General features: G+C 36.8%; 52 protein-coding genes, 1 other RNA gene and 3 pseudogenes (1 of these 56 running past the window's edge). 42 read left to right on the forward strand and 14 right to left on the reverse strand.

Annotated elements, in window-relative coordinates:
- From ACQKEV_RS07610 to ACQKEV_RS07620, 3 genes and pseudogenes are all read left to right on the forward strand, one after another.
- Window positions 1-531 (forward strand): annotated as a pseudogene (locus ACQKEV_RS07610) (hypothetical protein); the annotation flags it as partial.
- A 318-nt stretch (window positions 532-849) separates the two neighbouring features.
- The gene (locus ACQKEV_RS07615) at window positions 850-1,428 is read left to right on the forward strand and encodes a hypothetical protein (protein ID WP_427457808.1); all 579 of its coding nucleotides are present in this window, start codon (window positions 850-852) and stop codon (window positions 1,426-1,428) included.
- Between the two features lie 199 nt (window positions 1,429-1,627).
- The gene (locus ACQKEV_RS07620; RefSeq protein WP_427446229.1) at window positions 1,628-1,984 is read left to right on the forward strand and encodes a MarR family transcriptional regulator; all 357 of its coding nucleotides are present in this window, start codon (window positions 1,628-1,630) and stop codon (window positions 1,982-1,984) included.
- Between the two features lie 289 nt (window positions 1,985-2,273).
- Here ACQKEV_RS07620 and ACQKEV_RS07625 read toward each other — a convergent pair whose 3' ends face one another.
- Window positions 2,274-2,633, reverse strand: a complete 360-nt coding sequence (locus ACQKEV_RS07625; RefSeq protein WP_427457810.1) for a hypothetical protein — start codon at window positions 2,631-2,633, stop codon at window positions 2,274-2,276.
- Window positions 2,634-2,932: 299 nt separating this feature from the next.
- Between ACQKEV_RS07625 and ACQKEV_RS07630 the strand changes: the two genes are divergently transcribed.
- The 10 genes and pseudogenes from ACQKEV_RS07630 (at window position 2,933) to ACQKEV_RS07675 (ending at window position 11,143) form a co-directional block, all read left to right on the forward strand.
- The gene (locus ACQKEV_RS07630; RefSeq protein ID WP_427446226.1) at window positions 2,933-3,604 is read left to right on the forward strand and encodes a hypothetical protein; all 672 of its coding nucleotides are present in this window, start codon (window positions 2,933-2,935) and stop codon (window positions 3,602-3,604) included.
- 267 nt (window positions 3,605-3,871) lie between these two features.
- Window positions 3,872-4,291, forward strand: coding sequence for a hypothetical protein (locus ACQKEV_RS07635; RefSeq protein ID WP_427457813.1), 420 nt, complete (start codon window positions 3,872-3,874; stop codon window positions 4,289-4,291).
- Window positions 4,292-4,464: 173 nt separating this feature from the next.
- A complete protein-coding gene (locus ACQKEV_RS07640) occupies window positions 4,465-5,169 on the forward strand; it encodes a nucleotidyltransferase domain-containing protein (RefSeq protein ID WP_427446224.1) in 705 nt (234 codons plus the stop codon).
- A 157-nt stretch (window positions 5,170-5,326) separates the two neighbouring features.
- A complete protein-coding gene (locus ACQKEV_RS07645; protein WP_427446223.1) occupies window positions 5,327-5,695 on the forward strand; it encodes a hypothetical protein in 369 nt (122 codons plus the stop codon).
- 190 nt (window positions 5,696-5,885) lie between these two features.
- Window positions 5,886-6,242 (forward strand): hypothetical protein, encoded by a 357-nt coding sequence (locus ACQKEV_RS07650; protein WP_427446222.1) that lies wholly within the window; start codon window positions 5,886-5,888, stop codon window positions 6,240-6,242.
- A gap of 265 nt (window positions 6,243-6,507) precedes the next feature.
- Window positions 6,508-7,299 (forward strand): annotated as a pseudogene (locus tag ACQKEV_RS07655) (SMI1/KNR4 family protein); the annotation flags it as partial.
- A gap of 999 nt (window positions 7,300-8,298) precedes the next feature.
- The gene (locus ACQKEV_RS07660; RefSeq protein WP_427446221.1) at window positions 8,299-8,715 is read left to right on the forward strand and encodes a DUF4304 domain-containing protein; all 417 of its coding nucleotides are present in this window, start codon (window positions 8,299-8,301) and stop codon (window positions 8,713-8,715) included.
- A 690-nt stretch (window positions 8,716-9,405) separates the two neighbouring features.
- The gene (locus ACQKEV_RS07665; protein ID WP_427446219.1) at window positions 9,406-10,017 is read left to right on the forward strand and encodes a hypothetical protein; all 612 of its coding nucleotides are present in this window, start codon (window positions 9,406-9,408) and stop codon (window positions 10,015-10,017) included.
- Window positions 10,018-10,256: 239 nt separating this feature from the next.
- Window positions 10,257-10,796, forward strand: coding sequence for a hypothetical protein (locus tag ACQKEV_RS07670; RefSeq protein WP_427446217.1), 540 nt, complete (start codon window positions 10,257-10,259; stop codon window positions 10,794-10,796).
- A gap of 164 nt (window positions 10,797-10,960) precedes the next feature.
- Window positions 10,961-11,143, forward strand: a complete 183-nt coding sequence (locus ACQKEV_RS07675; RefSeq protein WP_427446215.1) for a hypothetical protein — start codon at window positions 10,961-10,963, stop codon at window positions 11,141-11,143.
- 308 nt (window positions 11,144-11,451) lie between these two features.
- Here ACQKEV_RS07675 and ACQKEV_RS07680 read toward each other — a convergent pair whose 3' ends face one another.
- A complete protein-coding gene (locus tag ACQKEV_RS07680) occupies window positions 11,452-11,784 on the reverse strand; it encodes a hypothetical protein (protein WP_427446214.1) in 333 nt (110 codons plus the stop codon).
- 115 nt (window positions 11,785-11,899) lie between these two features.
- Between ACQKEV_RS07680 and dinG the strand changes: the two genes are divergently transcribed.
- The 8 genes from dinG (at window position 11,900) to ACQKEV_RS07720 (ending at window position 19,789) form a co-directional block, all read left to right on the forward strand.
- A complete protein-coding gene (gene dinG, locus ACQKEV_RS07685; protein WP_427446213.1) occupies window positions 11,900-14,683 on the forward strand; it encodes an ATP-dependent DNA helicase DinG in 2,784 nt (927 codons plus the stop codon).
- A gap of 23 nt (window positions 14,684-14,706) precedes the next feature.
- Window positions 14,707-14,877, forward strand: a complete 171-nt coding sequence (locus tag ACQKEV_RS07690; RefSeq protein ID WP_269924916.1) for a YpmA family protein — start codon at window positions 14,707-14,709, stop codon at window positions 14,875-14,877.
- Window positions 14,878-14,886: 9 nt separating this feature from the next.
- Window positions 14,887-15,366, forward strand: coding sequence for a DUF5590 domain-containing protein (locus tag ACQKEV_RS07695; RefSeq protein WP_427446211.1), 480 nt, complete (start codon window positions 14,887-14,889; stop codon window positions 15,364-15,366).
- Window positions 15,367-15,382: 16 nt separating this feature from the next.
- Window positions 15,383-16,585, forward strand: coding sequence for a pyridoxal phosphate-dependent aminotransferase (locus ACQKEV_RS07700; RefSeq protein ID WP_427446209.1), 1,203 nt, complete (start codon window positions 15,383-15,385; stop codon window positions 16,583-16,585).
- 15 nt (window positions 16,586-16,600) lie between these two features.
- Complete coding sequence (gene asnS, locus ACQKEV_RS07705; RefSeq protein ID WP_427446207.1) at window positions 16,601-17,896, forward strand: asparagine--tRNA ligase; 1,296 nt, start codon at window positions 16,601-16,603, stop codon at window positions 17,894-17,896.
- A gap of 154 nt (window positions 17,897-18,050) precedes the next feature.
- The gene (locus ACQKEV_RS07710) at window positions 18,051-18,767 is read left to right on the forward strand and encodes a DnaD domain-containing protein (protein WP_427446205.1); all 717 of its coding nucleotides are present in this window, start codon (window positions 18,051-18,053) and stop codon (window positions 18,765-18,767) included.
- Between the two features lie 12 nt (window positions 18,768-18,779).
- Window positions 18,780-19,439, forward strand: a complete 660-nt coding sequence (gene nth / locus ACQKEV_RS07715; protein WP_427446203.1) for an endonuclease III — start codon at window positions 18,780-18,782, stop codon at window positions 19,437-19,439.
- Window positions 19,436-19,789: a YpoC family protein gene (locus ACQKEV_RS07720; protein ID WP_427446201.1), complete on the forward strand. Its 354-nt coding sequence runs from the start codon at window positions 19,436-19,438 to the stop codon at window positions 19,787-19,789. The genes nth and ACQKEV_RS07720 overlap by 4 nt, the downstream gene beginning before the upstream one ends.
- 43 nt (window positions 19,790-19,832) lie before the next feature.
- On the opposite strand, the gene ACQKEV_RS07725 is transcribed toward ACQKEV_RS07720, so the two are convergent.
- Window positions 19,833-22,559: a PBP1A family penicillin-binding protein gene (locus tag ACQKEV_RS07725; protein WP_427446200.1), complete on the reverse strand. Its 2,727-nt coding sequence runs from the start codon at window positions 22,557-22,559 to the stop codon at window positions 19,833-19,835.
- A 16-nt stretch (window positions 22,560-22,575) separates the two neighbouring features.
- On the reverse strand, window positions 22,576-23,196 hold the full coding sequence (gene recU, locus ACQKEV_RS07730; protein WP_427446199.1) for a Holliday junction resolvase RecU: 621 nt from the start codon (window positions 23,194-23,196) through the stop codon (window positions 22,576-22,578).
- 182 nt (window positions 23,197-23,378) lie between these two features.
- Here recU and ACQKEV_RS07735 point away from each other — a divergent pair, with 182 nt between their 5' ends.
- The 9 genes from ACQKEV_RS07735 to ACQKEV_RS07775 all read left to right on the forward strand — a co-directional run bounded on the left by ACQKEV_RS07735 (window position 23,379) and on the right by ACQKEV_RS07775 (window position 32,379).
- Complete coding sequence (locus ACQKEV_RS07735; protein ID WP_427446198.1) at window positions 23,379-23,564, forward strand: hypothetical protein; 186 nt, start codon at window positions 23,379-23,381, stop codon at window positions 23,562-23,564.
- Between the two features lie 46 nt (window positions 23,565-23,610).
- Window positions 23,611-23,997, forward strand: coding sequence for a DUF1798 family protein (locus tag ACQKEV_RS07740; RefSeq protein WP_427446197.1), 387 nt, complete (start codon window positions 23,611-23,613; stop codon window positions 23,995-23,997).
- 31 nt (window positions 23,998-24,028) lie between these two features.
- On the forward strand, window positions 24,029-26,263 hold the full coding sequence (locus ACQKEV_RS07745) for a DEAD/DEAH box helicase (RefSeq protein ID WP_427457816.1): 2,235 nt from the start codon (window positions 24,029-24,031) through the stop codon (window positions 26,261-26,263).
- Window positions 26,253-27,527: a ribonuclease H-like domain-containing protein gene (locus ACQKEV_RS07750; protein WP_427446193.1), complete on the forward strand. Its 1,275-nt coding sequence runs from the start codon at window positions 26,253-26,255 to the stop codon at window positions 27,525-27,527. Before ACQKEV_RS07745 ends, ACQKEV_RS07750 begins: the two co-directional genes overlap by 11 nt.
- Window positions 27,528-27,602: 75 nt before the next feature.
- The gene (gene gpsB, locus ACQKEV_RS07755; RefSeq protein ID WP_427446192.1) at window positions 27,603-27,896 is read left to right on the forward strand and encodes a cell division regulator GpsB; all 294 of its coding nucleotides are present in this window, start codon (window positions 27,603-27,605) and stop codon (window positions 27,894-27,896) included.
- Between the two features lie 64 nt (window positions 27,897-27,960).
- Window positions 27,961-28,338, forward strand: an RNA gene (gene rnpB / locus ACQKEV_RS07760) — RNase P RNA component class B.
- A gap of 109 nt (window positions 28,339-28,447) precedes the next feature.
- Window positions 28,448-29,584, forward strand: coding sequence for a THUMP domain-containing class I SAM-dependent RNA methyltransferase (locus ACQKEV_RS07765; RefSeq protein WP_427446190.1), 1,137 nt, complete (start codon window positions 28,448-28,450; stop codon window positions 29,582-29,584).
- A 57-nt stretch (window positions 29,585-29,641) separates the two neighbouring features.
- On the forward strand, window positions 29,642-31,555 hold the full coding sequence (locus ACQKEV_RS07770; protein ID WP_427446188.1) for an ATP-dependent DNA helicase: 1,914 nt from the start codon (window positions 29,642-29,644) through the stop codon (window positions 31,553-31,555).
- Between the two features lie 113 nt (window positions 31,556-31,668).
- On the forward strand, window positions 31,669-32,379 hold the full coding sequence (locus ACQKEV_RS07775; protein WP_427446187.1) for a hypothetical protein: 711 nt from the start codon (window positions 31,669-31,671) through the stop codon (window positions 32,377-32,379).
- A 46-nt stretch (window positions 32,380-32,425) separates the two neighbouring features.
- Here ACQKEV_RS07775 and ACQKEV_RS07780 read toward each other — a convergent pair whose 3' ends face one another.
- The 5 genes from ACQKEV_RS07780 to ACQKEV_RS07800 form a co-directional block, all read right to left on the reverse strand.
- On the reverse strand, window positions 32,426-32,569 hold the full coding sequence (locus tag ACQKEV_RS07780) for a hypothetical protein (RefSeq protein WP_427446185.1): 144 nt from the start codon (window positions 32,567-32,569) through the stop codon (window positions 32,426-32,428).
- A gap of 163 nt (window positions 32,570-32,732) precedes the next feature.
- Window positions 32,733-33,389 (reverse strand): hypothetical protein, encoded by a 657-nt coding sequence (locus ACQKEV_RS07785; protein ID WP_427446183.1) that lies wholly within the window; start codon window positions 33,387-33,389, stop codon window positions 32,733-32,735.
- Window positions 33,386-33,628 carry a hypothetical protein gene (locus tag ACQKEV_RS07790; protein ID WP_427446181.1) on the reverse strand — a complete coding sequence of 81 codons (243 nt, stop codon included), beginning with the start codon at window positions 33,626-33,628 and terminating at the stop codon, window positions 33,386-33,388. The genes ACQKEV_RS07785 and ACQKEV_RS07790 overlap by 4 nt, the downstream gene beginning before the upstream one ends.
- Entirely contained in the window at window positions 33,621-34,049 is a 429-nt protein-coding gene (locus tag ACQKEV_RS07795; RefSeq protein WP_427446179.1) for a hypothetical protein, read from the reverse strand. The genes ACQKEV_RS07790 and ACQKEV_RS07795 overlap by 8 nt, the downstream gene beginning before the upstream one ends.
- Window positions 34,036-34,317 carry a hypothetical protein gene (locus ACQKEV_RS07800; RefSeq protein WP_427446177.1) on the reverse strand — a complete coding sequence of 94 codons (282 nt, stop codon included), beginning with the start codon at window positions 34,315-34,317 and terminating at the stop codon, window positions 34,036-34,038. The genes ACQKEV_RS07795 and ACQKEV_RS07800 overlap by 14 nt, the downstream gene beginning before the upstream one ends.
- A 1,284-nt stretch (window positions 34,318-35,601) precedes the next feature.
- On the opposite strand from ACQKEV_RS07800, the gene ACQKEV_RS07805 reads away from it, so the two are divergent.
- The 3 genes from ACQKEV_RS07805 (at window position 35,602) to ACQKEV_RS07815 (ending at window position 37,699) form a co-directional block, all read left to right on the forward strand.
- A complete protein-coding gene (locus ACQKEV_RS07805) occupies window positions 35,602-36,183 on the forward strand; it encodes a recombinase family protein (protein WP_427446175.1) in 582 nt (193 codons plus the stop codon).
- A 1-nt stretch (window position 36,184) separates the two neighbouring features.
- The gene (locus ACQKEV_RS07810; RefSeq protein ID WP_427446173.1) at window positions 36,185-36,355 is read left to right on the forward strand and encodes a hypothetical protein; all 171 of its coding nucleotides are present in this window, start codon (window positions 36,185-36,187) and stop codon (window positions 36,353-36,355) included.
- Window positions 36,356-37,030: 675 nt separating this feature from the next.
- Window positions 37,031-37,699: a DUF4352 domain-containing protein gene (locus ACQKEV_RS07815; protein WP_427446171.1), complete on the forward strand. Its 669-nt coding sequence runs from the start codon at window positions 37,031-37,033 to the stop codon at window positions 37,697-37,699.
- Window positions 37,700-37,895: 196 nt separating this feature from the next.
- Here ACQKEV_RS07815 and ACQKEV_RS07820 read toward each other — a convergent pair whose 3' ends face one another.
- On the reverse strand, window positions 37,896-39,125 hold the full coding sequence (locus ACQKEV_RS07820) for a recombinase family protein (RefSeq protein WP_427446169.1): 1,230 nt from the start codon (window positions 39,123-39,125) through the stop codon (window positions 37,896-37,898).
- Window positions 39,126-39,171: 46 nt separating this feature from the next.
- Between ACQKEV_RS07820 and ACQKEV_RS07825 the strand changes: the two are divergent.
- The 5 genes and pseudogenes from ACQKEV_RS07825 to ACQKEV_RS07845 all read left to right on the forward strand — a co-directional run.
- Window positions 39,172-39,837 (forward strand): annotated as a pseudogene (locus tag ACQKEV_RS07825) (carboxypeptidase M32); the annotation flags it as partial.
- 26 nt (window positions 39,838-39,863) lie between these two features.
- A complete protein-coding gene (locus tag ACQKEV_RS07830; protein WP_427446167.1) occupies window positions 39,864-40,607 on the forward strand; it encodes a metallophosphoesterase family protein in 744 nt (247 codons plus the stop codon).
- 795 nt (window positions 40,608-41,402) lie between these two features.
- Complete coding sequence (locus ACQKEV_RS07835) at window positions 41,403-45,734, forward strand: S8 family serine peptidase (RefSeq protein WP_427446165.1); 4,332 nt, start codon at window positions 41,403-41,405, stop codon at window positions 45,732-45,734.
- Between the two features lie 239 nt (window positions 45,735-45,973).
- Window positions 45,974-47,164, forward strand: coding sequence for a DHH family phosphoesterase (locus ACQKEV_RS07840; protein WP_427446164.1), 1,191 nt, complete (start codon window positions 45,974-45,976; stop codon window positions 47,162-47,164).
- A 73-nt stretch (window positions 47,165-47,237) separates the two neighbouring features.
- Window positions 47,238-48,032 (forward strand): VLRF1 family aeRF1-type release factor, encoded by a 795-nt coding sequence (locus ACQKEV_RS07845; protein ID WP_427446163.1) that lies wholly within the window; start codon window positions 47,238-47,240, stop codon window positions 48,030-48,032.
- Between the two features lie 119 nt (window positions 48,033-48,151).
- Here the strand turns inward: ACQKEV_RS07845 and ACQKEV_RS07850 are convergent, their stop codons facing one another.
- The 3 genes from ACQKEV_RS07850 to ACQKEV_RS07860 all read right to left on the reverse strand — a co-directional run bounded on the left by ACQKEV_RS07850 (window position 48,152) and on the right by ACQKEV_RS07860 (window position 50,629).
- Window positions 48,152-48,949: an EcsC family protein gene (locus ACQKEV_RS07850; RefSeq protein ID WP_427446162.1), complete on the reverse strand. Its 798-nt coding sequence runs from the start codon at window positions 48,947-48,949 to the stop codon at window positions 48,152-48,154.
- Between the two features lie 136 nt (window positions 48,950-49,085).
- Entirely contained in the window at window positions 49,086-49,763 is a 678-nt protein-coding gene (locus ACQKEV_RS07855; protein ID WP_427446161.1) for an amino acid ABC transporter permease, read from the reverse strand.
- A 20-nt stretch (window positions 49,764-49,783) separates the two neighbouring features.
- Window positions 49,784-50,629, reverse strand: a complete 846-nt coding sequence (locus ACQKEV_RS07860; protein WP_427446160.1) for a transporter substrate-binding domain-containing protein — start codon at window positions 50,627-50,629, stop codon at window positions 49,784-49,786.
- Between the two features lie 233 nt (window positions 50,630-50,862).
- On the opposite strand from ACQKEV_RS07860, the gene ACQKEV_RS07865 reads away from it, so the two are divergent.
- The 3 genes from ACQKEV_RS07865 (at window position 50,863) to ACQKEV_RS07875 (ending at window position 56,641) form a co-directional block, all read left to right on the forward strand.
- Window positions 50,863-51,252: a cytochrome-c oxidase gene (locus ACQKEV_RS07865; protein ID WP_427446159.1), complete on the forward strand. Its 390-nt coding sequence runs from the start codon at window positions 50,863-50,865 to the stop codon at window positions 51,250-51,252.
- 951 nt (window positions 51,253-52,203) lie between these two features.
- Window positions 52,204-55,818 carry a dynamin family protein gene (locus tag ACQKEV_RS07870; RefSeq protein ID WP_427446158.1) on the forward strand — a complete coding sequence of 1,205 codons (3,615 nt, stop codon included), beginning with the start codon at window positions 52,204-52,206 and terminating at the stop codon, window positions 55,816-55,818.
- Between the two features lie 4 nt (window positions 55,819-55,822).
- Window positions 55,823-56,641, forward strand: a complete 819-nt coding sequence (locus ACQKEV_RS07875) for a sulfurtransferase (RefSeq protein ID WP_427446156.1) — start codon at window positions 55,823-55,825, stop codon at window positions 56,639-56,641.
- Between the two features lie 56 nt (window positions 56,642-56,697).
- Here ACQKEV_RS07875 and ACQKEV_RS07880 read toward each other — a convergent pair whose 3' ends face one another.
- Entirely contained in the window at window positions 56,698-56,922 is a 225-nt protein-coding gene (locus ACQKEV_RS07880; protein ID WP_016427358.1) for a DUF2187 family protein, read from the reverse strand.
- Between the two features lie 209 nt (window positions 56,923-57,131).
- Here ACQKEV_RS07880 and ACQKEV_RS07885 point away from each other — a divergent pair, with 209 nt between their 5' ends.
- Window positions 57,132-57,671 carry the 5' portion of a DEAD/DEAH box helicase gene (locus tag ACQKEV_RS07885; RefSeq protein ID WP_427446154.1) on the forward strand. The gene runs 906 nt beyond the window's last position, so only the first 540 of its 1,446 coding nucleotides appear in the window; it begins with the start codon at window positions 57,132-57,134; its stop codon lies off the right edge, out of view.

A 57,671-nucleotide genomic window follows, 5' to 3' on the forward strand; every position in this document is an offset into this window, starting at 1 on the left:
TCTGATATCGCTACCCAAATATCTGATGAACTAGAAAACAAAGAAGTTATAACACAAGAGATGGAAGCAGAAATAGAAAGGTTAGTAGAAAGTGCAGACCAGATATCTGTGGTTAAAATTTTTAATGTTACCGATGTAAAAAAAGATGTAACTAGAGGCGGGGGTTACGATAACGTTTTTAACTATGTAAGACAAGCTCAACCAGACTATCAATACACAAGAGAACATCTATGGGCTCCTGAATGGTTACTTCCTGACTTCTATCCTTATGGAAACGGAGATGCCCAATGGTACATCGATATGGAGCATAGAAGTTTTAGTGATTTTGCTGCTTTAATCTTGTTAGTAGGCGTAGCTATCTATTGGACATTATTTTCGATTTGGGCAATCATCAATGCTTATCACAATAAAAGATTGAATATCGGTTGGGTTTTAGCTTTTATTATATTTAATGTTTTAGGTTATCTGGTTTATAAGTTAAGTCAACAGATTACGAACGGTTTCTCAATTAACAAAACCCAAAAACTCTAGACTTGAGTATTTAGCGATAAGAATAGATTTTCGCCTTACCCTGCTGACTGTCTTTTGTGGCAACCCACCTATTTATGAAACCATTGGCGTTCGTGCCTTCGGTTTTTTAGTTCACCTTTTTAAACTTTTTCATCCATTTTTTAATGTTCTCTTTAATTTCAAATCCATGGTGATTACTTCCTAGTCAGAGTCTTATGTCATCTGGGGTGAATGTGATATACAAACCGGTTCAGCAATTGAATCGATGGGTTCTTCAGCCAGGTGAGCTGAAGAACTAAATGATAATTTTACGGGGAGTTTCTGAAAGGGGGATTGTTTATGGATTTAACAAATTTCAAAAAAGAGCTTATTTCATTAAATAAGGATATTTATTTTGATTCAAATCAGTATCTTCGTGAGAAATCATCAAATCCTTCTAAGTTAAAGCAGGTGATCCTTAAAGCCGAATCGTTATTGAAACAAGTAAAAGAAGATAGTTTAACTAGTAAAAACAACAAGTATTTTCTTTACGGTACTTTAGGGAATCTTTATAGGATTTACGGGGAACCCAAAAATGCAATTAAATATTTAGAATTAAACCTTCAGGATTCAATTGAGGAAAAGAACTACACCAGAGAAATTATCTCTTTAATTCGTCTCGGAGAAGCTTTGAAATATGACAATAACCTTGAACAAGCATTAGAAAAATTCAATCAGGCACTGGTCAAAAGTTATGAAACTGAAGTGAATTCTCACTTAGATTTTGCATTACAACACAAGGGTAAATGTCTCTTAGAATTAAAAAGAGGAAAAGAAGCAATAAAATGCTTCCAAGAAGCGTTAGAACTTAGAATAGCAAGCCCTTTAATTAATTCCTCTGTAAAAGCTATAGAGTTCGCAAAAGGTGTCCAGGATTGAATGATTGAGGGACTTCCTCATCCGGGGATTATGTCACCTACTGTGTATGCGTTATGCCAGTTTCGTAATTGAATCGAGGTTTTACGGACGGAATATCCAGTTTCTTGCTCAACTAACGCGGCAGTTAAGTTGAAGAAGGAAATTCCAATCTCTTTATTGAATTATAAAAAAGTAAACTTAAAAATTGAGGAGTGTTAGTGTGGGTGCTTGGGGAACAGGGATATTTGATGATGATACGACTTGTGATGTTAGAGATAGTTTTGTTGACTACTTGGATGAAGGAAATACACCTGAAGAAGCTACTCAGCTTATCTTGGAGGAATATTTGGATGAGTTTAATCCAGAAGAGGATTTGGAGGTAATGTCTTTAGTTTATATTGGTCTTTCAGCTATTCAAATGAAAAACAAATGCCTACAAGAACAAGTGCGTAAAACGGCTATAGACTTAATTGAACGTGGTGCAGACCTTGAGCTTTGGGAAGAATCAGATACTAAAGACTATGAAAAACGGAAGGAAGTTTTAGGAGAATTTAAGGAAAAACTAATTAACTTTTAACACCAGTTAATTAAAAGACAGGTGCTCTACTTAAATATCTGACTGCCAGAAGTGGCAGTCTTTTCTTATTGAATTGGCAGAATAATGAAGAAGAATAAAAATCAAGTAGCTTAGTGGAAGAAGAGGGCAAGCCATTCACTTTATTTATATTTGAAGATGTTGAAAGGAACTATATATGGTCCCAGCAATAAAGGAAGTACCCTACTAGTTATTAATAATTCTTCTAATAATAGTATATATAATATTATTAGAAGAATTAGGGTTATTGACCGAAAGGAAAAAAGTTCCCTTATTTAAATGCAAAATTAAACAAGCCGAAATATAAAGGTCCAACTAAGATTATAAATGTAATTCCGATAATTGCCAGTTTAATGGATTGAGGTGTATCATCATCATCATCTTTAACCTCTTCATTGAACTTTTTAAAACTAAAAAAAACATCCCATAACAAACCACTTACAAATACAACCTTCCATACAAGAGGATTAAGAATCTGAGTATTAGTAACATAACCAAATAAACCTATCCAAGTAATTATGGAGAATATAAAATCTAATATACCAAGAGGTGTTTTGTAACGAGTTACGAGTATTCCAATCGCAGCTATTGCTAGAATACCTAAGTAGCAATACCAAAAAATATCAATCATAATTATCCTACACTCTCCCCTAGTATTTATTGATTTCATTATAAATGAAATGAAATGAAATTAAATATGAATAATATTAATAAGTAATTCGAATATAAAGTGTAATAGAAGAAAAGTATGTATTCAACTAACGGCTGCTTTACTTCAATAAGGAGTAAAGCATTTTTTTAATTTCACAAAAGAGGATAATGTAAAAGCCATTTGGTTTTAACAATACGAACTCAGTAGTGGGCATACAATAAATTAACGGTAATTTATCTTCGTCGATCAGGAAAAAAATATTGAAGGAGCTTTGATTTTTGAAAAGAAATATTGCCTTAGTAGGTACACTAGGTTGTATGTTGTTAGGGGGAATATGGATTCATCAGCATCAAGAAATGGTAATCGCTTCATCTGTTAAATCTGAGAAAGAACAATCGGATGATGTCCTAATCCAGAATACCAGGATGTTATCAAAGCAAATAACAACCCAACTAAAGAAGGAACATATCTTTGATGTAGCAGGAATCAGTATTAATCATCAAAGAAAAGACATAAGTGTACGGGTAAATGGAACCCAGCAGTATCTTGATTCTGTGAAAAATGAAATTAAGAGGATAGTTGAGATGTTGGTAGAAAAAACAACTTTTAAGGATTATAAGATTGGAGCTTTTATTCAAATAACAAACGATAGCAAAGCTGATATGGAACAAATGAAGCTACTGAGTAATTTAACAACTACAATTCAAGAAGATCTAAAAGGTAAAGGCTCCGTAGGAATTGAGAATGTACTTATAGAAAAAAATTATGTAATGTTAATTGTGACTGTAAACACATCGATACACAAAGATGATTCGAAAGTTAGCGAACGGGCAAATAAAATTGAAGATGAGATTAAGACCACGTTAAAGGATGTAAAATCACCCATATTGACTGATACTGAAATAGTTGAGGTTATTGTCAATAACTCTAGTCGTGACAAAATTAATTAGAATCTAGATTATTCTTTTTCTTAATAATTCTTCTTCAACGAGTGCTTTACATCAATTAGGGGTAAGCCTTGTGCTTATTGAACTAACGCAGCAGTTTAGTTGAATAATGAAGAGTAGATTTTAGGGGGAATTTTCTATTACGCCAATTCTAAGGAGGTATTTGCTCTGAACTTCAAAAGATTAGCTTTGCTTTTATTTGTATTAATTATAATGTCGAGGTTAACGGGGTGCTCAAAAGATTCTGTAAAGGAAATAAACGATGAAATAATGCCTGAAGATTTTAACTTTAGTCTTATTTATGGGTCTTACGGGAAACAAAAAATTGACACCTTTAAAGATACTGTTGTAAAGGACCTTGTAGAGGATGGTACGATTGAAGCTAACATATCTTTTACTGAACAAGAGATGAAACAAATTTATAATGAAATGATGAGTATTGATATTATGGGTGAATTAGTAGTAGAAAATGAAAATCAAAAAGAAGAATGTGAATCAAGCTCACCATCTTTTACTAAGTGGGATATTCAAATGGATGGTAAGACTAAGTCCACTTATACTAAGAATTATTGTGATGATTTTCCAGAGGATGCATTGAAATTGATAAGACTTGCAGAATATATTAATAACATTCTTATAAATAAAGAAGAATATAAAGATTTACCAGAATCTAAAGGTTCTTATGAATGATTTTTCCATATTCAACGGGTGCTTTAGTTGAAGATCACAGGGCTGCATTCAGCAGCTCTTTTCTTATTGAACTAACGAGGCAGTTTAGTTGAAGATGAATCTATTTCAGGTATGTTCGTCAAGCAAATAGAATTAATTAGTACAAAGCTTTTCAAGGATTGGGAGGGATATTTTTGAGGTTATCTGGAATTGAAGCTACTAAAAAATTGGCTGAAGAAAAATTCCCGGAAAGTGATATTGTTTACATGGCAGGGAGTGCGTCTAGAGGGGCAGAAACAATTACATCTGATTTAGATATTGTTATTATTGATAATTCAATAATAAGTAGTTATCGTGAAAGTTTTATTTTATACGATTGGAAAATCGAAACATTTTTTCACAATTACAATAGTTATTTAGATCAGTTTAATAATGATAAGGATACTGGAAGACCTATTTTAGCTAATATGTTAGCTGAAGGGAAAGCCATAAAGGATAATGGTAAATCTAATGAAATAAAAAATAACGCAATAGAATTTATAAAAGCAGGTCCTAGTCCATTATCAGAGAGTTTTATTAAAGCTTCAAGATATTATATATATGACCTCCTCGATGACTTTGCTGATACAGAAAATCATCAGGAAGCAATAGTTACGTTAAATACAATTTCATTACAATTTGCAGATTTTATTCTTCGAGTAAATGGACAATGGACTGGAAGGGGAAAAGGACTTACGAGGGCTTTAAGACAATTCGATGAAGTAACATATAAAAGATATTTTGAAACTCTTGACTATTATTATAAAGGGGGAGTAAAACAACCTTTTATTGATTTTGTGAATGAGTTTTATGAACCTTTTGGTGGCCCTCTTTTTGATGGTTTTAGCCAAGGGAAATAACTTTTCTTCTCTTCACTACCGGGTGTTTAGTTAATGATCATAGAGCTGCTAATTGCAGCTTTTTTTCTTATTCAACTAACGCAGCAGGTAAGTTCAATAAGAGTGAAACCAAGTTTATGGAAGAACGTAATAATACATAAGATGAGGGGGTAAAGTTTTGAAGAAATTAAATTTAGTACTAATGTTAGTTATGCTTTTTGCATTGACAGTTTTATTAGCCTATGATTTTTTTCCGAAGTTCAACAACTTAATAATCATTCCAAAACCATTGCTGATTACTTTGATAATTTTTATTGTGTTAGCTAGTATCTTTTCTAATAGAATCCAAAAAGAGGACACAATAGAGATACTACGCTATCAAATCATTACCTTACTGTATCTTTTTATGTTAGTCGTTTTATTTACTATTTTAGGTGGATCTTCACAGGTAGGGATTACTTTAAGAAACCCAGTATTATGGATTGTCATCGCAATAAGTGTTTTTGAGATATTCCAACAACAGAAAAAACTGAAGTTAGCAAACTAATTGTTCTACTGGTGGATTAGTTAAAGATCATCGGTCTGCTAAGGTAGCTTTTTCCTTATTAAACTAACGCCGCTTTAGTTAAAGAAGAAATCAATATGATGACAATAGCGACCTAACATTTAATCGAACAAAGAAATGTAAAAGATTTTCAAAAGTCTTAACAGAGTTATGGTAAATAAGGAGTGTAATAATGAAAATAATAAATATAGAATATCCTACTGCGTTATCAAAAATTTTAAATATTAAGGATGACAATGTTGATGTTTTTGTTGAATTAGATGATGGATATACTTATAACTTAGTTGTTTCGACTCCAAAAAATCTTGAAACAGAGATGAGTAGGGAGAAATCAGATTATATTTCTCCTGGACAACCGATGGTTTTCGTTAAGGAGCTAACAGAGGAAAATATTCGAAAGGCACTTGAAAGCTACTTAGAATATAATGCGTATTGGTTAAAACTATATTACTTAGCTGGAGAATTTGATTTAGATACATTTGCTCAAATGTTAAATAGAATTAAGACAGAAAATGAAGAAATTTTTTAACACTAATTTTTATTTCAATCTATGGAATGTTTAGTCCTACTTCAATTAACGCAGCAGTTTAGTTCAACAAGATATGCTTTATTTTACTGAATAAATAGAGGGTTTTTTATAATAAAAATCGAAAACATTCATAGTTATTTTGAATGTAGTATGACAAAGTAAAAGTATCATGGAGGAAGAGATGAAGAGAGTAATAAACATGATTAATCCAAGTTCGAAAGTGGCTGGAGTGTCGTTAGTTGAATTTTAAAAAACAGAAAGAGCACTTGGTGCTATTTTTCCAGATGAATACAAGGAACTTTTTTTAGAAACGAATGGAGCAAAATTTGGTGATTGGACTTTGTTCCCTATTCAAACTAATGAACAAACGGCATTAACAATTGATATAGTAAAACGAAATCAGAACAGACCCAAAAATCTGCCGAGTGATATGATTTGTATTGGTGAAAAAATGAGCGGTGACAAACTTTGCTATCGAATTAGGAAAAGATTTATGCAGGAACTAATTTATACTTGGAATTACAAAACTGGGTTAGGCAAATATGCGTCTTTAACATTAAGAGAATTTATTGATAGGCATGTGCCGAAAGTGAATACTAATAAGCCTAATAAACTTGGCACTTTTATGGTTGAAAGTGGAAAGCTAATAGTTACGGACCCATACTATAATGTTGATGAAGAAGCTGAGTTGCAAATCGTACTTTCAAATGTGAAAAATGGTAATTGGACAGCTTCCATTTCTTATACTCCTGATGAAGTTGTTAAAAACATATTTGTATTTTATGGGGAAAAGAAACCAAGTGGAAAATGGCATGTTTGCGATAAACAGATTGGAGTTGACTCTGCACAAGCAGGAATTTTTGATTTTAAAACATTTGGTAGAGACGAAGCCATCCAATTTGATGATGTAGTTGAATCAGATGCACAGGGAGGAGTTTTCTCAGATGGTGCGGTTTCAATGTCTGGTTATGGTGACGGAATGTACGAAGTGAAAGTAAAATATAACATTTCAAAAAAGGTTGTTGGAGTGATGATTGACTTTGTAGATGAGGAATAATGTTATTCACCAACAAGCAGTAAAATACACCTTTGCTTATTGAACTAACGCGTGCTTTAGTTCAATAAGAATTAAACAACTTTATTATCGCTATACATCAGAAAAATGCGGATTTATAACGTTGTACACTTAAAGTTACCAAACGACGCTTTGGGTGCATTTTTTATTTAACTAATAACGCATATTGGTTAAATAATCAAACTGATTTATTACTTGTTTCAATAGTCTAGAGAGTAGTCTATAATTTTGTATAGTAATTAATTAGAAAGAGGTTCATATGTTTCAAAATTTTTTTGAGAGAACATTTATAGTGACTTTACATATACTAAAATGGTTAATGATAATATTAATATGTTGTAGTGGGTTTATTATAGGTCTTGTAATATTAGCAATTTTGGGTCTTGATATACCTGATATGGAGCCATTCATAAATATAATTGCAATACCTATAATGTTATTTGGAAATAAAACATCGCTAATGATATTAAATATTATTATTGTGGTTGTTCTTATTTTAATTTTATTTCAATTAAGAAAAATAAAGGAATAACAAAAAGCTAAGCTTAAAATTGTTTTGTTCAACAAATGGATGCTTTAGTGCAGAACAATTTATAAAGCATACAAAATAAATCCAAATAACGTTCCCAAATGCAAGTTTGGAAATACACCAAAAAGCGAAGAATGTTGTGAAATCAACGTTCGTGGCTTTTCTTATGAACATTGTTTATGCGTTGTTTTATGCACTTTTGTTAAAAGTCAATCATAGAAGAGGTTTTTAAGCATTTGAAGTAATGTTGCACGATCGTCTTTGATGAATAAAATCGTGTATAAAAATTGAAGTCTTATCGTTGTAAATTCACATAAATCTGACGAGCCCCCTTATTGTACTAACGGGTGCTTGAGTTGAAGATCAGTGAACTGCTCAGACAGCTCTTATTTCTTATTGAACTAACGAGGCAGTTTAGTTGAATAAAAAATATCTAAAGGAAGTAGAATATAATGTCATTGAATAAAAGAAAAATGATGGATAATGCCTTAAAAAGAGTTGTGATACCTGTATTAAGAAAACAAGAATTTAAAGGTTCATTACCTCACTTCAGGAGAAAGAATGAAAATAATATTGATTTAATTACTTTCCAATTCAGCAGATGGGGGGGTTCATTTGTAGTTGAAATGTCGACTTGCCCAATAAAAGGTGTAACAATGTCTTGGGGAGAAAACATTCCCCCTAACAAAGTTACTGCCCATCATCTAAATAATAGCTTTAGGTTAGGTGCAAAATCGGAAGATGAAGATGGGATATGGTTTGATTTTGAGCAAGCAGAAACAGAAGAAGAATTTGAGAAAGTTGCTTCGAATGTTTTGGTTTTATTAAATCCTTCAGACCGTCTATGGATTTCAAAGTTATTCAACTAACAGGTGCTTTAGTCAAGATCAGGGGCTGTGGGTACAGCTCTTTTTTCATCTTCAACTAACGCAGCAGTTTAGTTGAATAAGGATAAGGAAGTATTTTCATATAGCTTATTCGAACGATTAAAATGGGATGAGGTATGTTTTATTTCTAAGTTTTATTAAGAGTGGGAGATTGTATGAAAACCTATATGAAAATTTTTATGTATTTCTTTATAATGATAGCCATATTCGTCATCTCGAATATTTATTCTAGTGAAAATTTTCAAAAGCCATTCAATACTTTAGATATTATGGATATTTCAAGAATGGTTTTGATAAACATAATTAAATTAGTAAGTTTATTACTTATTATTGATACTTATATGAGATTTAACGAGATATCCAATGTTAAAAAAACATTATTATTAGTAATAGCTATTCCAAGTTCAATCGTTATTTGTGCATTTCTCACAAGTATCTATTAAAAATTTATCTTTGTTCAACTACGGGTGCTTTACTTCAAGATGGAGTAAAGCCTTTTCCTCTTATTGAACTAAAGCAGCAGGTTAGTTTAAGAGTGATGTTTAACTGGTGTTCAACAATCGGGCTCATATTGCCGCAAAACACCTTAAAGAAAGTTGGATATCTATGTTACATTTTAGAAGAGATTGTGAAGATTTCTACTTAAAGTAACTGAAAGAAAGAGGTTTTAAATTGAATATTTCTATTGGATATTTACCAAATAGATATCGTGAGTTTACACAAGATGAGGGCGGACATTTTCCATTTGCAGTAGATAATACATTTCCTTATGTATTGTCAGTAGGGGTTTATTTACCAGAGTATGATGATAATTTTGTGCCTATCTGGATGGATAATATTAAAGCATTTCCTCTCTATTTTTATGCGGATATTAATTCCTTCAAGAATGAGTATGAAGAGATTTTAAATACATCGCAAATTGAATATCGCTACTTAACAGAGGATAAGAAATCGTCCGTATCTGTCGCAAAGATTCAAGATATAGAGCAACTTTTAACAACTTTTCCTTTTTACATTACACTTGAATGCGCAGGGAGTACTATTGTTTGGAGTACAGAAGAGGATGTCTTTAGTGTTGAACAAAGGGAATGGGGAGGAAAATCGAAAGGTTATGTTCAAAAAACAATCGTCATAGAACCAAAAGTAGATATGAGTATTTTTGTGATTGGTCACGATGGGAACAGTATTGATGTTCTTTCAAATCAAGCGTACTTTTCGACTTACGAAAATATAACAAAAACTCTTCCTGAATTTGTAATACCAAGTTTATGTGAATTCGGTTAATTTACTAAGGAATCATTTCGAAAGATACAGTCACTCTTATACAAACGGGGCAATTAGTTGAATAACGATGTTCAACAATAGGGCACGATTGTTTTAAGAAGCGTCTCTGTTCTTATTCAACGAGTGCTTTAGTTTAAAATCCTCTGGTTGCTAAGGCAGCTTTTTTTCTTTTTTAACTAACGAGGCAGTTTAGTTTAAAAGGAACAGTAGCAAAACATTAAAACATTGGGGTGTATTGTATGAAAAAGGTTATGCCATTTGTTATATTACTTATGTTTTTCTTAGGGGCTTGTAACAAAGATGAAGTGAAATCTGAAATATATAGTGGTCGTGATTTGTCCATTATAATTATTGGCGATATTCCAGATGTGAGAGAAGAAAATATTACATTTACTCAAAAATCAATAGAAGAAATCTCTGGAGATTTAAAGAAGACTTCAAATGAATTTGACGCAGTATTTATTACACCCTCACAATTTTCTGAAGCCGATGATGACATATATGTGGCAACTTATCAAGGTTTAACAATTCCAACCTTTTTTATTGAATCAAAAAAAAGACATATTCCTTTTGTAAATGAAAATCTAACCTATGAAAATGCACCTGTAATTGAAGGTGAACTCTCTTATGCAACAGGCTACCTATATGATGGTACAAAAGAAGAAACTAATGCTGATGTTTGGCGATACGGTTTGTATAACGATGTTAAGAACGAAGTGAATATAAAAGATGTTTACACGCGGATTTTTGAAACAATAAGTGATCAAGTTCAAAAATAGACAACACAAAAGTAAAATATAAGAGTTTCTTATTAAGCTAACGGTTGCTTGAGTTGAAGATCTGTGAGCTGCAAAGTCAGCTTGTATTTCTTGTTGAACTAACGCAGCAGTTTAGTTCAATAAGAAAAATGGTGAAATAGTGGGTTGAAAGGTGAGGCTTATGTATGAATAATTTCCTAATTGAAAATGATTTACTTTCGTTGTTTGAATGTGAACCTACATTGTTCGATACTACATCGAAAGACTTTTATTATAATGAAACAACATATAAATTTTCTAATGGTGAGGAAGACTTCACTGTTACACTCTCTCCATCTTATAGTGAAGTGAAAATACAAGTAATCTAACGGACTTCAAATAAATTAATATCACTCTTAGATTTAAAGAGAGTTGATAAATTTGAAATTACAACAGATAAAAAAGACCTTTCAAGTGTACTATTAAGAAATCAGAATGATGACTTTACACATACAATTGAAATTGATTTTAAGCCAAAGTTCAAATTGATTTTTAAAGAACATTACACGGAGTAAAAGAATGGTCTTAATCAACGGATGCTTTAGTAAAAAAACAGAAAAAACGAGCTTGGAAATGCTTTCCAGGCTCGTTTTTCTATACAATATCTACCATTCACTTTAACACAGACCCTCTTTCCTTATTTTAATCGTAATGTTTCAATCATTTCTTTTCCGTCAACCATTTTTGTAGAAAATGCAATATTGTCAATTTCTTTGACTTGGTCGAAATCACCGGTAGCATCGGGTGCTATTACATACCTCTTTTCTTGTCCTTCATATTCAATAACGACAGATTCTTTAGCATCACCTTCAAAGCCTTTGAAAACACCTTCCACTTGGGTGGTCAATTCAATCGCGCCAGGATCTCCGTCCTTGTTTTCATTATCTACACTTACATCTTGTTCCGTGTTACACGCTACAAGTGATAATGCTAGAATGGAAATCGCAGTGAAATGTTTCCATTTCTTCAATTGGTAATAACCTCCTTTTTCAAATAGACGTCTTTGCACAGTGTCAGTTACACTTCCAAAGATGTTTTGTGATACAATTTTTTTGTTAGAAGTCTAAATTGTGAGCTGATATTTTATGTTAAGCCCTACTTACGCTATTGTCGATATTGAAACAACGGGTCATTCGCCTGCAAAAGGGGATCGGATGATTCAATTTGCCGTTGTATTCGTACGCGAATGGCAAATTCAATCAACTTTTTCAACCTTCATTCAACCCGGGAAAAAAATCCCTTTTTTCATACAAGACTTAACCAATATTTCAGATGAGGATGTCAAAGACGCACCGGTTTTTGAAGATGTGGCCGGAGATATTTATGACATGCTCGAAGACTGTATTTTTGTGGCCCACAATACGAATTTCGACTTGTCATTTGTGCAAGCTGAATTCAAGCGTATTGGCTTTCCATTATGGAAAGGCAAAAAAATGGATACAGTTGAACTGTCACGATTATTGTTTCCGACATCATTCAGTTATAAGTTGCAAGATATTACCCAAGAGCGGGGCATCCAACTAGCGAATGCCCATCGTGCTGACGATGACGCCTATGCAACTGCTGAATTATTTATAGAATGTATTAAAGAAATTGAAAAACTGCCCATTCAAACTTTGGAACTGATTCATAAACGCTCATTTCAGTTGAAATTTGATATTTCTTCTTTGTTTTTTGAATCATTACAAAAAAAGAGAAAGATGCTCAAATCTGAAAATCTTGACTACTATAAAGGAATTCCCCTTCGACAAAAATATTTAATGGAAAGTTCGGAAGAGCCCTCCTTTTTCTACCCAGAGACGAAAAATCAGAAACGACTCTATTTTTCTGAAGGGTTACAAGACTTTAAAGAACGTGACGGCCAGTTTCAAATGATGGATGCCATATGGCAAACTTTTCAGGATAAAAATGAACTGGCCATTGAAGCCTCAACGGGACTTGGAAAGACACTAAGTTATTTAATACCAAGTTACTTTCATGCAAAAAAACAAAATAAAAAGGTATTAATCAGCACGTATACGACACATTTAATGGAACAACTTCAGGATGTGGAAATACCGAAATTAGAAGCCATTGTTAAAAACAAAGTTCATGTTGCGATTCTTAAGGGTGCCAGACATTACCTTGACTTGCGTCGTTTTGAGGAGTTATTGCGCGCAAAAGATGAATCATATGATGAGACATTTGCCATTTGCCAGCTTTTAGTATGGTTAACTAGGACATCTACTGGTGATGTTGGTGAACTAAACGTTTCAAGCGGCGGACAATTTTTCATAGACAAAGTTCGGAAAAATGCATTTTCTGTTAAGACACCGGAAGTGAATAATCATGATTTTCATGCATATGCGTTACTTCAAAGTCAGCAAGCAGATATTCTCATAACGAACCATGCAATGCTGTTTACTGATCGGCATCGTTTAGAGCCATTACTCTCGGAGGAAATCAATGCATTTGTAATTGATGAAGCACATCAATTTATACAAGCAGCGAATACAAGGGATGAACGGATCTTTTCTTACACCCAGTGGAAATATGTTTTCGGGCAACTTGGAACACGTGATCAGGAGCAGTTAACTTATGCCTTTGCAAAGGTATTGGAGAAACATGGTGTGGATGTGATTTATTCATTAGAAGAGCTTGACCGGATCTATATCAAATGCAGTGAAAAATTTGACGAAGCAGTTCAATCACTTATACAAAATGTCAGTCGTAAAACTGCGAGTAAATCTCACTCCAAACAAACTGTATTATTCGAAGAATTAGAGTTGGATTATGAATTGCTTGACGAAGTTTACCAATTTCTCCAACGATGGGTGACAATCGCACAACACTTGCTTGAACGTATGGGGAAAAGCCAAATCGAATCAACGCATGCAGATAAATTAGTAGCTGCAGAGTGGCAATATTGGTTGAACGAAATGAAAATAAAAACAGGGGAATGGGTCGGTATTTTCCTTTCTTCTCCGTCTGAACATTCTGTGTGGCTGGAAATGGATCGTAGAAGCATTCCAGGAAGCCTTCATGTATACAAAAAGCCAATAGACAGCACGAAAGCAGTTAATGAAATATTTAACGATTGGAGAGACCGGGTCGGTATCGTATGGACTTCCGGGACGCTATCGGTTCCAGGTAATAATCGATTTATCGTTAACCAATTAGGGCTACCAGACACAGTTTCTATCAAAACATACTCTGCTCCAAAAGATTTTTACCAGGGGGCGAATTTATTTATCGTCGATGACATGCCGGATATTCAGCATGTTTCCCAATCCGATTTTATTGAAGCCGTAGCCGATGCAGTGATTCAAACTGTTCTAATTACTGAAGGTAGATGCTTTGTGCTATTCACATCGCAGGATATGCTGCGTAAAACTGTCGATTTAATTCAGGATACTGGATTACTCGAGGATTATATGTTGTTCGCCCAAGGAATGACATCAGGAAGCCGGATGAAATTATTAAAATCATTCCAACGGTTCCGAAAGTCCGTATTATTTGGTACCAATAGTTTCTGGGAGGGGGTAGACGTTCCAGGTGATGCATTAACGGCAGTCATTTTGGTCAGGTTGCCATTTTCTTCTCCGGATGAACCGGTATTCAAAACACAGGCAGACCGTCTGACCAAACAAGGAATTAATTCTTTTTCTTCCTTGGCATTGCCAGAAGCCATACTCAGATTCCGACAAGGTTTTGGTCGATTAATCCGGTCCTCAACCGATCGAGGTGTTTTTATTGTGCTTGATCGCAGAATCGAGTCAAAGTCGTACGGAAAAGAGTTTATTCGTGCTTTGCCTGATATACCTATCAAGAAAGTATCCCTAGAAGATATGGTCTTGGACCTTGAACATTGGTATAATGAGAAAGTATGAGCGAAGAAAGTAGGGGTTTCAAAATGGAAAGCAGAATTGAAGTAATATCAACAGTTACGGTTGACTATCAATCAGACTTGTATAAAATTGTGGACGCCTTGAATCGCACTTTGAAAGAAAGAAATCTAATGTTTGGTCTGGCACTCGAAAAAGACAATCATGAGAAAGCCGTTTTCACTATTTATAAAACGTAAGGTGCAGACATGAAAAAATGGGTTATTTTTATCAGTGTATTTATTCTTTCTTTAAGTCTTTGTATCAGCTTGTTTGTCTTGTGGAAGGCTGGACAACCATTCAAGAGTGCAAAACAAGATGCTGAACAAGTGGCAATCAGTGAGAAAAAGTTATCAGAAGTGACGGATTCACAGGTGTACAGTAGTTCAAATACATATATTACTGTACTTGGAAAAGATGAAAACGGGGAAGAAAAAGCTGTATTTATCCCTTCATCCCAAAAATTAAAAATTCAAGAAGTGCTAATGAAAGATGGCATTTCTAAAAAAGAAGCAATTAAAGCTGTAGAAGATGAATTTGAAGTAAAAGAAGTACTTCATTCCAAACTGGGTTGGGAACAAAAGCAAGCTGTTTGGGAAATTACATTTTTAAATGAAAATGACAAACTCAATTACGTTTATTTATTTTTCGACAATGGTAAATGGTGGAAACGTATTTTGAACTTGTAAAAGGGGACAATTGATGATGAAACCTCAATTAGCTAATCGTGTTCAGACATTAACACCGTCAACAACACTTGCTATTACAGCAAAAGCGAAAGAGTTAAAAGAACAAGGTATTGATGTCATTGGACTAGGTGCAGGCGAGCCTGATTATAATACGCCCCAAAATATTTTAGATGCGGCTCTTAAGTCAATGAATGAAGGGCACACAAAATATACGCCAGCAGGCGGTTTGCCCGCATTAAAAAAAGCAATTATTGACAAGTTGGAAAGAGATCAACAAATAAAATATCAAGCTTCGGAAATTTTAATAGGTATCGGTGCAAAACATGTACTTTATACATTGTTCCAAGTGCTGTTGAATGAAAATGATGAAGTCATTATTCCAATTCCATATTGGGTAAGCTACCCTGAACAAGTGAAACTTGCTGGAGGCGTACCTGTTTATATTGAAGGTACAGCTGAACAACAATATAAAATCACTGCCAAACAAATTAAAGAAGCAATTTCTGACAAAACTCGTGCCATTATCTTAAATTCTCCAAGCAATCCAACTGGCATGCTTTATACAAAAAAAGAATTACAAGAAATTGCAGACGTTTGTGAAGAGGCAAACATCTGGATTGTCTCTGATGAAATTTATGAAAAATTGATTTATGGAAATGCTCAACATATCTCCATTGCCCAACTTTCGGATGATGCAAAAGAGCGTACGATTATTATCAATGGTGTGTCTAAATCACATTCTATGACAGGTTGGCGTATAGGTTATGCAGCAGGTAATAAAGAATTAATTACAGCAATGACAGATTTAGCGAGTCATTCTACATCAAACCCTGTTACTACATCTCAATATGCTGCAATCGAAGCGTATAATGGACCTCAGGACACGGTAGAAGAAATGCGAACTGCATTTGAATCACGTCTGGAAATTATTTTCCCAAAACTTGCAGCTATTCCAGGCTTCAAAGTATTAAAACCACAAGGAGCATTTTATTTATTACCAGATGTTTCTGAAGCAGCAAAAAATACAGGATATGATTCTGTCGATGCATTTGTGGAAGCACTACTGACTGAGGCAAATGTAGCTGTCATTCCAGGTTCTGGTTTTGGAGCTCCATCAACAATTCGATTATCCTACGCAACTTCACTCGATTTACTTGAAGAAGCAGTGGCACGTATAGATACATTTGTACGATCAAAATGGCAAGAAGGTTTGCTGTAATTTCTGGAGGAACTTATGAAAAAAATTATGATTCAAGATATGCCAAAGCACTTAGGCGAAACAGTAAAATTGGGTGCTTGGTTAGCTAACAAACGTTCAAGTGGAAAAATTGCATTTTTACAACTTCGCGATGGTTCTGGTTTCGTACAAGGCGTTGTTGTTAAGGCAGATGTGGCTGAAGAACTATTTATCAAAGCAAAATCTATAACTCAGGAAACTTCAATGTATGTCGTAGGAGAAGTTACGAAAGATGAGCGTTCTTCTTTTGGTTTTGAACTTCAAGTGAAAGATATTGAAATTATTCACGAGGCAGTGGACTTCCCGATCACACCAAAAGAACATGGAACTGAATTTTTGATGGATAACCGTCATTTATGGTTACGTTCACGTAAACAACATGCCATCATGAAAATCCGCAATGAAGTCATTCGTGCAACTTATGAATTTTTCAATGAGAATGGATTTGCAAAAGTAGATCCACCAATTTTGACGGGTTCTGCACCTGAAGGAACATCTGAATTGTTCCAGACAAAATATTTTGATGAAGATGCTTATCTTTCTCAATCAGGTCAACTTTACATGGAAGCGGCTGCGATGGCACTTGGAAAAGTATTTTCATTCGGTCCAACATTCCGTGCTGAAAAATCAAAAACACGTCGCCATTTAATAGAATTCTGGATGATCGAGCCCGAAATGGCTTTCACTGAATTTGAAGAAAACCTTGAAGTTCAAGAACAATATGTATCTTACGTTGTTCAATCCGTATTAAAAAACTGTAAGTTGGAATTAGAGCGTCTTGATCGTGATGTAACAAAACTTGAGCATATTCAAGCTCCATTCCCACGTATTTCGTATGACGATGCTATTACCTTCTTACATGAAAAAGGGTTTGAAGATATTAAATGGGGCGATGATTTCGGAGCTCCACATGAAACAGCTATTGCTGAGCATTATGACAAGCCTGTATTCATTACGCATTATCCGATCGGTATTAAACCATTCTATATGCAACCACACCCAGAACGTGATGATGTCGTTTTATGTGCGGATTTAATTGCACCTGAAGGGTACGGGGAAATCATTGGTGGCTCAGAACGTATTCATGATTACGATTTATTGAAACAACGCCTTGCAGAACATGAATTGGATGAAAAAGCATATGCATGGTATCTGGAACTGCGTAAACAAGGTTCAGTACCTCATTCAGGATTTGGTCTAGGGTTAGAGCGTACAGTAGCTTGGATTAGTGGAGCAGAACACGTTCGTGAAGCAATTCCATTCCCGCGTTTGTTAAACCGTTTATATCCATAAACAAGAAAAGTGCAGAAGCCCACGCGAGCTCGACTCTTACGGTGGAGGGTACGAGCTGGGCTTCGGAACTAGACATAATGAAAGTAAAGAATATATCTAAAATTCGTAAACGAGTTTTTTACTCAATAATTTAAGTACAAAGGAGAGTTCGGGTATGCATCAGCAACAGCCAGATCGGCTCCGTATGTGGACAGAGCAGGGAAATGTAACCATTTCCCAGCTCTTTTTTCAACATTACAAAAAATGTGATATCCAGGATGATGAAGCATTATTGATTCTTCATATGATGGCGTTTATCGACAAAGGAAACCATTTTCCAACACCTGATGATTTGGTAAAACGATCCCATTTCACTTCGGAACAAGTCAGTCGACATATGCAAAGGCTGTTCCAAAAAGGATATTTATCAATCCAACAAAGATATGATGACAAAGGCGTTCTAATTGAAGCATTTTCATTTCATACCTTGTGGAACCGCATAATTGACATAGTTCTTGAAGAAAATGTATCTGAGAAAGAAATGACGCAAAAAGAAAAAGAAGGCGATATTTTCCGTTTATTCGAACAAGAATTCGGACGTTTTCTTTCCCCGATGGAAAGCGAAACCATTGCAATGTGGATGGATCAGGATCAGCAATCACCTGAGTTAATTCGGGCAGCACTTAAAGAAGCGGTGCTGGCACAAAAAATGAGCTTGCGTTATATCGACCGAATTTTGTTTGAATGGAAAAAGAAGAACGTCAAAACCATGCAGGATGTAGAAAAACAAGCAAGTCAATTCCGCACAGTGCCGGAGAGAACATCTACACCAATACAATCTCAAAAAACAAATAAAGTTCCATTCTATAATTGGTTAGAAGAGCGAGAGTAGGGAAGTGAGAATATGCTAACAAAAAGTCAATGGGAGTACTGTTTATCGGAAATGGATAGAATGTTCCCGGATGCTCATTGTGAGCTCGTTCACTCCAATCCATTCGAGTTGACAATCGCTACGTTGCTTTCTGCTCAATGTACGGATGTTCTCGTTAATAAAGTGACTCCGGCTTTGTTCGCAAAGTATCAGACACCTGAAGATTATCTAGCGGTACCTATAGAAGAACTGCAAGATGATATACGATCAATCGGATTATTCCGTAATAAAGCTAAAAACATTCAAGCTTTGTGTCGGATGCTAATTGAACAATTTAATGGGGAAATACCAGCAAATCGTGATTTGTTGACGATGCTTCCTGGAGTTGGAAGGAAAACAGCAAATGTTGTTGTATCTGTAGCATTTGATATCCCGGCTTTGGCAGTGGATACACATGTTGAGCGGGTGACAAAGCGTCTCGGACTTTGCCGATGGAAAGATTCGGTTCTGCAAGTTGAAGAGACAATTATGAAAAAGACGCCCATTAACAATTGGTCACGAACACATCATCAACTTATTTTCTTCGGTCGTTATCATTGCAAAGCCCAAAATCCCCAATGCCCAGTTTGCCCTCTTCTATCTTTATGCCGTGAAGGGAAAAAACGATTCAACAAAGGGTTGGTAGAGATTTGATTCGCTTTGATCCCACACATGCAAAAAAAGAAGACCTTAGTGAATTGTTTAATCAATGGTCAACACTAAAAGAAACAATACAAGATGCTTTTAAAGTCAAAAATAGTGAAACTCATCAGCAGATGAAAAATGGCATCAAGCTTTATCAAGAGTTACTACTGCAAGTATCTGAATCCAACAATTTTGACCCTGAAGAATTAAAGTATTACGAAATCCTTCCTTTGAACGGACAGGAGAGATATACGTTTATTGTGATGAACTCAAATCGCTATAGCGCATTTTGTCAATTAAACGAATTATTTGATGAAACAAATAAGAAAATTGCCCGTTTACGAATAAAAGCCACATAAAAAGAAGCAGATCCTCAATGGACCTGCTTCTTTTTTACATTCTTTATAGGGTTAAAGAGGAAATTGATTCTGATTTACGAGTTGATACAGTTCTCGTTTTATTCTCATTTCCTGTCGTGTTTGTTGCACCTTCAGATGAATCATCTCCTCCATCTTCACCGCCATCTTCTGGTGGTGTGGGTTCTTCTTCTGGAGGCGTGGTCTCATCGTCTTCTGGAGGAGTGGTACCATCATCTCCTGGAGGTGTAGTACCTTCATCATCTGATCCACCTTGACCATTTCCTTGACCATTACCATTACCGTTTCCGTTGCCGTTTCCTTGACCGTTTCCTTGGCCATTACCTTCACCAGGAGTTTCATCTTCTTCTTGTTCAGGTACTTCAACAGCGTCAATTTCAAGAGTAGTACTAGTTGGTTCACTTCGTACTCCTTCAGCTATTGCTACTACGGTAAACGTATAGGTACTGCCTGGAGTAATACCAGTGACTATTAAACCTTCCTGGCTAGTGGTTTGTAGAACGGAAGGACTGCCACCGTCTACTGTAAATGAAACTTCAAATGCAACATCCAAATTATCTTTATCTCGTTTAGGTGCTTTGTGTTTCCAAGATAATGTAGCAGATTGATCACCTTCACTATATTCTGCTTTGAAGTTTGATGGAGCATCGACTTCAATTTGTTCGTATTCCTCAGATACTTCTGTAGGTTCTGATCCACGAACAAATAATTCTGTTTGTTTTAAATTGTCCGGTGTAAATTCACTTGCAAGTCGAAGAGGGGAAGTGCCTACTTCAACCGTTGCTTCCACGACTGAATTTGGTCGTTTAAAGCGTGGTGTGTCTTTACCTTCTGACACATTTGACATAACGTCTTTAAATAACCTTTGAGCGAAAGTACGCTCATTTGAATCGTCGGTATTAATTGCATTTTTACGTTCTTTATAACCGGTCCAAACGGCGATTGAGTAATTTGTTGTATAACCCGCAAACCAAATATCTGGAGCTGAGCCTTCCGACAAATTGTAATCTTTAAATTCTTTAGCGGTATAGTTGGTCGTACCTGTTTTACCTGCAACATCCAAGCCTGGGATAATTGCGGCTTTACCAGATGCGCCTCTACGGTCACTGACGACATCACGAAGCATATCGGTCACCATAAATGCAGTTGAATCTTTCATGGCTGGTTTTGATTTTGGTTTAAATGTTTTCTTTGTTTCACCATCACGATAGACAATTTCACGAATCGAGAAAGGCTCTGAGAATACACCGGCATTTCCGAATGCGGCATAAGAGGCTGCCAATTTAATCGTGTTTATTCCAGTAGTTGCTCCAATCGCAGCGGATTCATAATCGAGATAGTCACCAGTAATGCCTAAACTATTTGCAAAATCTCTGCGATCATCACTTTTAACTTCTTTAAAAGCTTTAACAGCTGGAATATTTCGAGAGCGATATAATGCTTCGCGCATAGACATAGCTCCCATATACTCGTTATCAAAGTTATAAATTTGTTGATCCGAATTTGAATAATTCATTTTTTCATCAACAAGAGTGTGACCGGTTGACCAATTTAAATATTCGATCGCTGGACCATAATCCAATATCGGCTTAACTGTTGAACCAATTCCTCGTTTAGAGACATCTTGTGCGTAGTTGAACTCAAGGCTTGGACCGTAATCTCGGCCGCCACCTACAGCAACAATGGCACCAGTTTTCGTATCCAAAACGGTCATACCCGCCTGAATTTCTTTGGTAGGGAAGTTATCCCCAGAAAAAGCTGCTTCAACTGAACCTTGAGCTTGTGGGTCCAGAGTCGTATAGACTTTTAATCCATCAGCTAAAGAATCACCTTTGCTTTTTGCTGCCAACTCATTTAAAACAATGTCTAAAAATGCAAGATACTTAGTGGAATTAGAAGGTTTGCGATTTTCTTCAGCCAGTAAACCTTCAGTAAGTGGAATCGCTTGTGCTTCTTCCATTTCAGCTTTCGTAATTTTCCCATGCTGTTCCATTAGGCGCAAAACAATATTGCGACGTTTTTCTGCTGCTTCAGGATTTTTGAAAGGATTAAAGTTGTTCGGACTTTGAGGCATTCCTGCCAACATAGCCATTTCGTGTAGTTTCAAGTCCTTTAATTCTCTTCCGAAAAAGCTTTCAGATGCTGTCCCGAAACCATAAATATTTCCTGACATTAAGACTTTGTTGAAGTACATTTCAAAAATTTCTTCTTTTTCGTATTTCTGCTCAAGCTGATAAGCAAGGTATGCTTCCTGAGCTTTACGTTTCAATGTTTTTTCATTTTGTAAAAATGAGTTTTTGATTACTTGCTGTGTTAATGTACTAGCCCCTTGTGAACCAAAGCCACTCGTGATGTTAGCAAGTACAGCACCACCAAGACGATAAAAATCGATTCCATTATGTTTATAGAAACGGACGTCTTCAGTAGCCAATATGGCTGCTTCCATTTCTTTCGGTATATCTTCGTAATTTACATAATCACGGCTTTCAGAACCGATAGTTGCAAACACATCACCGTTTATATCATAAAATTCAGATGAAATTGGGTCCTTTAATGATTCTTCATCCAATACTGGTGCAGAGCTGGCGTAAAAAGCAAAGAGTCCTCCACCAAATAATAGTCCTGCCAATCCGATAATGAAACAAGCAACGATAATACGTTTAAACAAACCTGAAGTGCTTGTTTTTTTCGATTTCTTCTGTTTTTCTAATTCTTTTCTTCGTTGTCCACGAGAGTTAGCTTTTTCGCTCACAAACGTCTCCTCACTTTCACTGCTTTACAGATTCCTCTGAAAGCATCTTTGTTACTCCTCGCAAATAGTCAATAGGGGGATAGGCTCCTGGGACTATTTCAAAGGCATGTTGTTCGAAAAACTCAAACGGTATTGATTTGCGACCACCTTTACACATATCGTCCCACGCATTCTGAAGGAGACGATATGGTAACACGAAGTATCGATTGAGGGATGAAAAGCGGACGATTAAAAACGTCAGTCCTTTTTGATCCGTGACCATCCTCATGTGGTCGATCTGATGTGCATGGATGTTCTTTAAAGGGAAGGAAGTTTTATTTTTCGTTTCTTTCGCTTCAAAATCCACGTGAATGCCTTGCCATACACCATTAAAGTCAGTAGTTGAAGCAGTACGGTAATAGGCTTCTTTGATGACAGCTGCACTTCGGGAAGGATATTCTACTTTTACGACTTGAATTGGTACAGGTTTCTTATGAATAACTGCAGTACCTCTTTGCATATAAAAGTCATTTGTTTCATTAATCTCATCCTCTAAGGTTTTTCCCCGGTTACTGAAGGTATAATCCTTCTTTGCACGTTTTTCCGAATTTTTTTTTTGTGGCGTATAAATCTTACCATTCGGGTAGTTAATTGCCATGCTCGTCACCTCGCATATCAGTTTATCATAACCACACCATACTAGACGTGAATTGTGTCTTAAGGTTTCATGATTTGTGTGTCGAATTATTGTAAGTATTAGCTTATTCCTTCTAGTTTTGTCGTTGACAAAGGAAATCATTAAGAAATGGAGAACTTCACTAACAACTGGAGGGATGCAGCATGAAACGAATAGAAGAATTGATCGAACAGTTGTCATTACTCGAACATATTTTGGAAGCTCGATTTATACAGGAAAGATCGACACAGACGCAAAGTGTCATTGATAAAGGTCAACAGGTGGGGAAAGCACTGAAAGAAACGGAACAAATGATAGAATGGAATATCTGTTCGCAAAAAAGTGGTTAAAACCACTTTTTTTTGTTACTATAACTGTAACAAAGGGGCTGAGACCATGAAGTTAAACGAACAAACTAAATTGATTTTGAAAGAAAGTCAAAATTGTTTAATTCGTCATCAAGAAATGCGTGACACGGACACATCTCCGGATTTTTTTTCACAAGTGAAGCCCCATGCAGATCATTGGCACTCTTTCCTGATTGAATGGAGAGAGAATGCCAACTTTTGGATTATCCAACATCGTCCGAAGTATATGCGAATCCAACAAATAGATGCGGCAATTGAAGCTTTCAATCAATATGTCGTTCAATCATTTTATAAAGAGACTGGAAAAAAGAGATTTGCACAATCCATACAATCAACTTGTTACACGTTGCAAACTTTTATACATGCCATAGAGCAAGAAGGTGAAAAGCTTGATCAGGAAACAATCAATAAATGATATTTTAAGTGAGTGGAAGCAGGACCCGGTCATGCGTGAACGAATTGTTCATTGGCACACAATCGACGAAAAAGAGGCATTGCTATCTGATTTCCCGGAAGATTTACATTCATCCATTCAACAAGCATTGAAAGAACGAGGTATTACACAGCTATATAGCCATCAGAGGCTTGCGTATGATACAGCAAGGAATGGACAATCTTTTACGGCGATTACGCCAACTGCGTCCGGAAAATCTCTTTGCTATCATTTACCGGTCTTGCAATCAATTGTTGAAGACAGTTCATCGAGGGCGCTCTATTTATTTCCAACAAAGGCTCTCGCTCAAGATCAAAAATCCGATTTAAATTTATTGATTGAACAAATGAATGAAGATATTTTGAGTTACACATATGATGGCGATACTTCACCGGCTATTCGTACAAAAGTTAGAAAAGCCGGGCATATCGTCTTGACAAATCCCGATATGCTCCACTCTGGAATATTACCTCACCATACGAAATGGGTTTCATTATTTGAAAACTTAAAGTATATCGTTGTAGATGAGCTTCATACATACAAAGGCGTTTTTGGCAGTCACGTAGCACACGTATTGCGAAGATTAAAACGTATCTGTCAATATTATGGAAGTAATCCGGTTTTTATATGTACTTCAGCAACAATTGCCAACCCGCAAGAACTGGCAGAATCATTGACTAACGAAACTCATAAACTGATTGATGAAAATGGTGCGCCGTCGGGTAAGAAAAATTTTATTTTTTATAATCCGCCGATCGTTCATCCGACTTTTGGTGTCAGACGCAGCGCTATTCTTGAAGTACGGGATCTTGCCAAACGTTTATATAAAGAAGGGATTCAAACCATCGTTTTTGCGAAAAGCAGAGTTCGTGTTGAGATGCTTGTTACGTACTTAAAAGAGCTATCCAAGAAAAAAATAAATGATGAATCCATTCGTGGCTATCGAGGGGGATACTTGCCTTCTGAACGTAGACAAATTGAAAAAGGTTTGCGGGATGGCACAATTCAGACGGTTGTCAGTACAAATGCGCTGGAACTTGGTGTAGATATCGGTCAGTTGCAAGCCTGCATCATGACCGGTTACCCGGGAAACATAGCAAGTGCTTGGCAACAGGCTGGACGGGCTGGCAGGAGGCAGGATGAGGCCTTAATAATCTATGTCGCTCAATCTACTGCTCTTGATCAATATATTGTGAATCATCCTGCATTCTTACTGGGTCAATCTCCAGAAGAAGCTCGTATACATCCCGACAATCTAGTGATATTGATGGATCACCTAAAATGTGCTTCATTTGAATTGCCTTTCAAGACCACTGAACAATACGGGGAATTTGAAATACAGGATTTGCTGGCTTATTTAGAGGAAGAAGGGATACTGGTACGGACTTCTGATAAATGGCATTGGATGAGTGATCGTTTTCCTGCACATCAAATCAGTTTACGTTCAGCCTCGCAGGAAAATGTCATCATTATTGATCAAACCATCCCGGCCGCAACGAAAGTAATTGGCGAAATGGATCGCTACAGTTCCATGACTTTATTGCATGAAGAAGCGATTTATTTACATCAAGGCATTCAATTTCAAGTGGAGAAACTGGACTGGGAAGAAAAGAAAGCTTTTGTGAGAGAAGTGGATGTAGATTACTTTACGGATGCCAATCTTGCAGTTGAATTAAAAGTAATGAGTGAAGATAAAGAGAGAAGATTCAAAAACGGTTCCGTCTTTTATGGAGACGTGTCCATTTTAGCGATGGCGACCATATTCAAAAAAATACGCTTTGATACTCATGATAATATTGGGTCAGGACCGATCCAACTTCCTCCCGAAGAATTGCATACTTCTTCGAGTTGGTTAAGTTTTAATCGACCGACTGGCTGGACGGATGCCATGCTTACGGATGCGATGACAGGTGCAGCGACTTCAATTGCATCATTTATTCCTTTGTTCGTCCATTGTGATCGTCGCGATATTCATGTGGTACCACAAGTGAAATCCATTCATGCAGAACTCCCAACATTTTTTGTTTATGACAGCTATCCAGGAGGTATTGGGATCAGTGAACGCGTTTTTGACGTTTGGCCAGAACTACTTGGACACGTTGAACAGCATGTTGAAGCGTGTCCATGTGATCAAGGATGTCCTGCGTGCATCGGACCACAGGAAGCAATTGTGGGGATGAAAGATGAAGTGTTGAAACTTCTTACTTATTTACAATTAGAATCAACAGGTGATCCGTATGTCATTTGAAAAAAATCTCCTACAAATGAAGAAGTTAATCAAGAAAAAGCCAGCGAAATCTGAATCGCTGGCTCCTTTCGTCATACCAGAAAAACCGAAATATACAAAGGCATGGGAACAATCAGGTCTGAAAGTAATAGAAAATGACTTCGGCATCGTTTTTGAAAAAAAGATTGTGTATGAACAAACATACTGCCACGGGAATTTCAAATTAAAAGAAGTTTTCGATGCTTTCGCTCTATGGAATTCATTTCAAGGCGTACATCCCGTATCGACAGATGGCAAACAAGTTGTCTTCTTTGATACAGAAACAACGGGTCTAAAAGGAACAGGAACCTACATATTCTTAATTGGACAGTTGAAATGGAATAAAGATCATTTTGAAATGACACAACATATTATGGCTGATCCGAGTCATGAAGCCGCAATGTTATATGAATCGGGTTTATGGAAACCCGAACAGACCGTTATTACGTATAATGGAAAAAGTTTTGACTGGCCCCAATTGCAAACACGATGGACATTGAACCGCGAGCATCTTCCGAAACTATCGGATCCTATTCATATTGATTTACTTCATGGGTCAAGAAGAGTCTGGCGGAATGATCTTGATCAATTCAAATTGACAAAAATCGAAGAGGAAAAACTGGGTTTCAAGCGTGTTGGGGATATTCCTGGCCATTTGGCGCCAATTATTTATATGGATGCAGTAAAAAGCGGGAATCCAGCGACGTTATTAAAAGTCCTTCATCACAATGAATGGGACATCTTATCATTACTAACCTTGTTTATACACACGACCAAACTGATTCTACAAGAGCAGTATCTGGATTCCAGCAACTCTTCCACAAATATAGGAAAATGGTTTTCTGATTTGAAAGCTTTTGAAAAAGGACAAAGTGTTTTTGAACAGATTACCACTCAATATGGTACGGCTGAAGCTGCCATGGCTTTTTACTACTTAGGCTACGAATATAAACGAATCAAACAATTTGATCTTGCTTATGAATCATTTGAAAAATCACTTGGTCATGTACTGGATGTATCGGAAATAAAAGTTTATGAAGAACTCGCAAAAATAGCTGAACATGTGAAAAAAGACTTTGGACTTGCCAGACTTCATGTTGAAAAAGCATTGGACCTCATTCAGAAAACGACGGATTTAAAACCGTTACAAAAAGAAAGAAGAACAAATGAATTTAAAAATCGTTTAGATCGAATAATAAGGAAACAAACTATTTCCCGGGCAAGCGCACATTTCGACAGAAAATGATTGAGGAAATGAACGAAAAAACGTTCTTTATGCTATAATAAATCCATACATGTAACAATGGAAGGACGATGTATTATGGATACGAAATTAACGCCAGAATTCATTCTGGAAAAAGAATTTAAGACTGGTTTACGTGGCTATCACCAAGATGAAGTAGATCAGTTCTTGGATGATGTCATTCAAGATTACAATACTTTTATGCAAACAATTGAAACATTGAAAGCTGAAAATAGACGTTTAAAAGAAGAACTTGAGGACGCACCTAGACGTCAAGTTGCAGCACCTTCAACAGGATCTACCAACTTTGATATCCTAAAACGACTTTCTAACCTAGAAAAACATGTTTTTGGCAGTAAGTTGTACGAATAATTCAACATTCCAGGATGGATTGTTTATTGAGTCATAATCAAGTATAATGAAGAAACCATTTAGATAATCCAGGTAATCGCTGCAACGCTTGACGTTGTAGAGGAAAGTCCATGCTCGCACGGTTCTGAGATGACCGTAGTGTTCGTGCTTAGCCAAAAAATAAGCTAAGGCAGTGTTACAGCTGACGGCGGGAACAACACCTAAGTCTTCGGATATGGTTTAGGTTCTCTGAAAGTGCCACAGTGACGGAGCTGATTCGGAAACGTTTCAGGTGGAACGAGGTAAACCCCACGAGCGAGAAACCCAAATTATGGTAGGGGCACTCTCATGCAGGAATCAAACGAATTGAGGGACAGACTATGTCTGTAGATAGATGATTACTACTCACTTGTACGAGGCATCAGCCGTTTGAGTACGTGATAACAAAACATGGCTTATTGGGTTTTCTAATGGGTATACTTGACTACACAAGCTCTCCACTAATTCGGAGAGCTTTTATTAATAAATAAGCAAATAACTGAAACAATGACCGATAAAGAAAGGATGAGAAGATGACGACTCATCGATTAGTAGCAACATCAGCAATGGGATTAGAGTCCATTGTGGCAGATGAAGTAAAAAAATTGGGCTATCAAACCCAAACTGAAAATGGAAAAATATATTTTGAAGGTGACGAGCTAGCAATTGCCCGTGCCAATATGTGGTTACGAGTGGCAGACCGTGTCAAAATAATTGCGGGTGACTTCAGAGCCACCACATTTGATCAGTTATTCGAACAAACAAAAGCGATTCCTTGGGAAAAATATTTACCGGTGGATGCGGCTTTTCCTGTTCAAGGGAAATCAGTTAAATCTAAATTATTCAGTGTGCCTGACTGTCAGGCCATTGTCAAAAAAGCGATTGTTGAACGTTTGAAATTGGCTCATAAACGAATCGGCTTTTTGGACGAATCCGGTGCAACTTTCAAAATTGAAGTGAGTATACTCAAAGATGTGGTCAAATTAAGCATTGATACGAGTGGTGTCGGATTACATAAACGTGGTTATCGTTTAGATCAAGGGGAAGCTCCATTAAAAGAAACATTGGCTGCTGCATTAGTCTATATTTCGAAATGGAATCCAAATCGCCCATTTGTCGACCCGTTCTGTGGTTCAGGAACGATTCCGATCGAAGCGGCAATGATTGGACAAAACTTAGCTCCGGGGTATAATCGAAGTTTTTTAAGTGAAGACTGGCCTTGGATGTCAAAAAAAATCTGGGAAGACGTTCGCTTGGAAGCTGAAGAATTGGCAAATTATGACCAGCCACTCGATATAACTGGTTCAGATATAGATGCCAGAATGATTGACGTTGCAAAAAACAATGCGATCGAAGCAGGCTTTGCTGATTTGATAAACTTTAAGCAACGACAATTAAGAGATTTTACCACTTCGTCTCTGGACGGCGTGATGATTGGAAACCCTCCTTATGGTGAACGTATCGGGGAAAAAGAAACCATCGAAGACATGATTCAAGATATGGGGCGTATAATGGATAGTAACCCCTCATGGTCTGTTTATATGTTGTCATCAATGGCAGACTTTGAAACGTTATACGGACGCAAAGCGACAAAAAAACGCAAATTATTTAACGGTTTTATTGAAACGAATTATTACCAATATTGGGGAATAAAAAAACCTCGTGAATAGCACCCAAAACGGATAGGTCAACCTATCCGTTTTCTTATCGTTTGAAAGGGGATCACTATGAAACAAACATTACCATTTGCACTAACGAAAGACCGCTCATTTTTTGAATCTCTCGGTGATTGGATGGGCGACGTACTTTATGACGAACTGCCTGAAAAAGGATTCGAATGTCGTGATGAGCAGATTTATATGGCCTATCAGATTGAAAAATCGTTAAAAAATAAAAATGTGTTGTTCGCTGAAGCTGGAGTAGGAACAGGGAAGACGATTGCTTATCTACTTCCGGCAATTTCCTATGCGCGTTACACAGGAAAGCCTGCTTTGATTTCGTGTGCTGATGAGACATTAATTGATCAGCTCGTTAAAAAAGAAGGAGATATTCAAAAGTTACAAGATTCACTAGGATGGAATATTGATGTCCGACTGGCAAAATCACGTGATCAATATTTATGTTTAAAAAGACTTGAGCACGAACAAAAAACGAATGATGAAGACTTCCTGGAACAAATTGAAGATGGAATTCCTGATTTTGTATACGGTCATCAGTCGCTCCAATCAGTTTTCCCTTACGGAGAGCGCAGTGCTTTTCCGGATGTCAGTGACGAGGATTGGCAAAAAGTAAATTATCATCCCATCCAACAATGCGCTGTATGTGATATCCGAAATCGCTGTGGTCAGACGATACACCGTCAAAATTACCGTGAAGCCGGCGATTTGATTATTTGTTCGCACGACTTCCTTATGGAACATATTTGGACAAAAGAATCACGCGTTCGTGAAGGTCAAATGCCTTTATTACCCGATGTTTCAATGATCGTATTGGATGAAGGACATTTACTAGAATTCGCAGCGCAACGTGCATTGACATATGAAGTACAGAGTCAGACGCTAGTGTCACTGATTGACCGCGTCGCACAGGACGGTGTTCGAGAAAAAACACTACAACTGCTTGAAAAATTGCAGGACTTACATGATGACTTCTTCAAAGAATTGCTGACTCACGCCTATGGTGAAGCAGGAGAGCGTCTCCATATTGATAAAACCGATCGAGTTTTGGAGATAGGTCAACAGCTTGTAAAATTAGTAGAACAAATCCTTGAGGAATTTGTATTTGAATCAGAGCTTTATACGATTGATGAATATGATCTTCGCATGGTTGAAGAATACTTGGAACAATATGTATTTTCACTCCAATTATTTGTTCAAAATGGAGATGCTGTCGACTGGTTGGAAGAAAAAGATGGTCTTGAGACACTGGTGATTATGCCACGGCTCGTGACAGATATTTTAAATGAAAAATTGTTTACTAATAAATTGCCAGTAGTCTTTTCCTCTGCTACTTTATCGGTAAATAAAGACTTCACCTATATTTCGGATGCTTTGGGCATCGATCAGTATCATTCATTCAGTGTACCGTCACCATTCGATTATGACCAAGTGATGCGGATTTTCGGGCATTCTGTCGACAGTGCTGAATCCAAAGCTAAAAGAGCACGAGAGCTACTCTTGCAATCTAAAGAACCAACTTTATTATTATTCAAGTCTAAAACGGATATGGTGAATTTTGAAAATACCCTCTCTGTAGAAGAAAGAATGGGCATTGTTTTTGAAGGAGAAAGAGAATTATCATCAATCGTGCGCGATTTCCAGGCAGGACATATCTCGACATTATGTTCATACCATTTATGGGAAGGCCTTGATTTGCCTGCAGAAGCATTAACACGTGTGATTATTTTTGATTTACCTTTCCCTCCGCATGATCCTTTATTCGATGCGAAGCGAAAGTTTTCAAATGATCCATTTGCTGAAGTAGAATTGCCGTTCATGTTATTGCGTCTTCAACAAGGAATTGGCCGTCTCATCCGGACATCAGCCGATCATGGATCCATCCACTTGTTATTGAATGAAGATGAAAAACAATTAAGTACAGATTTCACCCACATACTTCCTGTGGGAATCTCCTGGATTTAAAGTTAAGGGAAAGGCCATTCCCATGAATGGTCTTTTTTCTTTGCTTAATTAAAGAACTTTTCTGTCATTATGGTAAAATAAGTGAGATGTTTGAATTGTTAAGGGGGATATATATGGAAACGACAGAGAGATTTATAGACTATGTAAAAAAAATGCAAGCCTTTTCGGAAGCGATTGGCCTGATGTATTGGGATTTACGCACTGGTGCACCGAAAAAAGGAGTCAACCAGCGTTCGGAAGTAATAGGAACACTGTCATCTGAAGTATTTGCGATGCAAACGTCAGATGAACTGGCAGGTATGCTTGAAGAACTTGAAAAGAATTTGGAAACATTAGATCCTATTACGAAAGAAACGTACAAAAAAGTAAAAAAAGAATATGATATGAGCAAAAAAATTCCTGCGAATGAGTACAAAGCTTTTGTTATTTTGACTTCTAAGTCAGAATCAGCGTGGGAAGAAGCAAAAGAAAAATCGGATTTTAAGATGTTCTATCCGTATTTGAAAGAAATCATAGAAACAACAAAAAGATTCGTTTCGTATTGGGGCGTAAAGGATAACAATCCATACAATACGCTGCTTGATGAATATGAACCAGGAATGACAACTGAAATATTGGATGAAGTATTTGGTGAGTTAAGAAACCGAATTGTGCCATTGGCGAAAAAGATTGCAGATTCTCAAAATCAACCTACAACTGATTTCTTATTCAAGACGTTTCCGAAAGATAAACAAAAACAATTCAGCATGGATATTTTAAAGCAATTGGGCTATGACTTCGAAGCAGGACGCCTGGATGAATCAGAATACCGTTACGTACAGTAAAGAATAGTAGGCAAATAAAGAAGCACAAGTGCAGTACACCAGTGCTTTAGGATTGTTTATTATATGATTGATTTCCTAAATTAATAAATGCCTGTGCAATTATAGAAATGTTTGGTTCGTTTTTTTCTGTAACCGTACACTTTGCACCTTCCACTTTCAACAGTTCCTCAATGTTTATTACTTTCCCCATCCTGATTCCCTCACTTTGATATTTTGATGATTGCACATCAGTAACGGAAAAAGGTTTAAATCCTGACAAAAAAATATAGCCGTGTAAGGACTTTAGGTGAACAGTTACCCATTCAAGTGTTCCTAAAGTCGTTACACGGCTTCTCACAAGCATCTATTTTATATCATAAGTCTTTAGTGTGCTTAAACTTATCAAGATACCCTAAATCAATTGGTGCTTTCTTGATAATAGCTAGTACTTCATCATGTGTCAGGGCTAGATATATTCCATTATGGCGATTCAAATGGCTTGGTATAGGTGCTACATCCGCTGTAAAGATATTATATACATCATTTTTCAATCCAGCGGCAAGTTCTACCAATTGCATTTGATATTCAACGGCTTGGTACTGATGAAGTATATTAGCTTCTTCTTTAATAGCTTCCACGTATTCACGCTTCTTAGCCATCATCTTACCGTAAGCCTTCTCAACAGTTATGACACGTTCATCCTTGAACAATTGTTGAAACTTCTTCAGTTCAAAAGCAGATTGAAAATGATACCGCTGCAAGGCGTTCGTTACAATTAGAATTTCTTCCTGTTTATCCTGAAGTTCTGTTTCTAGCTTAATCAGTGATTTCTTCAATTTAGCTTCTAGCCCGGCTTCACCGGATAATACACGCTGTACAGAAGCTTCAGGAAGTTCTTTTTGATTAATATACTTAATTTCCATTTCAATTTCAGATACACGCTGGGAAGTACCATCTATTCTTTCTTTAAGCTGGTTCACTTTCTCGTTGTATTCTGCGGTGAAGGCATTAATCTTTTCGGTTACGTTCATTTTGATTCACCGCTTTCTTCTTCATGGATAATAAAATGCTGGTCACGGAACTTATGAAGGTCAATTCTTTCTACCCATGCTATACCATGTCGGAATTTGTATCCTGCACGTTCACCGTTGAAGTAGTGATGTACGTCACCTTTTGAAGTCTTACTTATCTTTACTGGAACTTCAACTTTCACCTTTTCCTCGTTGGCAAAGTAAGCCTTAATTGCTTCCAATCTATCTGAATTACTCATTAGTAACACCATCCATTTCTTTTAGTATGAATATCTGAAATTCTTTAACGTGAATCATTTTATTAGCGTTTGCATAGGCGGCAATATTCCGCTTAAAGCTTCTATGCAGAGAAGGGAAGTAAAGCTTTCTTTGAATTAATAACCTTGCAATACCGTTGTATTGTCGTTTAGTAGTAGCCTGTTTAAGTTCATTCAAGCTAATAACAGCTTTGTACTTGTGGCGGTTTAATAGCTGGTTGTATACGTTTGTAACATGAGGGGGGAGGTTCTCTAAAGGATTGGAGAACTGAATTTGTATCTGTTCCACCTGACTGATTAGTAGTTCCAGCTTCATGTTTCGTACTTCAGATGAAATTTCATCATCATTCCATTCTTGTGATATGTCGGTTAATTCCTGAATCATATCGTCAATTAGCTTCATTTGTTTTCACCTTCTTCATAGTTGTCATCAATTTGTTAATCAGGATTAGTTCAGCCGCTTCTAAGCCATTTTGAATGAATAAGTTTAGAAGGATTTCACGCTGGTAATCCTTGAAGGAATCGTTTTTAAGCTGGTAGTAAATAGCTGGTCTTGTTTGACCGAATCTAATCGCAATCTTTTTATAGTCAATTCCATATAGTCGCAAGAGTGCTTTTATTGTGTCTGCATCTAACAGCTTTAATAGTTCTGCTTTATCGTATCTGTTCATTTATAGTTACCTCCATTTTTAGCATAGAAAAAAACAGCCCAAACTAATTAAAGTCTGAACTGTTCCATAGAAAGGAGTTGGGAATGGCCCCAACAAAGTAAAGTACACCATGCCAAGTGTAATTTAATAAGAATGATGTTAATCATCCTTACACTCTTATAGATGCTTGGGAAGGCAATAGTCCTACACCAATTGGTTAATGTAACATAACTGTAATAAATCAGAATAGTGTATCTGCAAGAAGTAAAAACCGGTACTACAATTCTCATGAAATACTTGCCTTTTAAGATGGCTTTGAAACGTTGATATGACTTGTTTTCATAACTTCTTTCAAAAACTTAACATTGTGTTCGTAGAACTAACACCCTTTCAAGCATGTATAAGAGTAGAAGAAGAAATAACAGTACTATAACAGTAAATAAACACTATAATATTCAGTAAGTATTTCATACTTCAGTAATATTCAGCTAATACTTAACAAAGATAAAAACATACAGATTCTCGTAAACTCGAATCTGACATTAATGATAAATAGCTAATAAATCATAGCTAAAATACTAGTAATAGAAACAGTTAAAAAATGTATGGATTTATCGAAACGAAGTGAAGATAAAGACATTCGGCGAAGCCGATAAGACATTGTTTAATTGCTATAGATTAATGACTATAGTTACATAAGGAAAACGCAAACAGGCTAATTCGTGTTTTTCAAACTGTCCAGTTCGGTTCTTCCAAACATACATAATAATAATTGATATTCCCTACTAGCTTTCTTTCCCCAGCTGGTGGGGGAATTTTTTTTGCTTCCATTACTGTTAGTCAGGAATTGCATTAAATTCCGTTATTGTAGTAGAAGGCAGATAGTTCCGCATACTTTAAGCTTTCTACTCATTCACCAAATCCAATTAACATCCTATCTGAACCCTTACTAGTAATTACTGCTGGTGAGGGTACTTTTTTTGTATCTATTTATTTACGGTCATGAAAAATGAATAGCTGATACATAGCAATGTGGCAAGGAAAGAAGGCATGTTCTAAAATATCCACTAGTTGATAATCGTTATCAATTAAGGGTTTTAGCTATCTAAAAGGGCAGGTTCATGCCATTAGTTCCGGTGTGCCGTTGGTTTACTGGAATTAAAAACAGTCTAAAAGTTGTAAGTTTTGGACATCCAACAAAACAGAGTGATTTTCTATTCATATGGCCCTTGTGTATATCTATAAGTTAGTCTAGAATTAAATGTACAGAAGATATTAGACTTTTAGATAAGGGGGATGTACATCATGAATAAATTAGTTGGCTATGCACGTGTTTCTTCAGTGGGGCAAGATTTAGAACTTCAAATTGAGAAGCTGAAGGAATACAGTTGTGAACGGATATTTCAAGAAAAGCAAAGTGGTGCTAAATCAGATAGGGAAGAACTGGCTAAAGCACTGGACTATTTAAGGGAAGGCGATAAGCTGGTTGTATATAAAATAGATAGGCTGGCACGTTCTACTTTTGATTTACATAAGATTGCAAGGCAACTATCAGATAGAGGGATAGGACTTGTATTCATTAAAGAACAGATTGACTTCACTACACCAGCCGGAAAGCTAATGTTTACCATGCTAGGTGCTATAGCTGAATTTGAACGTGATTTGATTAATGAAAGAACAACTGAAGGGCGTGAACGTGCTAAAGCACAAGGTAAGCACATGGGCCGTAAAGGACAGGATGAAAAGGCTGTTAAAAAGGCATTGAAGCTGTATCAGGACAGAGAGAATAACGGATTAAGTGTGAATGACATAGTGAAAATGACTGGCGTTCCACGGTCAACAATCTATGCAAAAGCCAAGCCACTAACAAAGGAAGCTGGTGTATAAGATGAATTGCTATAATATTGCTAAAGGCGATAAAGTAAATGTGTTTGCCGGAACTTCTTACAATGGTGAAATAGTAGAAGTTTTAGCTGACGGTTTTTGGCTTACTGAAGATTATGAAATGGAAGAGTACATACTATTTATTGAAGTTGAATCCTTACATGCAATCCAGTAGCGTTTTAGCGTATGGCATTTATCCGGCTGTACGCTTTATTTTATGGCTATTAACAGGGCTACAATGGGCTTACAGGGGGCTTATAGGATAGCGGTTAATTGATGTACCCATATAGTTTCAGAGGTCTTATATAGCCTTGTATGGGGCTTGTATACCCTCGGTTGCTGGGGTTGTATATTCATAGTGGTATGAGGGCTTATACGGACTTTTAAGGGCTTATTGTGAGGGTGTAGCAAAAAGGGTAGCAATAGCTGTATTCAATCGCTATACAGTCTATGGCAGGGCTTGTGTAGAAGCTTGCTGTACATTAATATTCTCAATTGGAAAGTCATAAATGTAGGGTCGTGCGTTAGCTTGCTTTATCGTATTAATCTACAGATTCATTGATTATTAATAGTCAAACCAGCCCCCCCACAGGGGGGATGGGGGCGAGATTCGCCACACACACTACTTCAACAATTTCTATACCATTTTCTATACCTCGACTATAAAGCACCTTCTAAATTACATGGGTGAAATTTATTTTTTTTTTTTTCAAATCTTTTGGTCTAGGTACATAACATCTTATAAAGTCATTTTTTTCCTTATATACAAGAGAAAAGTAATTATGGTAAAATCGAAATTGAGTTACAATTACATAGATGGTAACTATTAGAAAACAATGGGGGAATAGAAGTGACAAATCAACAGATGAGTAAAGAAGAACTAAAGCAAGCAAAGAAGGATGCTAAAAATCTATTGAAAAAGCCATTCTATAAAAAAGTTTGGTTTTGGGCATTGGTAGTAATCGTGTTAATCATCGCTGCAAATGGTGGTGGTGAAGATACTGGTACAACTGATACTGCTAGTGGTGATTCAGGCAAAGAAGAAACAAAGGTTGAAACGTCTGCACCAGCTAAAACTGAAGCTAAAAAAGAAACTAAAAAAGAAGAAGTAAAAGTTGCTGGTGTTGGTGAAGTGGTTAAGGTCGGTGACGTGGAATTTATAGTAAACTCTACATCAACTGCAAAAAGTGTTGGTGGGGAATACGGTGAAAAATCACAAGGAACATACTTATTGATTAATGTTTCTGTGAAAAACGTTGGTACTGAAGCAATTACTACTGATTCTTCTTTCTTCCAATTGAAATCAGGTGAAAAAACATTTGATGCCGATTCTACTGCGGCAATTTATGCAAACCCTGATACGGAATTTTTCCTTGAACAAGTTAATCCTGATTTAACTGCTAAAGGTTACGTTGTATTTGACGTTTCAGATGAAGTATTGAACAACCCTGAATTAATGCTACAAGTTCAAACTGGCTTCTTCGGAACTGAAACAGGATTAATCAAAATTGCACAATAAAAATTAAACACTTAGGTGGTGCTTAAATGCACCATCTTTTTTATGGAAATTTTCTAGCATACAGTTCAAGCATATTAAGGGATTAAAGGATAAGTATCCGCTGAATGAAAGTTATCACGCTTAGAATCGCCACCAGCAACACAAAGACAATGAAAAAAGCCACCATACGCTGAAAAGTACAGTGGTGAGTATTCATTCATACAAAGTATTCAATTTCAAGTTCTGCACCGTAATCTTTTCTTAGGGGATTCTTTGCACCAAGCTTCTGTATTTCTTCAGGAATTATTCTTTTATATTGTATCTTCTTAATGAACTGTTTAAGCATCAGGTTTATTTGTTCAGATGATTTGCCATCAAGTTCTTCTATCAGTTTCACAACGTGTACACGCTTTTTTATTTCATCCTGAACCGAGGGTTGTTTCATTTTTATTAGTAAATTTTCTAGCTGTTTCTGAACACGTTCTTTAGTATTGATATTGTTTTGTTTTTCTTCTCTAAAAAATTCTTCTTGAGTTGCGTTCTCAATCCCTTGCATTTCATACTTCAGTTCCATCTTCATTAGACCTTTCATTTCTGAATCCAATTGAAGTAGTTGCTTTTGCAATTGTTTCTGCATGGATATATGTTCTTCTTGTAGCTGTTCAACATTATCTTGAAGAAGCAGTTGTATTTCTTCTTCAACCTGTAACTTGCGTTCTAGCACTTTCAGAATAATATCACGTTCGACATACACTGCAAGGAATCCACTATTCACGCACTTACTGCCGTCTTGCATTAAATCCGTACAACTTCTAATCAGATAACATTGTTTCTTAGCTTCATAGCTGATACGGACTTTACGACCACACACACCACAATATATTAAATCCTTTAATATAGAAGGTTCTGTTTTAGAAGTGAGTTTTTCCCTTGAACCAGCATACACTTCTGCACGATTTGCACGCTTTTCCTGAACACTATCAAATACTTCAGGTGCAATGATTGCTGGATGAGTACCTTCGACAACAATTGTTTCTTTTGCTTTACGAACTGTTTTGATTTCCCCAGTTTCTTTATCTTTTACTTTTAGGTTCTCGACATTGTTATAGACGGTAAAGCCCTTATACGTTTGTACTTTCAGCATTTCCTTTACTGCACGTGTGGAGTATGCATTTCCTTTTGCAGTTGTGTAACCAGCATCATTTAATGCTTGTGCAATTTTAGATGCACCATAACCATCGTTACATAGTTTAAAGGCGTATCGAACTGTATCAGCAGTTTCTTCATCTATTTCAAGTTTCTTTGACACTGGATTACGTTTGTATCCTAAAGGAACTGAACCTGATGCATTTAACCCTTGTCGTGCCATTTGCAGTTTATTGTTCTTTATACGTTTGCCAATAATCATACGTTCATATGCATTTACAGAACTACTTATTCGATACATGAAAACATCTGATTCATTAGATAAATCATATACTGAATCAGGGGAAATTCCTTTAGCAAGTGGTACATCGATGGGAATTCATGAATCCCAATCCCTGTTCTATGAAAACTTTGTCGGACGTAATGAAAAGTTTTGGGAGCATAATTATGCCAAGCTACAAGCGTATGCGCCAGAACAATTTGGTCATATTGCAGTTGAAGATTTCTTGGCAGCGATCAATGAATCCAAATCTTCGCTTATTCGAATTGAAGCGGATGAGTTAACATATCCATTACATATCATGATTCGCTATGAAATTGAAAAAAGACTATTCAATGGAGACATGAGAGTAGAAGATCTGCCTCAAATCTGGAACGATAAATATGAAGAGTATTTAGGTGTAAGACCTTCTAATGATGGAGAAGGAATTTTACAGGATGTTCACTGGGCTGGAGGGGCATTTGGTTACTTCCCTTCATACGCACTTGGTTATATGTATGCTTCGCAATTAAAAGCAGAAATGTTGAAAGACTTGCCAAACTTTGATGAACTATGCGCCACAGGTGAGTTAGAACCGGTGAAAACATGGCTGACTGAAAAAGTGCATCGTCACGGGAGTATGAAGAAGCCTTTGGAAATTCTGACAGAAGCTACTGGTGAAGGGTTAAACGCTACGTACTTAGCCGAGTATCTGGAAGAAAAGTATACACGTTTATATAATTTGAATTCATAAGTAGGCTTGTGAAGGAGAGTATCATAATGAAAATCGCAATTTTATCCGATATACATGGTAACATGCCTGCACTTGAAGCAGTTTTTGAAGATATCTGCCTTCGGAATATTGATGAGATTGTCTGCATTGGAGACCTCGTAGGCAAAGGTCCGGAACCGGCGGAAGTCATTGGATTTGTTAAAGAAAATTGTCACGTCGTCATTCGAGGAAATTGGGATGAATTCATTTTAAATGAATCAGATAGCCATTCTATTAAGTGGCAGCAAAGCTATTTGAGTGAAGACAACAAAATCTATTTAAAACAACTTCCATTCAGTTATGAATTTATGCTGGGAGATAAGTTCATTCGCTGCGTTCATGCCTCTCCACGATCGGCACATGAACGAATCACACCTTTTCAACCTCTGGAAAAGCAAGAAACATTGTTTGAAAACAGTGATGTTACGATGAATATTTGTGGGGAACGAACGCTGGATTATTATATTTACGGAGATATCCATTATGCCTGCATTAAACCCATCGACGGAAAAGGAATATTGGTCAATGTAGGGAGTGTCGGCAATCCTCTGGATATTCCTGAAGCATCATATGGAATTATCGAGCATGTTGGCAACAGTGTCAGTGTGCAACTTGTACGTGTACCATACGATAAGAAAGCGGTATTGCAAAAAGCAAAAGATGTTGGGATGCCGAACATTGAGGTATATGAAGCCGAGATAATGAAATGTATTTATAGAGGGCAGCAAAAGAAAGAAGCTCAGACAACCTGAGCTTCTTTTTTTGGGCTTTTATAAGGGAAGGAGAGATCAATATCATTACTCATTAAGAAGAAATGAGAATGACAAGATGACTTTTTGTATGTCTTTTTGAAACTTTAAAACGATTATACAAAACAAAAATTTTTCAACAAATAAAATTCCAATTATTGTTAACCTGATTCTTTAGGCATAGATAAAAATGAAATTCTTATAAAATTAGAGTTTTTAAGGTGGGAGTAGTCTAGCTTAAAAAAAAATTCAAAATTTTGTTAAAACAGTATGTTAAACTTGAAAATTTAGCCATTTATTTACCGTTAAAATGGAAGTTATACTGGGTTTGTATAGAGCAAAAGTCACTATTTATAACAATTCATAACTACATACAAATTGACCAATTATGTAAGTATTTAGTCTATATTACTTATTTTTAAAGTTTTTAATTAATAGAGTCGTGATTTGGAAATAACATTTGTACATCAGAACTCAATCCTGACATGATGTTGAATAATTTTATGGAGCTCAGATTAAATCATGTTATGTATCATTTTACCTAACGCCAATTAGGTACTAAATATCAATTCTGAAAACGCGGGATATTAGCGACAAATTATGACAAATAAACTACTTTCATTCTTTTATAGTTTGATTAACAACTAGAGCTTCACGATCGACACCACTGATACTGTTTGCCTAAATGATTAGGGAAAGGGGGCCATGGGTGTTTTTATTTGGTCATTTTTGTGGGAGTGTAAACTGCAATCCGCTTTATGAAAGGCAAGAAAGGAAGATTAAAAGGGAGGAAAGAAGATGACGAAGAAAAATAGTTCTAAAAAATCTTTCAACATTGCTGTTTCTTTACTCATGACCTTGTCTCTAATCGCACCTGGAGTCGCGAGTGCCGAAACAACTAGTAAACTGCACGAGTCGCTTTATAATTCGAACTTGAATACAAGCGCAAAAGTGAGCGAACGTTTGCTATCGAATTTTAAAGAAGATGAGAAAGTTACCTTCTTAATAAAATTCAAAGAAAAAGCGGATACGCAAAAAGTGGTCGAAGAGGCTAAGAAAAATTCTCAAAAAGCGAAATTATCTTCTAAAAAATCATTAATGGTCCAGCGTTCTGCATTAGTATCTGAACTAAAAGCGACTTCCCTTCAGGAGCAACAAAAAGTAAAACATTATCTTGAACAAGAAGTTGCTAAAGGCAATGTTGAAGATATCCATTCGTATTATATTGTAAACGGGATGGCTGTTACAGCAACGAAAGAAGTAGCAGAAAAAGTAGCTACTTTTGCGGAAGTTGAAAAAGTGCTGCCGAATGAAATGCGACAACTTTTTACAACAAAAACGAAAGAAGTTGTGGCGCCTGAATCTGAAGTTGCCAATATTGAATGGAATGTTCAACGTGTTAAAGCTCCCGATGTTTGGGCGATGGGAATTGATGGAGCTGGAACGGTTGTAGCGAGCATTGATACAGGAGTTCAATGGGATCATCCAGCATTAAAAGAAAAATATCGTGGTTATAATGCTTTAACAGGTCAGGCAAATCATGACTTCAACTGGTTTGACGCAACAACTGGACAAACCACACCATACGATGACTTAGATCATGGAACACATGTGACAGGGACAATGGTAGGTAGTGAACCAAATGGATCTAACCAGGTAGGAGTAGCACCTGGTGCGAAATTCATTTCTGTTAAAGCATTTGCTGCAAATGGCGGGTCAGATGTTGACCTTCTAGAAGCTGCAGAATGGATATTAGCACCAACAGATTCTGAAGGAAATGCCCGTGTCGATATGGCTCCTGATGTTGTAAACAACTCTTGGGGTGGTGGTCCAGGTCTTGACGAATGGTATCGTGATGTAGTCAACAACTGGCGTGCAGCAGAAATTTTCCCTGAATTTTCAGCAGGAAACACAACTCCAACAAATCCAGGTGGTCCGGGTTCTGTTGCATCACCTGCAAACTATCCTGAATCATTTGCAACAGGTGCAACTGATATTAACAACGTAGTAGGTAATTTCTCTTTACGAGGACCTTCTCCTTATGCTGAAATCAAACCAGATATCTCGGCTCCAGGAGTTAATATCCGTTCTTCTGTACCTGGTGGTGGCTATGAAGGCGGTTGGAATGGAACATCCATGTCTGGACCAGCTATATCCGGGGTTGCGGCATTGTTGCGCCAAGTAAACGCTAACTTAACCGTTGAAGAAATGGAACAAATTTTACTTGAAACAGCAATCCCATTAACTGACTCACAATATCCACAAACACCGAATCACGGGTATGGATATGGTTTAGTAGATGCGTATGAAGCGGTGTCTTCAATCATGAACGGTATTGGGAAAATTGGTGGACAAGTTACGAAGCAAGGTGTAGATGAAGAAGCACCAGTCTTTGAACATAGTTCTCCTATAGAAACGTATGAAGGCATGGATTTGGACTTGGCGGTAACAGTAACAGATAACATCAGCGTTTCATCCGTTGAATTAAGTTATTTGGATGGAAACAATGAATGGCAAACTATGGCGGCTTCAAGAATTTCTGGTGACTACAAAGTTGGTGAATACACTGTTACGATTCCTGGAACTTCAGTAACAGGGGGATCATTTACTTATAAATGGATCATCAATGATTTCGGAAACAACGTTGTCAATAGTGAAGAATATATGGTTGAAGTGAAACCGGGTATTACGGTTGGTTACTTCGAAGATTTTGAAACTGCTACAATTGGCTGGACTTCATTCGGTGAAATGAACAGCTGGGAGTGGGGAGTTCCAACGTCTGGACCTGGAAATGCGGCGTCTGGTGAAAAAGTATATGCAACAAATTTAGAAGGTAAGTATGACAATAACATGAACGCAACACTCGTTCTCCCTCCAGTTAATCTGCCAGAAGGTAATTCGTATCTGCAGTTCAAACACTGGCATAGTTTTGAACAATCTTCATCAGGAAGAGCATGGGATTACGGTCATGTGTTTGTTTCAACAGATAGACAAGAGTGGACACAGTTAAAAATGTTCCAAGGAGAATCAGGAGCATGGTTAGATGGGGAAGTAAACTTGTCAGCGTTTAGTGGTCAACGTGTTTACTTGGCTTTTCACGCATTCTCCGATGGCAGTGTTGTGAGAGACGGCTGGTATATCGATGATGTCGCATTAACCGATATAGCCCAAACTGAGAATGTTTCAAATGAGAACAAAGGCAGCATTGGTCTAGGCTTAATCACAGATGATAATAAAGAAGCAATGAAAGAAGCGATTGACCCATCAAAAATTAGACCTTCAATACCTGTAAAAGAAGTTTTGCCAGTATCAGAGTCACCGATTCATCCGACTTTATTGCCAATTGGTGCTCAAGTCAGTGTGCTTGAATCGGGACGCTCAGTCTATACAAATCCTGCAGATGGCACATATTCAATGACGCATGTTCCTGGTACATTCACAGTGAAAGCGGAAGCTTATGGATACCACTCAAATCAACAGACGGTGACAATCGAAGCAGACGCAACAGCACAAGCGGATTTCACTTTGGATGAAATTGCACAAAACACTGTAAGCGGAACAATAACTGACGAATCGACAGGAGAAGGAATCGCAGGTGCAACACTTCTACTTGTTGAAGATGCCAATATCACGCCTGTTGAAACAGATGATTCAGGTCACTACAGCATCACAGCTTACGAAGGCAATTATACGCTAAAAGTAATTGCACGTGGCTATCATAGTAAAGATGCATCCGTCACAATCGGAGCAAACGCACTTGAATTAAGTCTTGCACTTGAACCGTTCTACACATATCCAGGTGGTGAAATTGGTTATGATGATGGAACAGCTGAAAATGCACGCGCATTCAATGCAGCTGGTAATGCTTGGGCAGTGAAAATGTCTCTTCCTGAAGGAAAAGAAAATGGCATTGTTACTGATGGCGTATTCCGTTTCTGGGATACTGAGTGGCCAGTGCCAGGTGGAACAGCATTTGCAGTGGAAGTTTGGGATGCTACTGGTCCTGAAGGAGCACCAGGTAAAAAACTCACAGAATCAATTAATGCAACAGCTTTACGCAACGGAGAATGGACAGTAGTTGACTTAACCGAACATAACATCGTTGTAAATGGTGACTTCTACATGGTTTACAGACAAACATTTGCAAATCCAAACACGCCAGGACTTGCTACTGATGAAAATGGAACAAATGCGGAAAGAAGTTACCAATCTGTTTCAGGTACATGGTCAGCTTCCCCAGTAGCTGAAGGAAACTATATGATTCGTGCTCGTGTTAGTTATGAAGTAAGTGCACCAGTCATTACATCACCAACTTCTGATTTAGCAACAAATAATTCAGCTATCACTATTGAAGGTAGTGCATCACCTACCACAACAATTCAACTGAAAAATAATGATGGAGATGCAGGTTCAGTAGTAGTAGGAAATGATGGTAAATTTGTCATCCAAACAGAATTGAGTGAAGGGTTGAATGTATTTACAGCAATTTCATCTCTTGATGGTAGAGTGACGGGTGAATCTTCTCCCGTATCTGTTATCTTGGACACCGTGCAACCAAATCTAACAATCGACAGCCCGATAAACGGAGATAAAACAAATCGGGAGACGGTTACAGTAGAAGGTAGTGTCGAAGATGCCAACCTTGATTGGGTGAAAGTAAACGGTCAAATTGCAGCAGTCGTAAACGGAAAATATTCAAAACGTATAATTTTGGATACTGGTGCAAATGAAATAACAGTTGTAGCAAGAGATAAAGCAAACAACAGCATGTCGAAAACAGTGACAGTACATGCAAAATATGTTGCACCTGTCATTACAAACTTAAAACCAGACCAAGATCTCAATCTTAAAAATGGCAAAACTGTTAAAGTTGAATTTGATAGTGAACCTGGACTAAGATCAACTTTTGTCATCCATATGCCACTAACAAATATGGGCGGACAACTTCAAAACGCTACAGAATTACCAATGACAGAGCAAGCGAACGGTCATTATGTAGGCTATTATACGGTTCCAAAAGGTACAGTAGCTAATGGTGCAGTAATTGAAGTGAAAGCAGTCGATAGCTTCAATAACGAAACACGCCAGACGGCAAAAGGTAAACTGTATCTAAACATTAAAGGTAAGTGAAAAGTAGAATTCCAAGCGGGAAATACTAGAGAGAAGATACCCTTCTCTCTGGTGTTTTTTTGTCTTTATTTGATTTTGAGTATCTATTTTAAATTAAATGTACAACTACAATAAAAAAACGATAAGCCATCACCTCTTAATTATCAAACCTTTCAATAAGATTATGTATGTTGATATGGGTAAAATAATCATCAATAATTTTCAACTTTTTATCCATACTATCAGTTGAGGTGAATCAATTGTATAAACTTTTGTCGCACAACGATTTAGATGGAGTTGGGTGTGGAATTCTCGCGAAACTTGCTTTTGGCAAGCAGGTTAAGGTCAGATACAATTCGGTATCAAATCTGGATCGTGAAGTGGTTTGGTTTTTGGAGAATGATGACAAAAACACTCTATTATTCATAACTGATCTGTCTGTAAATAAAGAAAATGAACAAAAGCTGAATGATTTTTATCAAATTACTGGGAATGTCCAACTTATCGATCATCATAAAACATCTCTTCATTTCAATGAATATGAGTGGGGACACGTACTGGTTGAAGATGAACAAGGAAAATTAACATCCGCCACTTCTTTGTTTTATCATTACCTTGTCTCTCAACAATTATTAGAGTCCAATGGAGCTATTTCAGAGTTTGTTGAGCTTGTCAGGCAGTATGATACATGGGAATGGGAAAGAAATGAAAACTTTGATGCGCAGCGGCTGAATGCGCTCTTTTATTTAATTTCAATAGAGGAATTCGAAGAAAAAATGATTGAACGGCTTAAAATAGGCGATCGTTTCAATTTTGATGATTTTGAAAAGAAACTCTTGGACATGGAAGAAAATAAAATCGAACGTTATATAAAACGTAAGAAAAAAGAAATTGTGCAAGCCAAGATCGGAGAATATTTGGCAGGTATTGTGTATGCAGAATCCTACCATTCAGAACTCGGGAATGAATTGGGCAAAGCATATCCACATCTTGATTACATCGTAATTTTAAATATGGGCGGCAAGAGAGTCGGTTACCGTACCGTACATGACCATGTGGACGTATCAGAAATTGCAGGAAAATACGGTGGTGGTGGACATGCGAAAGCATCAGGAAGTTCATTAACTGATGCCGCATACACACAGTTTGTGACAGATACGTTTAAGTTGGATCCTATTCGAGAAGATGCACAACGTAACCGATATAATCTGAAGAAATCATCGTTCGGATCTCTTTATAAAAATATTATGGAAGAGACCTTCTTTATTCATTCAATTAGTGATCAAGAATGGAAAATTGATCATAATAACCATATATTAGACCAAAAATTCGCAAGCTTTGATGAAGTGGAGAATTTCTTGAAAAGAAATTATTCGGCATGGTTAGTAAGAGATGATACTTTTGTTGCTTACTTAATGAATCATGCAACAAGAGTTAAGAAAAATGAATAGCGAAAAGTATAGGTATTTTTAAACTCTCTGGGCATCCTATTACGTAGAGAATAACAAGGAGGTAGTATTTTTTATGGGATTAAGTAAAGAAATTCAGGCATTAAAGGATTATCGGAGTGGTGACCGTAATGTTCTGAGCGTTTATTTAAATACAAATCCAGGCGATCCAGATCAATTGAATGGCGGATGGAAAATTCATTTAAAGAATGGCTTGAAGGACATTGAAAAGAGTTTAACGGCATCTGAAAAAGATACTGAACTTAAGTATTTCAAGGAAACAAAGAAAAAAGTAATGGATGAAATTGATAATAACAAAGATGATCTTCACAAAGGGGCTGTAATTTTCGCCTCTGAGAATCCACCATTATGGTCCGTGCACTATGTACAAGTCCCAGTAAAATCGGGATTTCATTGGGAAGATCGACCAGTTGTTGAACAGTTTGAATATATGTATAAAGCTTATCCAGATGCAGGAATAATCTTACCAAGTTTCGGTGAAGTCCGTATTTTGGATACATCAATGGGATTTGTCAAAGAGGATATGGTGTATAGTTTCGACCCGAACCTGGAAGTATGGGGTGAGGAAAAAAATATGGATCCTACAGGACCGCATAAAATTGGAAGCAGTAAAGTTGATTTGATTGAGTCTCGACTAAAAGAGAATTTACAAAGATTTTTTAAAGGAATGGGTGCCAACGTAGATAAAATGAAGAAAGAGCGAGGCTGGAAAGAAATCCATGTTGCTGGTGAAACGGAATTAGCGATTGCGTTCGCAGAAACTTTACGTGAAAAACCAGCCAGCTGTATTTATAAAAACTTAAATAACAGCAAACCACATATCATCATTAACCAAGTTTTGGAGAAATGATAATTCAAGAAAATAAAAAAGGAACCAAAACGAAACAGTTTTGGTTCCTTTGCTTTTATCATGGGTACTTTAAGTCATGTTTGTCTCGGTTCTTTTAATGTCATTAAAACTGCTATTTTTCATTCTATTGAATTAAGCCTTTCAATAATTCTTCTTTTTCTGTAGAGCATTTTTCCGGCTTCAGCTATATCGGTAATGGCCGAACGATTAATAAATGCCCCAAAAATAAGACCGGCAATGGGAATTATTTGAAATAACTTCTTCCAGCCAAATTGGTCACGATAAGAGAACACTACTTCACGCCATCCTTGAAGTTCTGAAAGTACTTCTCTTTTTAATGAATCATCTTGATTGTCGAATTGTGATAATTGATCAAGAATGGCATGTTTTCCAACAATATCTGCTGACACGAACTGAAGGCATTTCACAATAAACAAACGTTCTTCTTTGTCATTAGGATTATATCCATAGCAAATGGCAATATCCTGAAGGGTTTTTAATTGTAATCCCAAAAGGAGCGGAATATCAATTGATAATGTAAAAATACCCCCTATTCCAGTACTGGCACCTTGAATTGTCGCAAATCGTTTTCGGTTAATGGTTAATTTATCTGTTGCTTGATCCATTGAGAATAATGAAAGTTTCGCCACTTCATTTAATGTTGTTACTTCTTCACCAGGAAAATAGGACGGGATGGATGAAACCGTGCTTAAATAGCTCCCGCCAGTTTGAACATATTTGCCGAGTTCATCTAACAGTGATCCGATTTTATTTTGAATGAAGATCGGGGTCCATTTGTCGATAAACTTAAACGGCAAGCGTCCAAGTTTTTCCCAGAACCAAAGATCACTCTGATCTTTTTCCCAAACTTCTACTTTTTTTAATTCTTCTTGCAACCAAATAATAGAATCCGTCATGCTATACTCGCCTCTTTCATGAATACTAAGTAATACGGTATAGGTAATCAAAAAGTTTCATCTGAAAATACTGGATTTGTGCAAGGAAAGTCCAATAAAAAAATCAACCACTCTTACAAATGGTTGATTTAAATTATTAAAGATATTTCGCATAGCGTTTTTCTAAATAGTTTTGCAGGACCGTCATGACTGAACAAATCGCCCAGTACATAAGAGCAACAAGGATGAGAAGGGTTAATAAATCATATTCCCTTGCTCCAACGGTTCGAGCTTTCTGAAACATTTCAGGAACTGTAATCATCGCTGCCAGTGAAGATGCTTTGATTAAATCCATTAATACATTGGATAGTGGTGGTACGGCGATTCTAACGGATTGTGGAAGAATAATTCTTCTCATAGACTGCCAATAAGTCAGACCAAGAGCTTTAGAAGATTCCCATTGTCCATGATCAACAGAAGAGAGTGAGGATCGAAGAATTTCAGCCATATAAGCTGCGCTATTTAAGCTGAAACCTATCAGCGCTGCTTGCACCGCTGTAAATTCTACGCCAATGACTGGAAAACCAAAGTAAAGCAAAAACAGAATTACCAGAATCGGTACACCTCGCATAAATGAAATGTACAATCTCGCTGGCCATTGTAAGAATGGCCATTTTGATGTTCTTGCCAGAGCAATGAAAAAGCCAATAATTAGTCCTGTTGCCATACTGACAATTGCTATGAGGAGCGTATGCCAAATGCCACTAAGAATATAGGGGAAAGAATCAAGAGCTAGTTGAGGATCAAATAGAAGTCCCCATTCAATTTCATTCATCCGTTTACCCCCTTGCTCAATTAATCAATCTTAACTTCTTTGGAAACATCCGCACCATTAAAGAATTTTGCGGAAATTTCACTAATCGTTCCATCTTCAAGCATTTCTTTTAACACATCATTAACGTGATCTTCGAGCTCTGAGTTTTCTTTATTGATGACAAGACCAATCTTGGACGGACTATATTTAATATCCGGATGAATGGTGATGTTCAATTCGGGAAAAGCAGCTACAGCAAGTGTTTGAAGATAATAATCATTTAAAATGACGTCTGTGCGTCCAATCGATACATCACGTAAGTAAACTTCGTTCGGTACATTATCATACGTAACTTCTTCTGCTCCATATTGTCTTGCCATTTCCATATAAACTGATGTTGAAGCCCCAGCTGCTTTTTTACCTTTTAGATCTTCCAACGATTTAATGCCAGATAAATCATCCTTGCGAACTACAGCCGTGCCATATGAATACTTAATCGGAGTGGAGAAGATGAATTTTTCAAGTCTGTCTTCACTGATTTCAATGTCATTGGCAGCAATATCAACTTGACCAGTTTTGACACTAGTAAGCATTTCATCGAATCCAAGTTCTTTAAACTCGATATCCAGTTCCAAGCGATTTGCGACTTCACGTACAACTTCCACTTCAAATCCAGTCAATTCATCCGAGGCTTCGTCGCGGTAAGAAGTTGGGAAAAGTGTGCCGGAAGTAGCAACTGTCAGTTTACCTTCTTCTTGGATTGTATCCCAAGCTGTTGGTGATTTGGCTGATTCTTTTGAGTCATCATTTCCACATGCAGTCAAAAATAGCATCGAAGCCAATCCGATATATATTGACAATCTTTTTTTCTTCATAAAATTAGTCATAAAAAGCCTCCTTAAATTGTAATTCGCTTAAAAACATACCACTGAAGTATGAATTTGGGCAACCTTTTACTTGCTATTTCCAGAAGTAAGAATTCTTAGATTATTAATAGGTTTTAGAGATGCGAAAAGAAAAATGAGACTGATAATTAAATATGTAATGAATACTCTTATCCAATTAAAAATACATTTAATCAAAGAGATTTATTTTAATTTGAGAAAGGAGAGACTGAGGCGTGGGGATTAAGTTTATCAAGATTTCTGTTATTTACTTTACCATAGGTGTAGTGCTCGGTATGTATATGTCCATAGGGCATGATTACACATTGACAGGCGTTCACGTTCATATCAATTTGTTAGGATGGGCTTCATTTGCATTAGCGGGACTCATTTATTATTTATTTCCTAAAGCGGGGAATCACGCGCTTGCCAAAGTTCATTTTTGGGCTTCCAATATCGGATTACCACTCATGATGGTTGGATTGACTACTCTTTTACTAAGTGGTAATGAGCAGGCGATCCCAATTATTTCAATCGGCGCAACTCTAGTAGTAATTAGTGTTATCCTGTTTACGATTAATGTACTAATGAACGTTAAGTATCCTGTGATAACAGTGAAACAGTAAGGGAACAAACAAAAGACCGGTGCGGATATTTCCGTAACCGGTCTTTTGTCGTGCTATACTCCATAAATATTTTCTAGGTGAGATATATTAATTTCTCAACTTTCGCATAGAAAAATATTCTCCAATCTTATGGGATTCTAGGCTGATGCAAAAACTGATATCCCAATTGACTTTAGCCACTTAGCTCTTTCATACCCAATCATCGCACATTGATTGTACATCCTACATACCATGGAAATGAAGACAATAATGTGTTCTTAGTTATGACGAGGATTTCATCGACAACCTGTCACTTTTATTGATAGGCTATATTCTAATAATTGTGAGGTTAAGGTTAATATTCTGCAAAAGAAGAAGCGCTTGGCAAAAGATGCTTTTTCAACGTGAACGTCCTTTATTAAATCCAAGAGTCGGGTTTGTCGTAGATTAACAACTTAAAATTGTGCACACTTTAAACCAAATAGAAATAAGCTTCGCACAACCGAGTAAAATCAGAAGGAACCTGCCAAAATTTCATCTTTGGCAGGTTGTTTTCCCGAGACGAAGGTGTCGATTCTTTCGTTACCCAAAAGCACTTAAACATGAGCACATCGATTTTCGGTATGCGACAGACGAAAATTCGCCGCAGGATTGCCCAAGAGAAAGAACCCTGGCGAAGTGACAACGTCACTTCGCCAGGGTTCTTTGCGTTTAGGTCAATGGTGCAGTAAATTGAAGTCCGAAGCGAGTCGGAAGTCGATGTGATTCCATGTCAATGCATCGAGTAAGACGTTTCTTCTTTAGTCTAGATTCTAATTAAAAAGAGTCTATTATAGGTTTCAGTAAAGTGGAAGTTTATTTTCATGCTGCGAAAGTTGAGTTTATTTAAAACATCTTTCATCCCAACAGGATACGTCATATTTAAACATGATATGATAGATATAGTTTTTTTATAAAGGAGTTCAACTAAGAATGCAATCATTTGATGACCAAATAAATCACTTACTAAAAGAAACGGCACGAGCCTATACATTATATAAAAAAGCGGACGATATGGAGCGAATAAATAAAACGACTTTATTTGCTCAAAAATTAATGGACAGGGAATTTACAATTGGATTCGCTGGACACTTTTCTGCAGGCAAATCTAGTATGATCAATGCTTTGACTGGTGAGCAACTTCTGCCATCCAGTCCGATCCCGACAAGTGCTAATATCGTGAAAATACATAAAGCTACAAATGATTTTGCGATTGTATATATGCAAAATCAACAACCTGTCAAATTTACGGGAGATTATGATTTTGCAACGGTTAAAGAATTTTGTAAGGATGGGGATGCTGTTTCTCAAATTGAGATAGGCCATGAATCTTCAGTATTGCCAGAAGGAATCACCGTCATGGATACACCTGGAGTTGACTCTACAGATGATGCACACCGCATGTCGACAGAATCATCTTTACACTTGGCAGATATTGTTTTCTATATGATGGACTATAATCACGTCCAATCGGAGCTGAACTTCGGGTTTACAAAACAACTGATGAAATATAACGACAATGTCTATTTGATCGTTAACCAGATAGATAAACACCGTGAAAATGAATTAACGTTTACGCAATTTAAAGATTCTGTACATGATTCATTCAAAGCATGGGGCGTCATTCCTAAAGAGATCTTCTTTACATCTTTAAAAGATACTGATCATCCTCAAAACGATTTAAATGAAGTCCGGGAAATCGTCTTATACAGTATGAACAACTGGCAAGACCAATTAGTGAAGTCTTCAACTAATACATTAACGAAATTACATGATGAACATATCGAATATTTATCGGCAGAAGTAGAGGAGTGCCAGGCTACTTTCGCTAACGTATTATCCACGGACGAGTGGGAACAGAAAGAAGAAATGAAATTAACGGCCCTACACTATCAAAAACAGGCAAATTTACTTTCATCTAAAGCTTGGAAAGAAACGTTCGAATCTAATCGTAAAAATTTGCTTGATAATGCTGCGATGATGCCTTATGAGCTACGGGATAAATTAAGATCATATTTGGAATCGAAACAGGAAAATTTCAAGGTGGGGCTTTTCTTCAGTGGAAAGAAAACAGAAGAAGAAAGAAATTTACGCGGACAGCTGGTTGAGAAAGAGTACGATAACGTTATTCAGTCTCAAATTTCAGGACATATGCGTTCATTAATGAAACAGTCGTTAAAAGATGTTGGATTATTAAGTGATGAACAATCACTGGCCATTGATCAAATGGAGTTCCATCCCCCTCTAAAAATCATTGATGAACAAATTCAAAAAGGGTCATTGGTTACGGCAGATTCAGTGTTGAATTTTGCAAATCGTGTTACTGATACGACGAAAAAGTGGTTTATCCAACAAACGGATGGATGGAAAAACGTCCAAGCAAAAGTCATTGATGACTTACCGGAAGATAATTTTGGTCTAGCGGATTCTAAATCTCGTGCCTATCAAGAAAAGTTATTGGCGATTGAGACATTGGAACAAATGCACAATCAGCTTAAAGCTTTTACAAAAGAATGGGACAACCCTTCAAGAAACATAGACAGTCTTGCTACTGAGCTGGTAGAGACATGGATGAAAAACCATGAGTTGGCGGAACAACAAATGGTCCCATTTGAATCTTCGATGATTGTCGAAAAAGACAAGGATGAAGAAGTGATAGAACTATTTACTGAAAAACCTGAATCATCAGGAGTCGAAGTGACTGATACGTTGACACGGGCGAAGTACATTGCAAGCCAGATTGAACATATCCAAGGCTTCTCTGAAGTTGCACGGTATCTGCAAACAAAATCTCAACGTCTAGAGAAACAGGACTTTACCATTGCTTTGTTCGGAGCATTCAGTGCAGGAAAATCGTCTTTCTCAAACGCATTGATGGGGGCCAATGTATTACCGGTTTCCCCGAACCCGACAACGGCTGCTATCAATAAGATTCGACCAGTCACTAAGGACCATCCACACGAAACGGCTGATGTGAAACTGAAAACGAAAGATCAATTTTTTGGAGATGTGGCTTCTTCGTTCGAAGCCATCGGAATCATTGTTGGTTCATTAGATGAAGCCTACAAAAAGGCGAACGATATAGAAGGTATAACTTTAGAAAACGAAGGATTGCAAGTACACAAAGCATTCATTCGTGCTTTTAAAGAAGGATATTCTGCATTCAAAGACAAGTTGGGAGAGACGTTGCGCGTCGATCGCGTTGAATTTGAAGCGTTCGTTGCTCAGGAAAACAAAAGTTGTTTCGTGGATACCATTGATTTTTACTACGATTGTCCATTAACGCGAATGGGTGTTACGCTCGTTGATACACCTGGAGCAGACTCCATTAATGCCCGACATACTGGGGTGGCATTTGAATATATCCGAAATGCTGATGCAATTCTTTTCATTACGTATTACAATCATGCATTTGCACGTGCGGACAGAGAATTTCTGATTCAATTGGGTCGTGTAAAAGATGCATTTGAATTAGATAAAATGTTCTTTATCGTCAATGCGATTGACTTGGCTTCAAGCGAAGAGGAAGCAAATGACGTCAAGAATTATGTGACGAGCGAATTACAACGATTCGGTATACGCTTCCCACGCGTATATGGTGTTTCAAGTCTACAAGCATTGAAAGAAAAAGAAGAGTCGATTTTATTGAATTCCGGCATGGAAATGTTTGAACAATCTTTCCAACAATTCTTATCCGAAGATTTAAAAGCGATGGCTGTCCAAGCACTATCTGAAGAGACGGAAAAAACAGTTGCCCGATTAGCTTCATTAATAGAACAAACTGAAGTGAATTTATCCAGAAAAGAAGAGCGATTGCAGGAACTACGTCTGTTGGAACAAAAAATTCGTCAACGTTTGACGAGTTCAGCTGCAGGAGTCATTACAAAGAATGCCTATCAGGAACTAGACGAACTACTTTACTATGTATTGCAACGTGTCTATTATAGATATCCTGATTTCTTTAAAGAATCTTATAATCCTTCAGTTTTTGCGAACAGATCCTCAGCTGAAGCACTTGAGTTCGCCTTGAAAGAAACATTGTCCATGCTAAGTTTTGATTTTGAGCAGGAAATGCGTGTAACGAATTTCCGTTTGAATCAATGGATCGGAAAAGCATTACAACAACGACAAAAAGATGAAATGCACGAACTTAAAGAAAGTAACAACAGTTTTTCATTTATGCCTTATGAAATTGCGGAGGCGAAGCTGCTTGATTTTGATGGACCATTTGAAAATCCGACCGTTTACTCACATGTGAAATCACATTACAAAAATAATAAATCGTTCTTTGAGAAAAATGAAAAAGAGAAGCTGAGAGATGCATTGCAAGATGCAACAAAACCAGAGGCGGAGCAATATTTAAATGCTCAAAATGTACGCATGAGAGATTGGGCAAGAGGTGTGATAGATTTGGAAGCTGAAGGATTAAGACAGCATCTACTTCATGAGTCGCTTCAACAACTTGATTCCGAGAGAACTGCAATGCAAGAAGGCACGCGCCTAGAAGAGTGGAAAGCTGTATATAACAATTTATCTAAAGGGGAATGAGCTGATGGGTAAAGTTTGGAAGTCTGCAGAAGAACTGAAGAATTTAAATGTGCGATGGATTGATACTCGATTTTCACTGCAAGATGCTAATGCGGGCAAGGAGCTATATGATCATGGTCATATAGCTGGTGCCGTCTATTTGGATCTTGAGAAAGAATTATCAGATATGAGTAAATCAAGTGGACGCCATCCACTTCCGGACAAAACACAACTGCAAAATCTTTTTGAGTCTCGAGGATTAGAGTATTCGGATCATATTGTGATTTATGATCAAGGTGGAATGCCATTTGCACCTAGAGCCTACTGGGTTTTTTGCTATGCTGGATTTCCACAAGTTACGTTGGTGAAGGAAGGATATGGGGAATTAATCAAAATGGGTTTTGAAGTTTCGACTAAAACTCCATCTTTCCCGACCTCAACATTGAACCTTCAGTGGAATGAAGACATTTTTTCGGATCGCGAGCAAGTGAAAGAAGTATCGGAAAATTCACAAGGTGTACTTCTGGATGCCCGTTCAGCTGAAAGATATGCAGGTATTCATGAACCGATTGATCACGTAGCAGGTCACATTCCATCTGCACGAAATTTGGACTGGGAACAATTAAAAGAAAATAATCGTTTTAAAGAAATTGCGGAAGTATTGCCAACTGTTGCAACAGTTGTTAAACAAGATGAAGAGATCACGGTGTATTGTGGAAGTGGTGTAACTGCTGCTCCAGTATATGCCATGCTAAAAGAAGCGGGCTATCCGAAAGTGAAATTATATGTAGGTAGTTACAGTGACTGGATTACAGCCTACCCAGTGGACAACAAACTGACCTAGATTAACTAAAATTAAAGACAAAAAAACGAAGAGCAAATGCTCTTCGTTTTTTTGTCTTATGAGAATACTTTATAATTTTTATGTGATACTACTGTTAATGTTGATGCGGCACCAATTTTTTTTGCGTCTTCTTGAGAAATTTCAACGATGCATGAATTTTCAAGGATTTTGAAAATTGCCCCTTCAACTTCTACATCACGACGAACGAATGTGATTTTTTCACGAATTCTTCGTGCTTGTACAAATTCGGATACTTCTTTTTCATGTTTTTGGAACGTCATCTGAATTCCCCATTTCTATAACACTAATGTCATATCGACTACATTCAGCTCGAAACGAGTCGAAAGAGTCTCATGAGATTTTGTCGTATTATGAAGTTAATATGTTTCTATTATAACATAGTTTTCTGTTTTAATCTATCACGCCCGATTCATTGGTATACTGAAGATACAAAGAAGAGTGTAAAACTCTTAAATAAAGGGAGATTTTAATGACAAACACACAATTTAAAGATTTTGGTATTTCAGACGACATAATTCGCGCACTTGAAGGATTGGGGTTTACATCACCGACTGAAGTGCAATCAAAAGTGATTCCTACTGCATTGGCAAAGCGAGATGTATCAGTAAAATCACAAACAGGAAGTGGTAAAACAGCTGCATTTGGTATTCCTATTTGTGAGTTGGTGGACTGGGATGAAAACAAACCCCAAGCTCTAGTATTAACACCAACACGCGAATTAGCCATGCAAGTTTCGCAAGATATAATGAGTTTCGGTCGTTTTAAGCGGATTAAAGCTACTGCGATTTATGGAAAACAGCCGTTTGCCTTCCAACGTACAGAATTAAAACAAAAATCCCATGTCGTAGTAGGAACGCCAGGTCGTGTGATGGATCACATTGAACGCCATACACTGGATTTAAGTAAAGTTGAAATACTGGTCATCGACGAAGCGGACGAAATGTTGAGCATGGGCTTTATTGAATTAGTCGAATCCATTATCAGTCACTTGCCGAAAAAAAGATTAACC

Origin of the sequence: Paenisporosarcina sp. NPDC076907, assembly GCF_050269735.1 — a bacterium.
Taxonomy (GTDB): domain Bacteria; phylum Bacillota; class Bacilli; order Bacillales_A; family Planococcaceae; genus Paenisporosarcina.

Bases quoted from the DNA above. Each gene is read 5' to 3' on its own strand.
- ACQKEV_RS07625 (WP_427457810.1), bottom strand. From the start codon at position 2,633: ATGATTGATATTTTTTGGTATTGCTACTTAGGTATTCTAGCAATAGCT.
- ACQKEV_RS07695 (WP_427446211.1), top strand. From the start codon at position 14,887: ATGAAAAAATGGGTTATTTTTATCAGTGTATTTATTCTTTCTTTAAGT.
- ACQKEV_RS07700 (WP_427446209.1), top strand. From the start codon at position 15,383: ATGAAACCTCAATTAGCTAATCGTGTTCAGACATTAACACCGTCAACA.
- nth (WP_427446203.1), top strand. From the start codon at position 18,780: ATGCTAACAAAAAGTCAATGGGAGTACTGTTTATCGGAAATGGATAGA.
- ACQKEV_RS07880 (WP_016427358.1), bottom strand. From the start codon at position 56,922: ATGACGTTCCAAAAACATGAAAAAGAAGTATCCGAATTTGTACAAGCA.
- ACQKEV_RS07870 (WP_427446158.1), top strand. From the start codon at position 52,204: ATGCAATCATTTGATGACCAAATAAATCACTTACTAAAAGAAACGGCA.
- ACQKEV_RS07675 (WP_427446215.1), top strand. From the start codon at position 10,961: ATGAATAATTTCCTAATTGAAAATGATTTACTTTCGTTGTTTGAATGT.
- ACQKEV_RS07615 (WP_427457808.1), top strand. From the start codon at position 850: ATGGATTTAACAAATTTCAAAAAAGAGCTTATTTCATTAAATAAGGAT.
- asnS (WP_427446207.1), top strand. From the start codon at position 16,601: ATGAAAAAAATTATGATTCAAGATATGCCAAAGCACTTAGGCGAAACA.
- ACQKEV_RS07770 (WP_427446188.1), top strand. From the start codon at position 29,642: ATGAAACAAACATTACCATTTGCACTAACGAAAGACCGCTCATTTTTT.
- ACQKEV_RS07810 (WP_427446173.1), top strand. From the start codon at position 36,185: ATGAATTGCTATAATATTGCTAAAGGCGATAAAGTAAATGTGTTTGCC.
- ACQKEV_RS07835 (WP_427446165.1), top strand. From the start codon at position 41,403: ATGACGAAGAAAAATAGTTCTAAAAAATCTTTCAACATTGCTGTTTCT.
- ACQKEV_RS07740 (WP_427446197.1), top strand. From the start codon at position 23,611: ATGAAGTTAAACGAACAAACTAAATTGATTTTGAAAGAAAGTCAAAAT.
- ACQKEV_RS07850 (WP_427446162.1), bottom strand. From the start codon at position 48,949: ATGACGGATTCTATTATTTGGTTGCAAGAAGAATTAAAAAAAGTAGAA.
- ACQKEV_RS07795 (WP_427446179.1), bottom strand. From the start codon at position 34,049: ATGAAGCTAATTGACGATATGATTCAGGAATTAACCGACATATCACAA.
- ACQKEV_RS07635 (WP_427457813.1), top strand. From the start codon at position 3,872: ATGCCTGAAGATTTTAACTTTAGTCTTATTTATGGGTCTTACGGGAAA.
- ACQKEV_RS07660 (WP_427446221.1), top strand. From the start codon at position 8,299: ATGTCATTGAATAAAAGAAAAATGATGGATAATGCCTTAAAAAGAGTT.
- ACQKEV_RS07690 (WP_269924916.1), top strand. From the start codon at position 14,707: ATGGAAAGCAGAATTGAAGTAATATCAACAGTTACGGTTGACTATCAA.
- ACQKEV_RS07820 (WP_427446169.1), bottom strand. From the start codon at position 39,125: ATGTATCGAATAAGTAGTTCTGTAAATGCATATGAACGTATGATTATT.
- ACQKEV_RS07805 (WP_427446175.1), top strand. From the start codon at position 35,602: ATGAATAAATTAGTTGGCTATGCACGTGTTTCTTCAGTGGGGCAAGAT.
- ACQKEV_RS07650 (WP_427446222.1), top strand. From the start codon at position 5,886: ATGAAAATAATAAATATAGAATATCCTACTGCGTTATCAAAAATTTTA.
- ACQKEV_RS07765 (WP_427446190.1), top strand. From the start codon at position 28,448: ATGACGACTCATCGATTAGTAGCAACATCAGCAATGGGATTAGAGTCC.
- ACQKEV_RS07845 (WP_427446163.1), top strand. From the start codon at position 47,238: ATGGGATTAAGTAAAGAAATTCAGGCATTAAAGGATTATCGGAGTGGT.
- ACQKEV_RS07860 (WP_427446160.1), bottom strand. From the start codon at position 50,629: ATGACTAATTTTATGAAGAAAAAAAGATTGTCAATATATATCGGATTG.
- ACQKEV_RS07750 (WP_427446193.1), top strand. From the start codon at position 26,253: ATGTCATTTGAAAAAAATCTCCTACAAATGAAGAAGTTAATCAAGAAA.
- ACQKEV_RS07830 (WP_427446167.1), top strand. From the start codon at position 39,864: ATGAAAATCGCAATTTTATCCGATATACATGGTAACATGCCTGCACTT.
- ACQKEV_RS07875 (WP_427446156.1), top strand. From the start codon at position 55,823: ATGGGTAAAGTTTGGAAGTCTGCAGAAGAACTGAAGAATTTAAATGTG.
- ACQKEV_RS07800 (WP_427446177.1), bottom strand. From the start codon at position 34,317: ATGAACAGATACGATAAAGCAGAACTATTAAAGCTGTTAGATGCAGAC.
- ACQKEV_RS07780 (WP_427446185.1), bottom strand. From the start codon at position 32,569: ATGGGGAAAGTAATAAACATTGAGGAACTGTTGAAAGTGGAAGGTGCA.
- recU (WP_427446199.1), bottom strand. From the start codon at position 23,196: ATGGCAATTAACTACCCGAATGGTAAGATTTATACGCCACAAAAAAAA.
- ACQKEV_RS07775 (WP_427446187.1), top strand. From the start codon at position 31,669: ATGGAAACGACAGAGAGATTTATAGACTATGTAAAAAAAATGCAAGCC.
- ACQKEV_RS07785 (WP_427446183.1), bottom strand. From the start codon at position 33,389: ATGAACGTAACCGAAAAGATTAATGCCTTCACCGCAGAATACAACGAG.
- gpsB (WP_427446192.1), top strand. From the start codon at position 27,603: ATGGATACGAAATTAACGCCAGAATTCATTCTGGAAAAAGAATTTAAG.
- dinG (WP_427446213.1), top strand. From the start codon at position 11,900: ATGTTAAGCCCTACTTACGCTATTGTCGATATTGAAACAACGGGTCAT.
- ACQKEV_RS07735 (WP_427446198.1), top strand. From the start codon at position 23,379: ATGAAACGAATAGAAGAATTGATCGAACAGTTGTCATTACTCGAACAT.
- ACQKEV_RS07745 (WP_427457816.1), top strand. From the start codon at position 24,029: ATGCGTGAACGAATTGTTCATTGGCACACAATCGACGAAAAAGAGGCA.
- ACQKEV_RS07710 (WP_427446205.1), top strand. From the start codon at position 18,051: ATGCATCAGCAACAGCCAGATCGGCTCCGTATGTGGACAGAGCAGGGA.
- ACQKEV_RS07855 (WP_427446161.1), bottom strand. From the start codon at position 49,763: ATGAATGAAATTGAATGGGGACTTCTATTTGATCCTCAACTAGCTCTT.
- ACQKEV_RS07790 (WP_427446181.1), bottom strand. From the start codon at position 33,628: ATGAGTAATTCAGATAGATTGGAAGCAATTAAGGCTTACTTTGCCAAC.
- ACQKEV_RS07670 (WP_427446217.1), top strand. From the start codon at position 10,257: ATGAAAAAGGTTATGCCATTTGTTATATTACTTATGTTTTTCTTAGGG.